The organism is Roseibium album (genome assembly GCF_001404515.1).
Taxonomy (GTDB): Bacteria; Pseudomonadota; Alphaproteobacteria; order Rhizobiales; family Stappiaceae; genus Roseibium; species Roseibium album.
The window spans coordinates 517,307-574,213 of the sequence record NZ_CXWE01000006.1; the positions used below are offsets into that span (position 1 = coordinate 517,307).

Here is a 56,907-nt window from a genome sequence, read left to right on the forward strand (position 1 = left end):
TGACCGATCTGCAAACGTTCCTGGACAATGAGGCGGAAGCCTATGCGGACATGTTCGAAGGTGGATATGTTATCAGGGGATTTATCCGATCAATCATAGAAGGATATGATGGGAAATCGGATTGGCGGGAGTTTACTCCCGAAGAACGTAGCGAGATTATTCTGAACTGCCACAGGATAGTAGAACTCCTGCGGCAGGCCGAAGAAGGATGAGGAAGGAAGATGCACATCAAGCGCGTTGACCCAGCCAACATGACAGGACTGGCTGGTCAGCACATACAGGAACTTGATGCATATCTGCGGCAGACAGACGGCGCGTTCCGTCCGGACATGCCGCAATTCAATCGCGTTGTCTTTACGTCGATCAAGGCAAGTGGCGACCATATCCCGCAAATCGGTTACGTCGGCAAAAACAGCTATATCAAGGAAGTGATGGAGGGTCAGTTCGGCAGCGACTTCGCTTCCGCCATCCGAAATCAGGACCCTCAGTTCGATCAGGCAGTCGCCGGTGGTTTCGCCAGGGCTGCCCAGGGTGACCGTGTCTTTGAACTGGTTGAAATGGAAGTCACACCGCCAGGCGCACTCACAAATATCCCGGTCAGCTACTACCGCCTGATTGAGCGGCTCTGGCTGGGTACGCCTCAACCGGTACTGGTCAATCTAACTCTTCCAACGTCAGCCCAGTTCCATGAGCATCTATTTTTGCTAGATAGAGCACATCTGACGGCCAATTGAACAGGAACATGTCATCCTGCTTGCGGTCGGCCGGCGGGTTCACCCATCTTGTTGCATAAGGATAACGGTGAAACGCGCCGTAAACATCTCCAAGCGATTTTCGAATCCTGTCGGCCCGCGCCAGTCCCACGCAAACCGCGGCATCCTTCCAGGTTGCCAGACCAAGGTAAAGGTTCATCCTGGCAATGAGTGCAAGCCGTTCAAGCGACACTTTCGCCGACCCGAAGCCCGATACATTCAGCGCGTCGCCTGAGTATATGACCTTGCCCTGGATCTCTTCCATCGGCGGGCACACCCAGGAATGGTCCACCTTATACGCGTCCCCGTAGATCCTGGACAGTTGCAGGCGGTGGTATTCAAGGTAGTTCATACCACCTGTGTCAAAGAGCTGACTGCAATAGAAGGAAACAGGTTCCTCGCCCGCAAACGCGACATGGCAGAAACCGTTGTGGCCGTTGAAATCAAAAAACCTTGTCTGAAAAAACGGGGTCACATCCTTGCCGCAGGCTTCCAGCGTCGGAACCACTTCACGGAAGTCGCGCAGCACACGGACAGAACACCCAAGCGCATAGAGCCTGGTTCGACAGGCGGAATACGCATTGAACAAAATAGAAACGTCTTCAGGTCCCAAGGAACCCCCCATTACGCCACGTCGAAAGTTCGAATAGATGCGGTCAGTGAGAAATGAACTGGATGATCTTCCTACCGGTCACCGGCGAAACCCTAACTCCTGAAACCTATCAATCCGGCGATTTGGCTATTCCAGGCACCACGCGATCACTATTATTCGCTATCAGTTATTTTGCCTAGAAAAAATCGTACAATTTACCATAAATTGGAGCTTAACTGGATAACAGAACCCCACCAATTCCAGTAAAATTTTAATTAAAGTTTGAACAAATGGCCGCCGGTGAGTACGCAGATTGAAAAATGTGCCTTACACAACCTTCTCAACCTGTAATATACTATATTTGATTGTATTTTTGGATGTATTTGAGCGGAACGGTTAACCGACCAATCAGTGTAACTGGTTCGCATCGTTCGTTCTTTTTAACGTTGCTGGGAAATTACTGGTGAAAGCAAGCCGGTTCAGACCTTCGCTTCAAACCGTCAGGTGTCAGAAGCCGCAACAAGTGTGACAGCCAAAACGAAGAACGTTATGCGGCGCGAACGCTTGTCTGTTTCACTTTTCCAATGAACTCGGACAGCCAGGCAATCTCTCTGAAGTAGACTTCCATGCTGAGGGACGCAAGTTCCATAAGCAGTTTTTGCGGGTCAGGATTTTCGAACCCGGTTTGCTGAAGAAAGACCTCGTATTCCTTCCTGTAAGCCTCTGGTATCCGCATTCCCGCCTCGTAGACTCCGTTCGTTCCGTCACGGCGGAGCGCTCGGCGCCGCCCAAAGACATCGTCGGAGATTTCCGTTTCCTTTGGGTATCGTCATTCTTCTCCTTTCCTCGCTATCCCCAACTCAACATCGCCAAAATTCGAAAATTGCTGAAAAAAGCAGGAAACCGACCATTTATCGCACCGTCCCCCTTGCGCTTGACGCGGTAAATCTTCGACGCTGACAGGAATCACAATTCCAGACGAACCAACGTCCCGCAACGAGCCCTTCATGAGCCAGTCCACAGCCCCTTCGTTCAATCCCCTGTCGGATTCATTCGCGCAAGACCCGCACCCCTTCTACGCGGCATTGCGGGCGCAACCGGGACTGACATATTTTGAAAATTTCGATGTTTGGCTGGCAGCCCGGTTCGAAGACGTTTCGCAAATCGTCATGCACGACAAGATGGTCCGTTCCATGGAGCAAATTGCGAGCGCGGAAGAAATCGATATCCAGAAACGGGCAGGCAATTGGCACGACATGCCGTATCATGCCCGCTTCGTACAGTTTTCCCTGCTCGACAGCGACGGGGAAATCCACGACAGACTGCGCAAGCAGGTTTTCAAGCTGTTCACACCCGTGATGGTCAACAAGCTACGCAGTGAAATCCAGGCTTATGTCGAAAACCTTGTAGAAGGCCTGTCTGACAGGCCGGTCATCGATTTCGTGGAGGATCTGGCCGCCCATGTCCCCGGGCACATTATCGGCCGCATTCTGGGTGTACCCGACGAGGACTGTCCGCAATTGCGTATCTGGTCAGAAAACATCGTCCAGTTCTTCGACATCGACCGCTCCGACGAGCGCAAGGAACTTGCCGAACGAAACACGACAGAATTCTATCACTATCTTCTTCAACTAAAGGCAAAGCGGGAAACGGAATCGCGTGACGACCTCCTCTCCACGATGATCGAGGCGGAACGTCAGGGCCACATGAACCACGACGAATTCTTCTCAACGGCGATGCTGATACTGATGGCGGGCCACGGGTCAACGATCGACGTTCTGGGGAGCGGCATGCATGCACTTTTGAAGTTCCCCACTCAAATGCAAAGGCTGCGGGAGGACCCCGGTCTCATGAAGACTGCCGTCCAGGAGATGTTCCGCTATGAATCTCCCCTGCCCTTCTTCCACCGCTACTGCACGGAAGATGTTGAGATCTCCGGCCAGTTGTTTCCACGGGGTACGAAGTTCGGTGTTCTTTATGGTTCAGCCAACAGGGACCCCAAACAGTTTCCGGACGCTGATCTGTTCGACGTCGGGCGTTCCCCCAACTGGCACATAGCTTTTGGGCGCGGCGCGCATTTCTGCCTGGGCAATCATCTGGCCCGGCTTGACATGGATATCATTTTCTCGACCCTGTTGAAGCGGTTCAAGATGATCGAGCTGTGCGAAGAACCTGTCAAATACAAGCACGGGCTGTCTGTGAGAGGCCCCGAAAAACTTCGGATCTCCTGGCAAGCAGCCTGATCTGCCCTATCTACCTAACGCTATCCCACAAATCATACGGATCTCCAATGCGGCATCTGACAATTGTTTTCGCTACTTTCCTGATCGCTTTTCCAACGGCACTTCATGCAGACACAATCGAGCTGGGGCCGCGTCCCGCCTGGCTGGTCAGCCAGATGGCAGACAGCGATCTGAAGGACAAACTGAAAAGCTGCATCGGCCAACCGACAAAGCGCACATTGTTTTCCATCAGCCATCGAGGCGCACCGCTCCAGTTTCCCGAACATACCGAGGAAGGCTATCGTGCAGGTGCGTTGATGGGTGCCGGCATATTGGAATGCGATGTAACCTTCACCAAGGACAAGGAACTGGTTTGCCGCCACTCCCAGAACGACCTTCACACGACAACAAATGTTCTTGCAACGGACCTGGCTGCAAACTGCACGGCGGCTTTCACTCCGGCCAGCGGGGGCAACCCCGCATCGGCAGAATGCCGCACGTCCGATCTGACGCTCGACGAATTCAAGTCCCTGCGCGGCAAGATGGACAGCGCCGACAAGACCGCGCAGAGCGCCGAGGACTATCTGAATGGAACGGCTCCCTGGCGGACCGAGCTTTACGGCCTGACCGGCACCTTGCTGACACACGCAGAGTCAATTGCCCTCTTCAAGGACCTCGGCGTCAAGTTCACACCGGAACTGAAAGCGCCGAAAGTTGCAATGCCCTATGAAGGTTTCACCCAATCCGACTATGCCCAGAAGCTGATCGATGACTACAAGGCAGCGGGCATACCGGCAGAAGACGTCTTTCCGCAATCCTTCAATCTTCAGGATGTCCGCTACTGGGTTGAAAATGAACCGGAATTCGGCAAGCAGGCTGTCTATCTGGACGGCCGGCGTGATCTCAATCCCATGGACCCGTCGACATTTTCACCATCGATGGCGGAGTTGAAGGAAATGGGCGTGAATTATCTCGCGCCGCCGCTCTTTGTTCTGCTTGCGCTGGAAGACGGAAAGATCGTGCCCTCTCCTTACGCAAAAGCTGCAAAGGCTGCCGGACTAGACCTGATTACCTGGACGCTTGAGCGCTCCGGACCTCTTGATGCCGGTGGTGGCTGGTACTATCAGACCATAGGTGACGTGATCGACGGAGACGGAAGAATGCTCGAGGTGGTCGATGTCCTTGCAAAAGACGTCGGTGTTATGGGGATCTTCTCCGACTGGCCCGCAACGACAAGCTTTTATGCCTCCTGCATGGGTTTGCCCTGAGGTTATTCCTTAAGGGCCTTCGAACACTCGGTTCTGACCTAGAAGCCGGGCATAAGCGCGCCCGCACGCTGGAGTTGATAATCATTCCTTCACCAACTCCGACTACGTTGAGGAAAGTGTCTACGTCAAACGTGATCTAGCAAATTGAAAACCTTTCCACTTCACAGCGTCGATTGTCAGTTGCTTTACAGGGATCACGAGCCACTGCAGGGTTCAGAACTCGAAGAGCTAGTCCGCCAGTCGGCTGAAATGCTCGGTCTGCATCCAGACGGAAGTCAGCTCATCTCGATGAGTGCGGATCACGACATCCAGATGATGTGCGGCAACCTCAAGGTTCTGGTTACGCAAAGCCTTCCCCTGGAGGAGAAAGCACATCTCAAAGAGGCTGCCCGGTTCCAGATTGCGCAAGATGCCATCAGGCAAGGTCTCGAGCTCACAGATAACTGCCGGGCAGTAACGAGCATTTCGGTCCGCAAGGGAATGCTGGCGGATGTTGAGTTTCCGGAAGGAATGGCACGGCTGCTTGGACCTGAAATCCAGTCCTTTGCCAACGCAAAGGAAACCGTAACGGCAATGAACCTTGCCAAGGTTCTCTCGGTAAACCTGCTGCGCAAGACACCTGCGCTTGCCGTTTTCTGGTCTCCGAACCAGCATTTTCTGCCGCCGCAGACATTTTCCGAACTGGCAATTTCGGATGAGCCGACGATGCTCTACATCAGGCCGCACATTTATTCTCCGATTCAGGAAGTATCGGAAAAACGGTTGATTGGCGTCTCGGCTGCCGGATCCGAGTATCTTCTTGGTTTCAAGGTAGGCTTCGAACCAAGCAGGTTGCCGGTCGAATTCATGGTTCAGAACCTCATGGTGTTCGCTTCCTTCTGTCTCCAACGCGGCAGTGTTCTGCCTGACGGAGACGTTTTCGGAAAAAACGAAAAGGAAAAAATCAGACTTGATTACCAGGAGACGAGCGAAGGCGAGCCTGACAAGATAGTCCTGGCAGTTCAATCGTCAGCAGAACTCGGGATCACCGGAGAAGAGCGTCCAACGATCTATCATGCCTACAATGAAGACGGTGAACGTCTCTCCTCAACGGTTACCGATGTCGATGTTAGTGACCTTGACCCTGACGACCCGGTTGATGCGGCAATTCTGGAACGCCTTGCAGAACTCAAGAAGGCAACTCCGCCGCCAGAAAATCGGAAGACCGCGTCAGACACCGCCCCACGCAAAGAGCCCGTCGAGACACCTTCAGCCTCGCCTGTCGACGAGATGCAACCGATAACGCCTCCACGCCACGGCACGGACCCTGCTCCAAGGCGTGCGTCCATGGAGGAACTGCGAAGCCTTGCGCGCCAGCATCAGGTCTCACGGGAAGAAACAGCGGAACGCAAAGGGAGAAAAGGCTTATTCGGGAAGATTTTTGGAAAAAAATCCGGCGAGTAAGGTATCTACATCCAGATACGCGACGCTTTGCTTGAAGACGAAATTGACTTAAATATTTGTTCTTACTTCTGGTTTTTTCAAAGTACGTTTAGCGCGCCGGCAACATTGTTGACTTGTGATCTTGCCCGAGCGCCGAGATCAACTCGCTTAGCATTGCTAATCACTTCTTCATCCGTATCGTTTACGTTCGCTGAAGATTGAAATGAGATTTGTGGTCAAAAAATTGAAGATACACCCTCTAGCGAGCGTAGACAGTCAACTCTTGTACCGGTCGTTTCAACCTCTGGACGGCAATTCGGTCTTTGAGGCCATCATCGACGCCGCGAAGTCCATCGGGCTTGCAATGGATGGCGAACGGTTGGAAACGACCACGGAACACGACCTTTCCGTGCGGATCGGTGACCTTCTGGTGTCTGTGACGCAATCGATTCCGTTTTCCGAAGATGACTACCTCCAGGTCGCCCTCGATACATTTTCGTTCGAGAACTCCCTGAACGGAATCCCCTCGGTTGACGAGGCCGTCACGGCCTGTACGCACGTGTCGGTGCAAAAGGATACTCCGTCCACCGAAAGGACAGAGGCGAGTGTTTCCAACCTGACGGATCTGGATCTGGCGACGTTCAGCGATAGCGGGGAAGCTTTGCGCGCGATGGAGCTAGCCAAGTCACTTGCTTTGCTTCTTTCGGAAAAGTCGGAGCCCGATGCCATATTTTGGGGTCCCAGTACATTTCTTCTGGATCCCGGTAAGTTCAAACAGCTGGCCGCGTCAAGAAATCCGCTTTTGCTTTACCTGCACTGTCACGTCTACACAAAAGAGGATTCGGCGACCGACCAAAAGCTCGTCGGTGTCATCGCGTCCGGCGCGCAATGGCTTATCGGCAGAAGTGTCGAATTCAAACCGGCCTCGCTCCCGGCAGAGTATCTGGTCGAAAAAGTCTATGATTTTGTCGCCTATTCGCTCAAGAACGAAAAAACCGCCGACAATGGCGATGTCTTCGGCAAGGACGACAGCGAAAAGGTAGCGATCTTGGCACACCAGTCCGATGGGCACGGACCGGACAAGATCGAATTGAAAGTGGTCCATAATCCCGAATTCGGAATCTCCCGAGAAATTGCTCACGAGACCGGTCATCCGCAAGACTTCGACCGGGAACTGACCGGTGCGCCGCGCAGCAATGAAGAAGATCCTGAACTGAACCCCAATGATCCTGTCGACGCGGCTATTCTGGCGAGGCTCGCGGAAATTAATGCGGAAGAACCCGAAATCGCCCGGGAGCCCGCTAATGAGACGAGGGTTGTTTCCTCGCCAGGCGTGTCAATTCCTGCAACTTCGCCAGAACCTGAAGCGCCTGTTGCCACTGTTCAGGACGAAGAAACACCTGAACCGGAAGCTGTAACGGAACCAACACAGGGTTTACCGGTGGAAGAGCAGCGGCCTGTGCGCAAAGCCAGGCCTGCCGCTCAACGAATGTCCATGGCAGAGCTGAGAGATTTTGCGAAGGAAGCCCAGGTTCCGCAGCCCGACAGGGACGTTTCGCACAAGAAGCGCGGTTTTATCGGCAAGATTTTCAGCAAGAAATCGGGTTGAACGGGCGACTGTGTCAGCGCGCCTGATCGAGTGTACGTTTGCACTCAAGCAATTCGAACAAGGTCGCCTGCAAACGGCGTATGTCTTCCCGTGTGACCGAAGACTGCTCGGCACTCGCACTCGGTGTCGGCTTCTCACCACGCAGCCTGTTGAGAATGTTCAATCCACCCGCTGAAGACTGGGGAACAGCCTCATGTCCAGTCTCGGGCAGAACACCGTTGGGCAAAGCCTCCGCCTCAACACCCATTGACTCATGGGCATCAACGACCCGCGGACTCTCTTCGATTTGCGGTTTCGTCACCACTTGCAGAGGCGATACGTCCGCGCGCCAGATCTGCATGACAAATCGTTGTCCCTGCTCCTTCAGGATCCGCTGCACCCCCTTGATGGTATAGCCTTCGCCATACAGCAGGTGCCGGATCCCCTTGAGCAACTCAACGTCATCGGGCCGGTAGTACCGCCGTCCGCCACCCCGCTTGAGCGGTTTTATCTGGGAAAACCGTGTTTCCCAGAAACGCAGCACGTGTTGCGGCAAGTCCAGATCGTCTGCGACTTCGCTGATCGTTCGAAAGGCGTCCGGGCTTTTGTCGTGTGAGTTCATCCGGTCTTAGTTATTTGCTCGCCTGTCCTGTCAGCGCATCATTGATCCGCTGCTTCAATACGTTCGATGGTTTGAACACCATCACGCGGCGCGGCGAAATCGGTACTTCCTCGCCGGTCTTCGGGTTGCGGCCTATTCGCTCTCCCTTCGAGCGGACCACAAATGAACCGAAGCTTGATAATTTTACCGATTCTCCGGTGACAAGACAGTCTGAAATTTCAGAAAGTACACGTTCGACCAATTCAGATGACTCGGTCCGTGACAGGCCTACTTTTTGATAAACGGCTTCACACAGATCCGCACGGGTAATAGTCCGATTGCCCATAACCCCTCCCCAACGACGCCAGTGATCTGGCTGATTTTGCAAGAAAACTTCAACGCAAGGCCCTACGGTATTGCCTCACGGCTGGTCGGTCAACCGGAACTCGAGATCAAGACGAGATTTGTCAATTATTGCAGATTGCTCTCTTACCAGCGCAGCAGGACCGATCCCCAGGTAAATCCGCCGCCCATTGCCTCCAGCATCAAGAGATCGTTCTTTTTGACACGTCCGTCTCTTACAGCCGAATCAAGAGCGAGAGGGATCGAAGCTGCCGAGGTGTTTCCATGCGACTGTACAGTCGTGACAACTTTTTCCGGAGCAATGCCGAGTTTTCTGGCGCTGGCATCGATAATACGCTTGTTCGCCTGATGTGGAATGAACCAATCCAGATCATCCGATGTCAATCCGGTGGCTTCGTAGGCATCTTCGATCACATCCGTAATCATGCCCACTGCATGCTTGAACACCTCGCGGCCTTCCATGCGCAGGTGACCGACCGTCTGGGTTGTCGACGGACCACCGTCGACATAGAGCTTTTCCTTGTGCCTGCCGTCGGACCGCAGGTGCGAGGTCAGAATCCCGCGGTCATCATTGGTGCCTGCGCATTCGGTCCGTTCCAGAACAACAGCTCCTGCCCCGTCCCCGAAGAGCACGCAGGTTGTCCGATCCTCCCAGTCCAGTATGCGTGAGAAGGTTTCCGCGCCGATCACCAGGCAACGCTTGGACAGACCGGATCGGATATAGGCATCCGCCGTTGTCATGGCATAGACAAATCCGGAGCAGACGGCCTGCACGTCGAATGCAAATCCGTGTGTGATCCCCAGTTTCGCCTGAACCGTAACCGACGTCGCCGGAAAGGTATTGTCCGGCGTCGCCGTGGCCAGAATGATCGTATCTATGTCGGAAGCTTCCCGACCCGCGCTTTCCAGCGCTCTACGAGCGGCCTCAAGCGCAAGATCAGATGTGAACTGGCCTTCACCGGCAATATGACGCTGTTCGATACCGGTGCGCTGAACGATCCATTCGTCCGACGTATCGACCATCTTTGCAAGATCGCCGTTGGTCAGAATTTTCTCCGGCAGAAAGCTGCCGCAACCGGTCACGGTAGAACGGATTACGCTCACAAATCACCTTCCGTTGTCGGCGCATCTTCTGCGAAGCGGCCGCGATGGTAATGCACAAGATCCTGAGCGATCTTGTGGGTCAGTTCGTTCTTCACCATGTCATATGCCAGATCAATAGCAGAGGCATAGCCTTCAGCATCCGTTCCGCCATGACTCTTGATCACAATGCCGTTCAGCCCCAGGAACACACCGCCGTTGACCTTACGCGGGTCCATTTTTTCACGCAGCAGATCAAAGGCTCCCTTGGCGAACAGGTAGCCGATTCTGGACATAAAGGTCCGATTCATGGCCGAACGCAAGTAACTGCCAATTTGCTTGGCGGTTCCCTCAGCCGTTTTCAGGGCAATATTGCCCGCAAACCCTTCCGTCACGACGACATCGACAGTTCCCTTGCCCAGGTCATCGCCTTCAACAAATCCTGCGTAGTCGAGTGAACGCAGAGGTGTTTCTCTGAGAAGCCGTCCGGCGGTGCGGACTTCCTCCAGTCCCTTGACCTCTTCGACACCGATATTGAGCAGTCCAACACTCGGGCGCTGCACACCAAAAAGCGCGCGTGCCATCGCGCCGCCGAGGATCGCAAAGTCTATGAGCTGCTGCGCATCCGCACCGATCGTGGCCCCGACATCGAGCACAACCGATTCTCCGCGCGTCGTCGGCCAGATCGCGGCGATCGCGGGCCGTTCGATATTTGCCATTGTCCGTAGGCAGAATTTCGACATCGCCATCAGGGCGCCAGTGTTGCCGGCCGAGACAGCAACCAACGCGTCGCCTGACTTTACCGCCTCAATGGACCGCCACATGCTGGAGCGCCAACGTCCCTGGCGAAGTGCCTGGCTGGGCTTGGTGTCCATCGCGATCGAAACATCACAATGGTGCAGCACGGAGGCATCCTTCACCCGCGGATACTGTTCCAGCAGGGGGCGAATGACGTTTTCATTGCCGTACAGAAGGAAACGAATCTCCGGATGGCGGACAAGCGCAATCTCTGCCCCGGGAATGACAACATCGGCCCCGTTATCGCCGCCCATGGCATCCAAGGAAATCGGAATTGTTTTCGCCATTCAGAAGGTCTTTTAACGTTTCGCAAACTAGGACGGTACCGGTAGGCGCACCCAACAGAATGACGCCCTATCAACAGGTGCCCGGATCGGGCGCGAACATAACGGTTTTGGTCGGAGTGACAACCGTTTTCATGAACTCTTACAGAACTGGCGTTGAAAACCCGTACCGAAAACAGTTTTCATCGACCCGCCTCTTATCCTCAGAGCCATAATGTCAGTCTTCCTTGTGACTTTTTAAAGTCTCCAGGGCCGCGAACGGTGACGGTCTTTTTTCCGTTTCTTCCTGTGCAGTCTCTTCCAATTCGTCGCCGCGTTCGAATTCAACACCGGGTTTGCGAGGAAAAGTGTCCAGAGAAAGCGCGAGTTCTTCGCAGATGAGTGCACCAAGGTCCAGCACACCATCAATGATCACGTCAGGTGGATCAAGCGATTCCAGGTCGATTTCGATTTCTCCCTCGTCGTTCAGGTCCCTGATCCTGCGAGGTTTGCTCGAAACCGGTTCAAACGTCCGATCGACCTTGATAGACAGGCTGCTGTCGAATGCTTCAAGCGAAACACAGCAAGTTTGCGATAGTTCGGCATCGATCGATCCGACAACACGCATGCCTTCCTTGCGATAAGGCTTCAGCGTGAATTCAGCCTTCAATCCCCTGATATCCAGAATGTCATATGCGCTGGCAATCGCACGCAGGCTTTCGGCATCGGGCTCGATCACAAGTGCTTCGTCCTTGTCGACAACGCGGTTGGCGTTGACGGCATAGGAATATGGAAAAGTTTCTGTCGCCATTGTTCTTCTTTCTTTTGATCTTTCCTGGCCTCAGACTTGAATGTTTGAAAAGTCTTCGGGTGCGGGCCAACCCAGTTTGCCGACGGTAAGTTCCCCGGCAGGCTGATCTGCCAACTTCTTTGCCGCTGCGAGCGTATAAAGGGCGAGACGCTTCTGGGCGACCGGTTCCGGATTGTCCGGGTAGAGATTGCGCCCGAGCGCTGCAGCCAACTCATTCACGTCGGCGTTTTCTATCGCGGGAATGTAGGCATCCGCCCGACCGTAAAAAGCCTCACCCATCACCTTCACCTTTTTGGGAACACGGGTGTCACTGACCCCCATCTCCCGAAGAGACGCGTCCATGTCCTGAAAAAACAGATCGAACACTTCCTGCGTGAACTCCGCGATCTTAGGGCCTTCGCTGCGCATGCGCCGGAAATAGAGCACCGCGTGCACTACGATCAGATCGAACCTGCCATCGATCGTATCGGGTACCAGAAAGTCTGTATAAAATGCCGGTTGCCGTGCTTGAGCCACGATTTCACAATAAACCTTGTGCCCGGCTTCACGAGACCGGCGGCGGAATAGGCCTAATACCATGACCGTCTCCATTTAACTCAGGTGTTGCCTTGTGCCCTATCCCACGATAGTGACTTTGCCAAGCAACGAAATTCAAAAGCAGCCAGATCGTTCTGGCCAAACGGGACTTCTTAGATGAACTTCAAGGCGAGCGCCCTGATCCTTCCGCTTCTGGCCACGCTACCGCTCGGCGGCTGTTTCACATCGACCTATACACACGGTCATGTTGTCACGACATCCATGCTGAACCAGGTACAGGTCGGATCCAGCCGTGAACAGGTGGAACTCGTGCTTGGTTCACCTTCGACGACATCCAGCCTGAGCGGTGATGCCTACTATTACATTTCGCAAAAAACCGCGACGACTGCTTTCCTTGCACCTGATATCGTCGAGCAAAGGGTTGTGGCCATCTATTTCGATGATGACGGTTTCGTTCAGGACATCGGCAACTATACGCTTGAAGACGGAAAAATCGTCGATATCGTGACCCGGAAAACCCGGACGGGCGGTGCGGATTACGGCTTCCTGACACAGATTTTGCGCGGAGCGACCAATCCTGGCCTTGGACTTTAGGTGGTACGCGCCTCTTTGAACGAAATTTCTTGGTCAACGTCGACTGCCTCTTTTGGCGCAATTGGCCAAAATGGATTTACGTTTGCAGGCTAATACTTGGCCGACGGGACTTAATCACATTTACGAGATTGCTTTTGCAGTGTCTTAATAATATGAGACTTTGTTTGTGTTGAAACCCGTTGTATCAGCGATTGATCCGAGCATATCACCGAATATACTAAAACTATCCTCAAATCATCTACTGTTGTAGACTATAGGCACAGGCAGTAATTTACTTTATCATGCTGATCGACTTTTTCCTGTTCCCGCTCTTTGCGGCATCTGTCTCAACAATTGGGTTGAGCTTTCTACTTCTCGCTAGAAACGCACTTCGTTTATCTATTTCAAAGACGCCTGCATTCTTGTTGCCTTTGCTCGGTGCTTTTTCGATTGGTAGTGTTGCGTTGATTGTGAACTTCTTCAGTGGTGTAGCAGTGTCATTTTCCTACACGCTGCTCGGTGCCCTGCTGATATTTGGTATCTTGAATGCGACGCAAGACGATAGGCGCTCCATATTTCTAATTTGCTTGCTTGCCGCCTTGTGCACTCCGCTGGCTGCCGATATGCAACCTGGGCCAGACGCCGCACTTTATCATATACCTCACCAAAAATGGATTAGGGAACGCGAGATTGTTTTTGGATTGGCGAACTTGCATAGCCGCTACGGCTTCAGTTCAATGCTTGAATATATCAATTCCCTCCTTTGGATCGGTGAGAGCTTCAAATTGCTCTCCTACATGTCGGCTCTGTTTTTCGTCTCTCTTCTTGCATTCTGCTATAATGCGATAAACGATTCAAATCCTGTGACGAGATTCCTCACAATCCTGATTGTCATCAACATGCTCGTTTATGACAATTTCTTCATTTGGAAGTATGGCTACGCGGACAGTCCCGCCGGTATAACGCTCGCACTCTCTGCCATGTTTGGGGTATATATCTTGGAAACGTCCGAGAAAAAACTACCGAATTTGGAAGGGTTTTTACTTGCTTTCTTGACTATATCGGCGATGAGCGTCGCGCTTAAAGTCAGCAGTATCCTGATCGTTCCTTGGACAGCGTTTGTAATAATTGTTGTTGCTCGCGAAAAAAGGATAGCGTTGAAAAGATTGTTTTTTGTCGCCGTGATGCCAGGCCTATTCGCAATCATCTGGACAATTCGCGGTGTAATCATCAGCGGGTGCTTATTGTTTCCTTCATCCCTGGGCTGTTTGAACGTGTCATGGTCTGCCAAAGAACTGGCGATCCATGAGGCCAATTGGGTCACCGCCTGGGCCCGACACCCGCACGCGGGTCTATATTCTCTCGAAGACTCATCTTGGCTTACGAACTATTGGCTGTCTGCGAATAAGGAGTTTATTCTTTTCTCTTTGCTCGCTGGCACAACAGTAGTATTTGTTGCGATGATCGCTTCCCACCGTTTTGAAATGGTAAAACTGCGCAAAATAGAGGCGTCAGCTCTTGTCTTTTTTGTTTTCGCTGCTTTTGTGTTGTGGTTCACCAAAGCGCCTACAGAACGATTTGGTATAGGAGTGTTTCTTATCGCAATTCCTTCAATAGCTGTTTCAGTATTTGGAGCACCAAAGTTCGATATTGGCATGCAAACAAGAATAATATCTTTGATCTTAGTATTTTTTCTTGCTGACAAACAGGGCGGATATTCTTTGAAGAATTTGACCAAATTTCATTTCCTTACCGTTCCAACAGTAGAGACTGTCGAGGATCCCGAATTTGGCGTCCGCCCCGCGGAGGGAGGGGGTGATTGTTGGACTGCGAGACATTGCGCTCCTTATGACAGGCCCACACCAAGCGTTCGTTCAGGGTACTTGTTTTTTGGGACACACTCCGAATAAAAGCTGAACCTAAAGTCCACCAAGATTGAAAAAATAGGTGCATGCCTCATGAAGGTTGCAAACAGAAGAAGAATACTTGTTACGGGTGGGGCAGGTTTCTTGGGATCTCACCTTTGTGAACGGTTGCTCAACAGCCGCAATGATGTCCTGTGCATCGACAACCTCTACAGCAGCACGAAAGACAACATCGTACATCTGCTCTCGAACCCGAATTTCGAGTTTCAAAGACATGATGTGACGTTTCCTGTCTATCTCGAAGTCGACGAGATCTACAATCTCGCCTGTCCGGCCTCTCCAATTCACTATCAGCGAGATCCCGTGCAGACGACAAAAACCAGCGTTCACGGCGCCATCAACATGCTGGGGCTCGCAAAACGGACCAAGGCGCGTATTTTTCAGGCGTCGACAAGTGAAGTCTACGGTGACCCGGAAGTGCATCCCCAGACCGAAGACTACTGGGGCCGTGTCAACCCGATTGGCGTTCGCTCCTGTTATGACGAGGGCAAACGCTGCGCGGAAACACTCTTCTTCGACTATCACCGTCAACATGGGCTTGAGATCAAAGTGGCCCGGATCTTCAACACATATGGCCCGCGCATGCATCCGAACGATGGCAGGGTTGTCAGTAATTTTATCGTTCAGGCGCTCCAGGGAAACGACATCACCATTTATGGTGATGGTCTGCAGACCCGTAGTTTCTGTTACGTCGACGACCTGATTGACGGTTTTGTCAGCCTGATGTCGTCACCAAGGGACCTGACGGGCCCCGTCAATCTTGGAAACCCATCCGAATTCACCATTCGCGAACTCGCGGAGACCGTGATTGAGCTTGTCGGGGGTGCGTCCAGACTGGTTTTCCGCCCACTCCCGCACGATGACCCGAAACAAAGGCAACCGGATATCTCGATCGCAAAAGAACAGCTTGACTGGACCCCGCAAATCCCGCTCAAAGAGGGACTGAAGAATACAATCGCCTATTTCAGGGATTTGTAAGCCCAATGATCCCTTCCGACACACGCATCGTCATCGTTACTCCGGTTTATGAAGACTTCGAGGCAAGCAGCCGGCTGTTCAAGGAGTTGCAGGCCGAACTTGGAGATAGCGTCTATATTGTCGCGGTCGACGACGGTTCGGTCAGGCAACCGCTCGATACATCCGGCCTTGACGAGGCTGGAGCAAGAGGCGCCGTTCTCAAACTCAGGAGAAATGTCGGGCACCAGAAGGCAATTGCAATTGGCCTCGGTTATGTTTCGACGCATGTTCACGCCGGTCAGTCCATTGTCGTAATGGACTCCGATGGCGAGGACCTTCCTGCCTCAATTCCGCAATTGCTCAAAAGTCTTCAACCCGAACAGGTCGATGTAGTTGTTGCCCGCCGAAAGAGCCGGGTAGAAACACTTCGCTTCAAGACGTTTTATGCGATCTATAAACGACTGTTCCGCGTCGTGACGGGCAGAACCATCAGTTTCGGCAACTTCATGGCGATGAAACCCGCCGGCGTCAGACGACTGTCGGCCATGCCTGAACTGTCGATCCATGTTGCATCCGCGGTTCTTGCCTCGAAATTGCGCATTGACACCTGTCCGCTCGATCGCGGCCCCAGATACGCGGGTCAATCGAAAATGAATTTCGTCGGCCTGGCCCTGCACGGGTTCAAGGGGATGATGGTCTTTGCGGAAGACGTGCTGGTGCGTGTCGGCATCGCTTCCGCGATCGTCGCCATCCTGTCCGTGCTTGGCGGCATGACTGCCGTCATGCTCAAGACTATCGGTTATTCGACACCGGGCTGGTTTTCCGTCGCGCTGGGTATCCTGGTGTTGATGTTCATGCAGACCGGCGTTCTTTCGTTGATGACCCTCATGCTCACTGGCGTCGTGCGAAGTGGTACGGTGACGTCCGAACTCGACTACAGAGATTTCATCGAAAAGGTGCTGTTCAGCGCAAAGGCCGGCACCAAGCTCGAAGCTGCCTCCTGACCAACGCCTCTCGTTCACGATATCCTCGCAGGGCCGGCTGGGTCGCGAACACTCAAAATCAAAAGGTAAGTGCACACGTGAAACTCGTTTCCAGCATAATCGCGACGGTGATGTTCATCGCGCTGCTTCTTGTCACCTACTGCATACACATCTGGTATTTCCCGGTAAACGTCGTCTTCTACGCCTCGATTACCGACGCCTTTATCGCAGCAATCCTTGCAGCTGCGGTCCTGTTCTTCACGGGCTTGTTCTCCAGGCTTGGGGGCTTTGAAAAAAGTCAGCTGGTCGCGATATGGCTACTTGGCGGATACGCATTCGCGATATCCATCCCGACCGTGATAGACCGCTCGCTTTCCTTCTACATTCTGGAAAAGCTCGAACAGCGCGGCGGAGCAATTCTTGTCGACCGGTTCGAAGACGTGTTCACGAAGGAATATATGAGCGAATATCGGCTTGTCGACGTTCGTCTTACGGAACAGGAATCATCAGGAACAATCGAGATAAAGAATGGTTGCGTCCTACTAACCGAACGGGGACGGACAATCATCTTGGTAAGTAATTTTTTCCGCTCGCATCTCTTGCCACAACAGCGTTTGTTGCGTGGTGAATATACGGACGACCTGACAAATCCCTTCAGGGAGAGCATCGAGGCTCCAGACTACTCATGTGGCCCATCGCTCGACAATAGCAACTAGAGCGCTCTCATTTCACGCAACACCTATCGGCACAAACAAAAAGGCGCGGCAATCGGTTTTCCAACCAATTGCCGCGCCAATTTTTCAACTTTTTCGTGCCAGGGCCGCATGTGGCCCGAACAGCAGCGTCAGTGCGCCAGAATGGCCAGCAACAGCAGCGCCATGATGTTGGTGATCTTGATCATCGGGTTCACCGCGGGTCCGGCTGTGTCCTTGTAGGGATCACCAACCGTGTCACCGGTCACCGACGCCTTGTGCGCCTCGCTGCCCTTTTGATGGGTCACGCCATCCTTGTCGGTAAATCCGTCCTCAAAGGATTTCTTGGCATTGTCCCAGGCACCGCCGCCTGCCGTCATCGAGATGGCCACGAAAAGGCCCGTCACGATCACGCCGAGAAGCATCGCACCCAATGCCGCGAACGCATCAGCCGGTGTCGCCACCGCACGCACGACGAGGAAGACGAAAATCGGTGACAGGACCGGAAGCAGCGACGGAATGATCATCTCACGGATCGCCGCTTTCGTAAGCATGTCGACAGCCCGGCCATAGTCTGGCCGTTCTGTTCCCTCCATGATGCCCGGCTTCTCCTTGAACTGGCGGCGGACTTCTTCCACCACCGCTCCGGCGGCACGGCCGACGGCCGTCATGGAAATACCGCCGAAGAGATAGGGCAGCAATCCACCGAAGAGCAATCCGGCCACAACATAGGGGTTGGACAGGGTGAACAGCGTATCGACGTTGATACCTGCAAAGATCGAGCCTTCGACAGCTGTGCTGGAGAAGTATCTCAGATCCTCCGTGTAGGCGGCGAACAGAACCAGAGCGCCAAGTCCGGCAGAACCGATTGCGTAGCCCTTGGTGACCGCCTTGGTCGTGTTGCCGACGGCATCGAGGGCATCGGTTGTCGTGCGCACTTCAGCCGGAAGATCAGCCATTTCGGCAATGCCACCGGCATTGTCGGTGACCGGACCAAAAGCATCGAGTGCAACGACCATGCCCGCCAGCGCCAACATGGTGGTCACCGCAATGGCAATGCCGAACAGTCCCGCAAAGCTGTAGGTAACAAGAATGCCGGCGATGATGATGATCGCCGGGAGCGCAGTTGCTTCAAGCGAAACTGCAAGACCCTGGATCACATTGGTGCCATGACCGGTGACGGAGGCCTGGGCAATTGATCTCACAGGACGGTACTCAGTACCTGTGTAGTATTCTGTCACCCAGATAATCAGGCCGGTAACGACCAGGCCAGCCACACCGCAGACAAAGAGATCAAATCCGGTGAAGGTTGTTCCGCCGGATGTTGTGTACTCCGTTCCGGCACCGAGCCAGCCGAAGACGATGATTGCCAGGGCAACCGCCGACAACACTGCCGTTGCGATAAAGCCCTTGTAGAGCGCTCCCATGATCGAATTGTTCGCGCCGAGCTTGACGAAGAACGTTCCGATAATGGAGGTGACAACGCAGCTCGCCCCGATCAGCATCGGCAAAAGCATCAGTTCCAGCGCCTGGGCGCCGGTGAAGAAGATCGACGCAAGAACCATTGTCGCAACGACGGTCACCGCGTAGGTTTCGAAAAGATCGGCAGCCATGCCGGCACAGTCACCGACATTGTCGCCGACATTGTCCGCGATCGTTGCCGGATTGCGCGGGTCATCTTCAGGGATCCCCGCTTCGACCTTGCCGACGAGATCCCCGCCTACATCCGCGCCCTTGGTGAAAATACCGCCACCGAGACGTGCAAAGATGGAGATCAAGGAGGCACCGAAGCCAAGAGCGACCAGCGCATCAATGACGGTCCGGTCAGTGGATTCGTAACCCATCATTCCGGTCAGAACCGCGTAATAGACCGCAACGCCCAGAAGAGCGAGGCCTGCAACCAGAAGACCGGTGACGGCACCGGACTTGAAGGCAATTTCCAGTCCCGCACCAAGGCTCTGACTGGCGGCCTGTGCGGTGCGAACATTCGCGCGGACCGATACCATCATGCCGATGTATCCGGCGGCACCTGAGAGAATGGCTCCGATGGCAAAACCGATTGCCGCAGGCCCGGAGAGCAATATCCAGACGAGCACAAAAACGACGGCACCAACGATGGCGATCGTCGTATATTGCCTGTTGAGATAGGCGCTGGCCCCTTCCTGAATCGCTTCCGCAATTTCCTGCATACGGGCATTGCCCGCGTCCGCCGCCATGACGGATTGGATTGCCCATGCGCCATACGCAATGGACAAGAGGCCACAAACAACGATGATGACAAGCTCGATCATACTTCCTCCCAGGGCTGCGGCGAGCTGTTTTTATTGTTGTTTTCCCGCCAAACTGCACCTCACGCAATTTCCTCAGCGTGAGGAGAGCACACGATATCAACAAAGCAGAGCGCTTCGTCAAGCTCTCATATGGTTTAATTCAGCTCTTCCGTTACGGTAAAAAATGGTGCAACGCGGTATTTTTGCTGCACTGACGAAATGGAATTCCAAAGAATCTTTAAGCGGTTGTAACTGCTTTCCTTTCACTCAGCACCAGCCAGACAAGCAATCCGATGCAAATGACAACAAAAGGAAAAACCAGCACATTTACCGTTCCCCAACCGAAAGCATTCAGCAGTGCTCCCGATGAAAACGAGGCAGCAGCAACGAATCCGAAGACCAGAAAATCGTTGACCGCCTGCACCAGATTGCGCTCTTCGGGCCGGTAAGTGTCGGTCAGCATCGCCGTTGCACCGATGAAACCGAAGTTCCAGCCAAGTCCCAGCAGAACAAGTGCGGTCCAGAAATGTGCCAATTCGATCCCCATCAGTGCCACGATCGAACAGCCTGCAAGCAGCGCCAGTCCGATGGAAACGATGCGCTCCTTGCCGAAGCGGGCAATCAGGTTTCCGGTGAAGAAACTCGGTCCGAACATGGCGAGCACGTGCCACTGGATCCCGAGTGCAGCGTCGGTTTCGGTAAGGCCGCAGGCAATCATGGCGAGCGGTGTTGCCGTCATGACCAGGCTCATGAGCGCGTAGGAGCAGATCCCGCAGGCTGCCGCGACAATAAACCTTGGCTGCGCCATGATTTGCAGCAGCGGGCGGCCACCGGCATGCGACCTGTTCCGGCGCGGCGGCTTGGGGATCTTGATGAAGGCAAGCAAGAAGAGCGCGATGAGGCCGAGGCCTGCCTGCGCAAGATAGGTACCGGCAAACAGGATCGGCGCAAACATGTCCTTTGTTGCGATCACCGTCTGCGGCCCGACGACACCCGCCAGAACGCCTCCGGCCAGAACCCAGGAAATGGCTTTCGGCTTGAAGGCATCACTTGCTGTATCTGCAGCGGCAAACCGGTACTGCTGAACGAACGCGCCGGCAAAGCCACCTATTGAGCAGGCCAGTGCAAACAAAAGGAAATTGTCGCGAAAGACGGCAAATGATGCCAGCAGGCCGGACAGCACGCCGAGAACTGCGGCTCCCGTGAACCCGGCCCTGCGGCCGAACCTGCGCATGATCATGCCGGCCGGTATCGTACCGAACGCAGTGCCTAGAACCATGGTTGATACAGGCAGGGTTGCGAGTGACTTGTCCGCATCGAGCATCATGTAGCCGATAAGCGGCCCCGTCGCGATCACGATGGAAGCCGATGCTCCGCCGAGTGCCTGCGCCAATGCCAGAAGCACGGCATTTCGTTTTGCCAGGCGATCATCGACAAAGGGTTCCGTCGTTGCGGTCGTCATTTTTCAGATCTCGGGATTGGCCGGTTGCGGCTCAAGATGAAGTGGAGACAACCGGTATCACGACTGGAGCGTTTCGTAAAACCCCGGGCCAGAACGATCTCAAAGCTGGAAAAAGCCGTCAGAAATGGCGGAAGCCGGACCCGCTCTCAAGTTTCATGGGACGCCCGTTTTCAATGAGTTTCACCTTGCCGGCGCTGCTCGTAACCACCCCAATCGCGGTGACAGGACAACCGGATTCCGCTGCTTTTTCTGCAAATTCCGACGCAACAGCAGACGGCACCGACGCAAGTATCTCATAGTCATCGCCGCCATTCAGACACTGGGCAAAGACATCCGGCACCGTCTCTTTCATCCGTTGCAGTGCTGAGGATATCGGGACACTTGACATTTCGATTTCAAACCCGACCCCGGAGGCCCGTGCCATGTGACTGCAATCGGCGAAAAGGCCGTCAGAAACGTCCATGGCTGCAGTGGCATATCTGGTGAGCAGGCCGGATAGGGCTGTCCTTGGCCGCGGCAATAGATACCTGTCCAGAATGTGACGCTCTTCTGCCCCGTCAAGCGATGCGTTGCCGCAAAAACTATGGTCGAGCCGCGCCTTCAGACCGGCGGCGGCGTCTCCGATGGTCCCCGAAACGAAAACCAAATCACCCGCATTCGCACCGGACCGACGCACTGTCTTGCCGGCTTCCGCTTCCCCAATGGCGGTGATCGATATCTGAAGACCGCTTCCCGACCGGATGGTGTCGCCACCGAGCAGTTGGACATTGTAGGCTGACTGATCGGCGGTCAGACCCGAGCAGAACCGCCCCAGCCAATTCGCCGTCCAGTCGGACGGCAAGGCAAGACCCAACAGATATCCCCGTGGCCTGGCGCCTTTTGCCGCAAGATCGGAAAGGTTGACCCTCAGCGCTTTTGCGGCGATTGCCTCTGGCGCGTCATGTGCAAAGAAATGAACGCCGGATGCAAGCACATCCTTCGTCAGGACAAGATCATAACCGGGTCTGGGAGAAAGTACGGCGGCATCGTCCGTCAACCCAAGGCTGCCCGGATCCTTCGCAAGCGGCGCGAAGTATGTCCTGATGAGTTCAAATTCTCCCGGCCGGTCGTCCGCCATGATCAGGAGGCGCCGTCCGCCTTGCCGGTATCGAACTCGGCATTGCGCAACTCGTGAGCAAGCCTGTCCAGCACACCGTTCACGAGGCCCGGCTCATCATTTTCAAAGAATGCCTTCGCAACGTCAATGTACTCGGAAATGATGACTTTCGCCGGCACATCCTTGCGGCGCAGCAGCTCATAGGATCCAGAGCGCAGGATTGCGCGCAACAGGCTATCGATACGTTTCAGCGGCCAATCTTCGGTCAGTGCGGTGTGGATGAAAGGGTCCAGAAACTTCTGGTCCTCGACCACACCGGCGAGGATCTGCTTGAACCACTGTTCGTCGGCATCACGGTATTGCGCGCCATCAATCTCCTTGCCGAGACGAAAGGCGGTAAATTCGCTCACGACGTTTGCGAGCGATGCACCGCCCACGTCCATCTGATAAAGCGCCTGAACCGCAGCAAGGCGCGCAACGCCGCGCTTGTTGGCGGGGCGCACAGTCTTAGCCGGATTTTCCGGGTCGGCCTTTCCGGTCATTTTTCTTATACTCCAAGCCGTTCGCGCAGTGCGATCATGTCGAGGGCAGCCCTGGCTGCCGCCCCACCCTTGTTCTTGTCACCGACTTTCGCACGTGCCCACGCCTGCTCATCGTTTTCCACTGTCAGGATGCCATTTCCCACGGCAAGATCCGCATCGACAATGAGGTCCATGATTACCCGGTTCGATTCATTTGCCACGATGTCGTAGTGCGTCGTCTCGCCTCGGATCACAACTCCAAGCAATACGAAACCATCATATAGAATACCGTCGTTTTCCATCGCGGTCATTGTCATGGACAGGGCGGCCGGGATTTCGAGAACACCAGGCACCGCAATCCGGTCGCAACTGGCGCCGGCGGCCTCGATTTCCTTGATCGCACCTTCTACCAATGCATCGGCAAGGTCGTCATAAAAACGGGCTTCAATGATCAGCAGTTTGGGAGCAGCGCTCATGGGTCATGTTTCCATTAGAGGGGCCGCGACAGGAACCACGTCCATCCCGGTTTGTCCAGTGTCAATCGTGCAGGGCTGCCAGAACCGGACAGCATCAGTGCTTCCGGCTGTCTATACCATCGACGCCGTCAAATACCCCGGGTCGGCCCTAGCCGGTCTTCGAGAATTCCGCAAGACGAGCGGCATACCGGGCCATCATATCCACTTCCAGATTGATTCTGTCACCGAGATGACGATCGGACCAGGTTGTCACATCCAGCGTGTGAGGGATCAAAAACACGGAAAACAGAATGCCGCTCACCTCATTGACGGTCAGCGAGGTACCGTCCAGCGCAATCGATCCTTTTTTTGCAATAAACCGTGCGGTTTCCCTCGGGGCTTCGAACTGGAAGTAAACCGAGTCCGGATGATCTTCGCGTTTAACCACTGTGGCGATACCGTCGACATGCCCGAGCACCAAATGACCACCAAGTTCCGCACCCAGGGTCAAGGACCGCTCCAGATTGATCCTCTGACCTGCACGCCAGTCCGAGACCGTCGTCAATGCCAGGGTTTCGGCGGCCGATTCGACATCAAACCAGTTTCCGTCATCACTGTTCGACTTTGCCGTTACCGTGTGACAAACACCTCCACAGGAGATCGAGGCCCCGATATCGAACGTGTCCGCGTCATAAGACGTGCGAATTCGTGTCCGCTTGCCGGCCGGTATGTTCTCGACCGATAGAATTTCGCCTAGATCGGTCACAATCCCGGTAAACATGTCAGGCTCCTCGACGTCTGAGATAAATGTAACGATCAGTATCGAAACTGCCGGCGTCCATACGATCGAATTTGGGATCGGAAAATACATCCGCAAGAGCAAGGCCATGCAATGCGGGTATTCCCTCGTCGCCGATCTCCAGATCACCGGTCACCACACACAGGTCGTCGACCAGATCCGCCTCCAGGAAAGACGACGCCATGCGAGCGCCTCCTTCAACCATCACGCTGGTGATTCCCCGTGTCGCGAGCGCGCTCAGAATGACAGCTGGCGCAATGGAACAGTCTCCGGCAGGCACTCGAATGACGTTGACCCCCGCCGCGACAAGCACTTCGACATTTTCGGGATCGGCATCGTTTCCACAAACAAGCCAGACAGGAACATCAACGCAGGTCCGCACCAGTTTTGATTCGACCGGAAGGCGGGCACAACGGTCAACGATCACCCTGACGGGCGAACGTTCGTGCAGCCCCGGCAATCTGCATGTCAGTTGCGGATCATCGGCCAGTGCCGTTCCGGATCCGACAAGAATGGCATCATGTTCCGCCCGAAACCCGTGAACCTTGCGCATGGACAGCGGACCCGAGATCTTGACCTGCCCCTCACCTGTGCGTCCGATATAGCCGTCTCTTGAGACCGCCAATTTCAGGAACACGTGAGGGCGCTGCTTGAGCTGTCTCAGGGTGAAGCCGTGATAAAGAGGCTTGATTTCGCGTTCGCGCACGCCAACCGTAACGTCGATCCCGGCATCGCGGAGCATGCCGACACCCCTGCTGGCAACGCGCGGGTTGGGGTCTAGCATGCCGACCACAACGCGTCCCACGCCGGCTTCAATCAGTGCCAGAGAACACGGCGGTGTCCGGCCATAGTGCGAACAAGGCTCCAGCGTCACGTAACAGGTCGCGTCCTTTGCCAGATCGCCTGCTTGGCGGAGCGCATTCACCTCCGCGTGGGCCATGCCCGGGCGGGAAGTAACTCCCCTGCCGACCAGCACCGATCCATTCTCGCCCTGTCGGACTATCAACGCGGCAACCGACGGATTGGGCCAAACCCGGCCAAGTCCGCGCCGCGCCAGCCGTTCGGCAGCGGCCATGAAACGCATATCAATCGTATTTTCTGAAATCATCTAGGATCTACAAGAAACGTTACTGGTCATCCGGAACAGCGTTTTCAGAATCGCTGAGCTCGTCGAGAAGCGCCTCGAAATCCTTGGCTTCACGAAAGTTCTTATAGACGGACGCGAAACGCACATAAGCGACGTCGTCGATACCCTTCAAACCTTCCATCACGTGATTGCCGATTGTTTCCGCTGTAATTTCGCTCTCGCCCGAGCTTTCGAGCTGACGCACGATTCCGCTCACCATGCGCTCAATGCGATCTGGATCGACGGGCCGCTTTCGCACGGCGATCTGAACGGATCGCATGAGTTTTTCACGATCGAACGGAACTCTTCGCCCGGATCGCTTCAGAACCATCAGTTCGCGCAGCTGTACCCGCTCGAATGTCGTGAAACGACCGCCACAGGTATTGCAGATCCTGCGGCGGCGAATGGCGGTGTTGTCCTCGGTAGGTCGGGAATCCTTGACCTGGGTTTCCTCGCCCCCGCAAAACGGACATCTCATTTATCAAAGCTCCTGACCGAGCCGGCTGTTATCCCCCGTAGATCGGGAACCTGGCTGTCAGTGCTTCTACCTTGGCTTTGACGGCTGCTTCAACCGCCGCGTTGCCCTCTTCACTGTTTGCGGCCTTCAATCCGTCCAACACTTCCGTGATCAGCGCGGCAACTTCCCGGAATTCGGCCACGCCGAACCCGCGCGTGGTCGCCGCCGGAGTACCCAGCCGGATGCCGGATGTCACAAATGGCTTTTCCGGATCAAACGGAATTCCGTTCTTGTTACAGGTGATGTTGGCACGCCCCAAAGCCTTTTCAGCAACCTTGCCGGTTGCATTCTTCGGACGCAGGTCAACCAGCATCAGGTGGTTGTCCGTACCGCCTGAAACGATATCGAGACCCTGTTCCTTCAATGCTTCGGACAAAGCCTTGGCGTTTTCGGCAACAGCACGTGCATAGGCCTTGAAATCAGGTTGAAGCGCTTCCTTGAAGGCTACGGCCTTGGCGGCAATCACGTGCATCAGCGGGCCACCCTGCAATCCAGGAAAAACCGCCGAGTTCATCTTTTTGGCAATCGCTTCGTCGTTGGACAGGATCAGACCACCGCGCGGGCCACGCAGGGACTTGTGCGTGGTGCTGGTAACGACATGCGCATGCGGAACCGGGGACGGATGGACACCTCCGGCCACGAGACCGGCGATATGGGCCATGTCGACCATCAGGTAGGCACCGATACTGTCGGCAATTTCGCGAAACTTTTTCCAGTCCCAGATACGAGAATATGCCGTGCCACCGGCGAGAATGAGCTTTGGCTTGTGTTCCTGTGCGAGGCGCTCGACCTCTTCCATGTCGAGTAGATGATCGTCTTCACGCACACCGTAGGAGACAACGTTGAACCACTTTCCAGACATGTTTACAGGCGAACCGTGCGTAAGGTGGCCACCGGAATTCAGGTCGAGACCCATGAAGGTATCCCCGGGCTGCAACAGCGCCAGGAACACCGCCTGGTTCATCTGACTGCCCGAATTCGGCTGAACATTTGCAAACTGGCAACCGAACAGTTCCTTGGCACGTTCAATGGCGAGTGTCTCGGCGACGTCGGCAAACTCGCAACCACCGTAGTAGCGCTTGCCTGGATAGCCTTCTGCGTATTTGTTCGTGAAAATCGACCCCTGAGCTTCGAGAACGGCGCGGGAGACAATGTTTTCCGACGCAATCAGCTCGATTTCGTGCTGCTGTCGGCCGAGTTCCTGTTGAATCGTGCCAAATATGTCTGCATCGGCTTCAGCAAGACTGCGGGTGAAGAAACCGGAAGGGGTCTGTCCGGTGCTTTCCATCAAAGACATCGCTCGATCCTTGTTTTCGTATGCGAGGAACCTGGCCCCGGCATCGCGTCAGGTAGAGACACTCATTGCCCGTCGGCCGACATGGCGCGAGGAATTAGCACAGGCCCCCCGGCGAACCAAGGGGCATACCGACGCGGCCAGTTGGGAAAACGACGCACAAAGGCCCGTAACAAAATTTTTGCCAACGAAAAAAACAACCGGATCAGTAAAGTGTCGGGTCCTTCGCTGCACTCGAAGAGGCGGCAATCTGCTCGATCCGACGCTGCAACTTGCGAACGGCAACACGCTTCAGGTCTTCCTGAGCTGCCGAAGCCGGCCCGAAGGTGGAGACTTCAATACCGGTCGCAGCATCGATCGCAGTTACTTTGACCTGATGGCCGATCGGGTGAAACTCCAGATAGATTTCGCCCGCGCGCGGATTGCGACTCATCCAGACTCTCCAGATTGGATTTAGCCCAAAAAAGACACGAAACGCCGACCTGATCAAGGCCGGCGTATCGGTGTGCTCCATGCCCAGGCAGTTTTGCCCTAGAGGCGAGCCTGCGTTTCCGTGCCGGAAAGATCATCGCGATCATAAATGTCATCGCGGAAATGCACGACGCCATCCGAATTCGCCCAGGCAGTCACGTAGGTCATGTAAAGCGGCACGGATTTCTTCAGCTTTACATCTTCGCGTTCGCCGGTGCGGATGACGCTGTCAACGCGACTACGGTCCCAATCAGGCGTCGTCGACTGCAACATCCAGGTCACAAGTTCGCGTACGTTCTGTACACGAACGCACCCGGAGGAGTGGAAACGCTGACTTTCACCAAAGAGTGTCTTTGACGGCGTATCGTGCAAATAAACCTGGTGTTTGTTGTGAAAATTGATACGCACCGAGCCCAACGAATTTTCCGCGCCCGGATCCTGCGTGAAGCGATACTGTGTCGCCTCGTCCGTGTTCCAGTCGATCTGCTGCCAGGCCAGCTCGTTGCCGCTCCAGTCGAAAATCCGGATATTGTTCTTTGAAAGGTACTCCGGGTCCTCTTTCATCTTGGGGATCAGGTCCTTGCGGATGATCGATACCGGAACCGTCCAATACGGGTTGAAGTTGAGTTCGTAGATCTTGCTGTTCAGGATAGGTGTCTGCCGGTCGATCTTGCCAACAACGGCGGTGTGGCGCGAGCGAACCCGTCCGCTTTCAACGGCCTCGATTTCAGCAGCCGGAATATTGACCATCACATAGCGATCGCCAAGGAATCCGGACATGGACCGCATGCGCACAATATTCGTCTCGAGCTGCCCAAGACGCACATGGGCCGGGACGTTCAGGGCCTGCACCGTGTCATCGCCCATGACCCCGTCAGGGATCAGGCCATGACGCAGCTGGAAACGGCGAAGTGCGGCATCGACATAAGAGTCAAAGGCATCGGAAAGACCTGCTTGCTGTTCCAGATCTCCGGAGACGATCAACCTGCGGCGCAGTTCCACGACACGCGGATCCTTGGCACCAATGCGAAGCGCTTTGCCACCTCCGGTAACCGTACCCCAGCCACCGGCCTGAACTATGCGCTGATAGCGGTCGATCGCGATAGCAATATAGTCGGCTGTTTCAGGCGATAGGGTTGGCGCTGAAGAGTTGACTTCGGTAATGTTTTCCGTGGCGATATCGAAATTGTCAGCCCACTCGACATTCTGGCGGTTCTGCTGCAGCGACTGCAGTGCAGTTTGTGCCTGTCCTTGAACACCGCTTGCCAGCAATGTGCCAATTCCCATCGCACACACGCTCAATAATGCCTTGCGGGCGCCCCAATTCTGGAGACACTTTTTTCCGGACCGACCGGCTTCAAGGTGCATCGCCAACCTCATTTGCTGTGCCTAATGCTTTCGGTTCTGCTGGTATTTTCAATCGGACTTCCAAAATTTCGGTCCGGCTGACTTTTCCAAATCGAATTTCTAAATGACGGGAGTTAACAAATCGCTTGAATCTTTAACCATATCGCCGTCTGAAGCGCCGCACAAAGCCATTCCTTTGTGACCACAAGATGTCAGTGACCAAGCGACCGGCACAAATCCCGGGCTTCAGGGCCGTTTCGGCCGAACGGAGCTTCCACTACTGGTATGAAGAAAATCAAAAAGGATGAAACGCAATTTTGCGTGAGGTGCTCAAAAAAAGAAAAAGCACCGCCCGATGGGCGGTGCTTTTGTCATCTGGATTTGCCGCAAAATCAAAGACGGTAGAGAATCTGGTCTGTCCAGAACCGCTCGAGGCGGCGCAGCGACTTGTTGAGAACAACGAAGTCCTCCGGACCAATCTCGCCGACCTGCTGGACGGACAGGATGTGGCGCTCGTAGAGATCGTTGACGATCGTTGCGACTTCCTGGCCCTTGTCCGTGAGACTCACGCGGACTGACCGGCGGTCCATGCGGGAACGCTGATGGTGGATGTAACCGGTTTCGACCAGTTTCTTCAGGTTATAGGACACGTTCGATCCAAGATAGTAGCCACGGGTCCGCAGCTCACCGGCGGTCAGCTCTGCGTCACCGATATTGAACAGCAACAATGCCTGCACGCTGTTGACATCGGAACGGCCCATGCGATCGAACTCATCCTTGATGACGTCCAGAAGACGCCGATGCAGCCTTTCGACAAGAGTCAGGGCTTCGAGGTAAAGTGGCTTGATTTCCACTTCTTCCGCTTCGCCCGGTGAAACAGCGTCGACTGCCCTACTTGCGGTGATCATGTGATTGCGCCTCTTATAGTACCTGTTGTTGGGCGGATATTTTCCCGCCTTGATACGCAATCTAGCCGAGTGTTTCTAAAATCCGCTTAAGAGACACGCTGAATCATTCGTTAACACTTGAAGGGCATTTTCGGCACCCGATTCAGACTTTGTTAATCATGATCCGCGCAGGAAGTTCACGATCCCCGAGAAGTCCTTTTCGTTGCCGCCGGTGTTACAGAACAGAGCATAAAGCGCCGCAGCTTCCGCACCCAGCGGCGTGGCTGCGCCAGATGTATTGGCCGCTTCCTGTGCCAGTTTGAGGTCCTTGAGCATCATGGCCGCCGCAAATCCCGGCTCGTAGTCCCTGTTGGCTGGCGACGACGGGAGCGGTCCGGGCACCGGGCAATAGGAAGTCAGCGACCAGCACTGGCCTGACGCTGTCGACGAAATATCGAACAGCTTTTGCGCGTCCAGGCCGAGTTTTTCAGCAAGCACGAAGGCCTCGCTCACTCCGATCATCGATATGCCCAGGATCATGTTGTTGCATATCTTCGCGGCTTGACCATTGCCGGCTCCGCCCGCATGGACGATCGTTTTGCCCATGATATCCAGGAATGGTCCGGCAGCTGCAAATGCTTCATCGCCGCCGCCAACCATAAAGGTGAGCGTTCCGGCGGTTGCCCCGCCAACACCGCCTGAAACAGGGGCATCGACCATCGGCATGTTCATTTCAGCTGCAGCTGCGCTGACAACGCGAGCGCTTTCGACATCAATGGTGGAGGAGTCAATCAACAGCGTACCGGCTTTGGCGTTCTGTAGAATACCGCCCTCCCCCTGGTAGATCTGGCGGACATGTTTTCCCGCCGGCAGCATCGTGACAATGACATCTGAAGCAGCGGCAAGGTCGGAAATACCGTCCGCCTTCTCACCTCCGGCCTCGACATGCGCGGAAAGGGCTGCGTCCGACAGATCAAATCCGAGAACCCTGTGTCCCGCCTTGACCAGATTGACGGCCATCGGGCCACCCATGTTTCCAAGGCCAATGAAGCCGACTGTGCTCGCCATGTTCGTTCTCCCAGATGAATTTGGTATTGAATGTGAATCTGTTGGCGGTGATCGCTGAGGCGATGATTCAGCTTGTCGGAAACCGACAGGCCTCGTCTTCAGCCTGGTGCCGCACGGTTTTCCCTGTGCATGAGATAAGCCAGCGCGACATAGACTGCGATCGTAGCCAGATAAAAGGAGATCTCGTAAGGACGACGGCCATAAAGATCGGAAAAGGCGGTGTGCATGACAATCTGGCAAATGCACCGGAAGATCCACATGACCGTTCCCCAGGATACGGTCAGCCAGAGACCTGTCGCCGCGACCAGGTCGAGAACGGCAAAAAAGACGGTCGCTCCCTGGAGTGCGACCGGCATGTCCCAGAAGAAATGGCCACGCCATTCCACAATGCCGATAATGCGCGCCCAATAGATAACCCCGCCGCCGATCAGGATGATCGCTATGCAGCGCAAATACAGGATCAGAATCGTGCTCCAGGGTGGGCGGGCATCGATAAGGTCCTGAAAGCTTGTGATCATGGCCGGTCCGGTTGCGCGTTAAAGAGGAAGATCTCCGTCAGACGGTTCCTCGAAATACGACGCCAGCGACGCGCTGTCCACTTGTCCCAGTTGGTTAGGAGTCCATTTCGGGGCCTGATCCTTGTCAACAACAACCGCACGAATGCCTTCGAAGAAGTCGTCACCATGGAGGATCCGTGAAACGATCCGGTACTCGAGCTTCATGCATTCATTGAAGGACAATTGCGCCCCGCGCCGCATCTGCTCAAAGGCAATCAGAACGCTCGTCGGGGATTTCTGACGGATCGCGTCCGCGGTTTTGCAGGAAAACTCCTCATCCGCGGCGTCGAGCCTGTTCAGAATCTCCGTCACCGACGACGCTGAAAAGGCATGCTCGACAAGGGCTTCGTTCCGCTGCAAGACGCCGGTTTCCGGTGCGACGAGATACGGCCGAAGCGCCGCGCCGATGTCATTGGCCGTTTCCAGCGACGTCTCCAGATCGGGAAGACTGTCTTCTGAAACCGCGTGCGTCAGCACGCCCGAGGCAAGAGCGTCGGCCTGTTTGAGCCGGCTTGCACTCAATGCGCAATAGATGCCCATCTTTTTGGGCATGCGTGGCAGGAAATAGGTACCTCCCACATCGGGGAAGAAACCGATCGCGGTTTCAGGCATGGAAAAGAGCGTCTTCTCGGTGCCTATCCGATGACTGCCGTGAACGGAAACGCCCACGCCTCCTCCCATGACGATCCCGTTGATCAGTGCGATATAGGGCTTCGGATAGGCCTTGATCGTGGCGTTCAGGGTGTACTCGTCCCGAAAGAACGGCTTGAGGCTCTCTACGTCGCCCGCCATCCGTGTGTCGTAGATGCTTCGGATATCGCCACCGGCGCAAAACGCCTTGCCACCCGCCCCCTTGATGACAATGTGCGCGACGGACGGATCACCGACCCAGCGCTGCAACTGATCCGCAAGCGCCTTCACCTTTGCATGGGTCAATGCATTGAGAGCCTGCGGCCTGTTCAATGTTACGAACCCGGCTTTGCCGCGAACTTCAAAGAGGATTTCGTCACTCATGCGGACGCCTTGTCAAATGAGAGTCGTTTCAAGGGTTAAGTCGGAGAAATTCAATCAGTCCTTCAATAGCTGCCTGGCTATGATCAGGCGCATGATTTCATTGGTGCCTTCCAGAATCTGGTGCACGCGGACATCACGGAAAAAACGCTCGATGGGATAGTCGCGCAGATATCCGTACCCCCCATGAAGCTGGAGTGCCTCGTTGACGACCTTGAAGCCCGTGTCCGTTGCCAGGCGTTTGGCCATCGCGGCAAGCCTGGTTGCCTCGTGGGTCTTGCCATCAACAGCAACAGCAGCCTTGTGCAGAAGCAGGCGTGCAGCTTCGAGTTCGGTCGCCATGTCGGCAAGTCGGAACTGAAGAGCCTGAAAATCGGCAATCGGCCTGCCGAACTGCTTGCGTTCCCGCGTGTAGTCAAGAGCATGTTCCAGACAGGCCTGAGCCGCGCCGATCGAACACGCTCCAATATTGAGCCGTCCGCCATCAAGTGCCGACATGGCGATCTTGAAGCCCTGGCCTTCCTCGCCAACGAGGTTTGACTTTGGTACGCGACAATCCTGAAAATTCACTTGCGCGGTCGGCTGGCTCTTCCAGCCAAGCTTGATTTCGTTCGCACCGAAACTCAGTCCGGGCGTTCCCTTCTCCACCAGCAGGCATGAAACACCGGATGGACCATCGCCACCCGTGCGCACCATTACCGCATAGAGATCGCTGACGCCTCCGCCTGAGATGAAGGCCTTGGAGCCGTTGAGCACATAATGATCACCGTCGTCCTTCGCACTCGTGCGAAGACTGGCGGCATCGGACCCGGACCCGGGCTCAGTCAGGCAGTAACTCGTCAAGAGCTCCATCGTGCAGAGCCTTTCCAGGAACTTCTGCCGCAAGTGTTCGGATCCGAATGTGTCGATGATCCAGGCCACCATATTGTGGATCGACAGGTAGGCCGCCGTGGAAGTGCAGCCTTTCGAGAGTTCCTCGAAAATCAAGGCCGCATCGAGACGAGAGAGAGCCGAGCCGCCCACGTCCTCCTTTACATATATGCCACCGAACCCGAGTTCGGCCGCCTTGCGCAGGGTCGGAATCGGAAAGATACTGTCTTCATCCCAGTGCCGGGCGTTCGGGGCGAGCTCGTCGCGGGAAAAACCCGCGGCCATATCCTGAAAGGCGCGCTGATCTTCGTTTGGTGAAAAGTCCACGTTTATCCTCCCAAAAGCGCGGGTGCGCCGAGTCGTTGAAGGCAAGTTGCCGTACCTGCATTGCGGCTGCACTAAAACATATTTGACGCAAACGTCAAACAATCTCTTTTTTGTTTTTATTTTCAGTTATTTTACAGAATGTTGGAGTGCGTCAATCTGCGTGATAGATTGGCGTTTCACTTCCTTCAGAATACAAGTCAACATTCAAAAAACCGAGCTCGCAGGTTCCATGTCGTCCAAACCGCCCCTTCCGCCGATCACATCCGACCATATGGATACGCTGCTCGCCGGCACCAGAATGCGCCGTAACAGGCAGAGCGACTGGTCGCGCCGGCTCGTGTGCGAAAACACATTGACCGTCAATGACCTGATCTGGCCGATCTTTCTCGTCGACGGCGAGAATGTGCGTCAGCCAGTCGCTTCAATGCCGGACGTATTCCGTCTTTCCGTCGATGAAGCCGTTCGCGAGGCAACGCAAGCCGCAGACCTTGGCATTCCGGCTCTCGCCCTGTTTCCCTATACCGATCCCGACCTGCGTGATGACACGGGTTCGGAAGCCCTCAATTCTGAAAATCTGACCTGCCGGGCTCTGCGCGCTATAAAGGCGGAAGGCCTGAATGTCGGTCTGATGACCGACGTCGCGCTCGACCCCTATACAAGCCACGGCCATGACGGGTTGATGGAGGGTGAAACGATCCTCAATGACGAAACAGTCGACCAGCTGTGCAGGCAGGCACTGGTCCAAGCCGACGCCGGGTCGGACGTTATCGCGCCTTCCGACATGATGGACGGCCGGATTGGTGCCATCCGGCAATCCCTTGACAGTCAGAATTTCCGCAACACGCAGATCATGGCGTATTCCGCAAAATACGCCTCCGCCTTTTATGGCCCTTTCCGGGACGCTGTCGGGTCTTCCGGGACCCTGAGGGGAGACAAGCGGACGTATCAAATGGATCCGGCGAACACCGACGAAGCCCTGCGCGAAGCTGAACTCGACATCGCCGAGGGTGCCGACATGGTGATGGTCAAGCCCGGCCTTCCGTATCTCGACATCGTTCGGCGCATCAAGGACGAATTCCAGGTCCCGACTTATGCCTACCAGGTCTCCGGAGAATACGCGATGATCAAGGCGGCGAGTGCCAATGGCTGGCTTGACGGTGACAGGGCGATGCTGGAAAGCCTCCTGGCATTCAAACGTGCAGGTGCCGACGGGATCCTGACCTATTTTGCGCCAAAGGTCGCGGAGATGCTGGCTCAAGGAAAATAGCAATCCTCTGTTCAGTCCAGACCTTGCAGTTAGTTGGCGCAGGCTGAAATGGCGGTGGTTTCCCAAGTCACATCCATACCAATATACATCGCGTCGAGCGGATCTTCCGTCCAAATGGCCACCCCCGACTTGATCCGGGACTGCCTCTGTTGCGCGCATGCCGGGAATTTGCGTTTTCAATGTTCAATCCCCACATGTGCGTCATCACATTTTTGGGAGCATGTTAATGTCCGCAGAAACCTCCGCCGACTATGTCCGTCAGGACGTCTTTGATCCTGTTCGCCACCCGGAACTGTTTTCCGGAGTGCGCAGCCGGCGAATATTTGCGTTCTTCATCGACGTGATCGTGATAGCCCTCCTGACCTTCGGCGCCGGCATCCTGGTATTTTTCCTTGGCGTCTTCACGCTTGGCCTCGGCTTTCTGCTTTACGGCATCCTGCCGGCAGCCGTCGCCCTGCTCTATGTGGCTTTCACGCTTGGCGGACCGCTGGCTTCCACTTTCGGCATGCGTGCCATGGGGCTGGAAATGCGCCTCTGGTACGGTGCCAAACCCTATCCGCTTCTTGCTTCAGTGCATGCGCTTCTGTTCTGGTTTTCCGTTTCGCTGCTGACGCCGCTCGTGCTGTTGGTGTCGCTCTTTTCGGACCGCAAGCGTCTGCTGCATGACATGATCCTAGGCGTGGTCGTGATCAACTCTGCCTATCACCAGCAGTATTTTTACGAGCAGGAGTAGAGTGCTGCCCTCTGCAAGCAGACCGTGTCCGGGCAACGCCTGGCCCATTGCTTGCGCGCACTATCGATGATTTTCAATTCAGCAACGCCAGAGAAAAATTGAGCAAGCCCGCGAACCCGACCCAGAGTGCGTAGGGGAGGAAGAGCGCCGCAGAAACACGATCCGCGCACCAGTTTTTTCCTACAAACAGAATTATCAATATCAGCATCGCCGCGATCACGGCAAAGGCGGCCCACGTCAGGTGAAAAACAAAAAAGACCGGTGACCAGATCCAGTTCAGTGCCATCTGTCCGTACCAGAATTTCATGGCCATTGACCGAGGTGCTCTCAGAAAGGTCCGCCAACCGGCAACGGCAATGAACACGTACAGAACCGTCCAGACCGGAGCAAAGATCCAGTTCGGCGGGTTGAAAACCGGTTTCTCAAGTTCCTGATACCAACTGCCCGGTGCAGACTGGGTTCCAACAAAAATTCCCATACCGATGACAACGACAAGAAACAGCGCGAGCAACGCTCTTGATCGCGGTTGGCGGGGCTGGGTTGGATCGTCGATGGTCATATTAGGGCACACCAGGTTGCATTTGGTCCCAAACTGTCATGTCCCCGGCACCTTTTCCAGAACCGTGTCGCTGTTGATGAGAACCGTTTCATATCCCTTGAATTGAAATCGGGTGAAAACACCTGACCGCTTCCAAAATCGAATGCGGAATATCGCTCTGTTTTCACCGCTCTATCGCGTTACCGCGTCTAATCACCGAAAAACCTGAATATTAGAGTCGACTTTAAATTTCAGATTTGGTATTGCTGCGACGCAATCTAACTATTGGAAAACGCTATGTCTTTCTTCAAACGCGTAGGCGCACTCACGTGCGTGTTCGTGGCCGGTAGCCTGTTGGCTGCTCACTCCACAACCGCTCAAGCGGAAGCTCTTACCTTCACCGATATTGCTGGCCGGGAAGTCACCCTGCCGGAGATGCCGGACAAGATCATTCTCGGCGAAGGCCGAATGATGTATGGGATCGCACCGCTCATCGAAGGCAATCCGTTCGAGAAGATCGTCGGCTGGAAAAGTGACCTGGTCCAGTACGATCCGGATGCGTTCCGCAAGTACCAGGGCGTATTCCCGGACGATACGGCGCGGATGATCGACTTCGGCAATCCCTATGCTGGTGATTTTTCCATTGAAGCCGTGCTGGAGGCGGAAACAGACCTGGTGTTGCTTGATGTCGGCAACCTCTTCAAGGCCGAAGAAACAGGCCTCATCGAAAAGCTCGGCAATGCCGGCGTTCAGGTCGCCTTTATCGATTTCCGCCGCAACGCCACAGAGAATGCAGTGCCTTCGATGCTGATCCTCGGCCGGATTTTCGGCGAGGAAAAACGCGCTGCCGAATTTATCGATTTCTACATCGCGCAGATGCGCAAGGTAACGAATATTGTCGACACGATCCCGGCCGAAGACCGCCCGCTTGTCGTCGTTGAAAATGCCGCCGGATGGCAGACCGATTTCTGCTGCCGGTCATTCGGCCCCTATAATTATGGCCGTTTCGTCGAACTCGCCGGAGGCAAGAACTACGGATCCACGCTTGCCAATGCCTATTCCGTTGATCTGAACCTGGAAGGCATCATCGAAGCGGATCCCGATGTTGTGTTCGGCACAGGTGCAAACTGGAAAGAAGCCCGTCCGGAAGTCACCTCGACACTGCTTGGCTACGACGGCGATCCGGAAGTGAACGGCGACCGCCTTTCTGCGCTTGCCGCCCGCCCTGGTTTCGCTGATTTGCGTGCCGTGAAGGAAGGCCGATTCCACTCGATCTATCACCAGTTCTACAATTCACCGTATCACTTCGTGGCAGTCCAGGTCCTGGCGAAATGGCTGCATCCGGAGGATTTTGAAGATCTTGATCCGGAGGCAACCTTCAAGGAACTGCACGGGAGGTTCCTTCCTTATGAGCCTTCCGGTCAATTCTGGATCTCCCTGAACAACTAGAACCGACACACCCGATGGCTCCGCAATATCTGATTGCGGGGCCTGTTTTTCATGGAATTTTCATGTCTGACGGAACCTTGCTAACATCAGAGGCGTTGTCACTTGTACGTGCCTACAAACGACGCAGCATGCGCCGTGTTACCCTCGTAATTCTTGCCTTTTTTTGCCTTGCCGTCCTGGTCGTCATCGATGTCACCACCGGCCCGGCCGATCTGACAATCTGGCGAACGATTGAAGTGATCTTCGATCGCGCCAGCGCCACTCCCAAAGAAGACGTCATCATCTGGCAACTGCGCCTTCCGGTCGCCATCATGGCCGTCGCAGTGGGCGCAATGCTCGGCGTCGCCGGCGCAGAAATGCAGACGATCCTCAACAATCCGCTCGCCGATCCGTTTACGCTTGGACTGAGTTCTGCAGCCGGATTCGGCGCTGCCCTTGCCATCGTGCTCGGCTGGTCTGTGATCCCGGGTGTTGGAGGACTGTTCGTTTCGGTGAACGCGTTTGTATTCGCGATGATTACGTCCTGCGCCTTGTTCCTGTTTACCAGATTGCGCGGCGTCACTCCGGAAGCCATGATCCTTGTCGGAATCGCAATGCTGTTCACTTTCAACGCGTTGCTGGCCTTTCTGCAATACGGCGCTTCGGAAATTCAACTCGCGCAGCTGATTTTCTGGCAATTGGGTTCCCTCGCCCGTGCCACGTGGTCAAAGGTTGGCATCTGCTTCCTGATCCTTGTACTCACCCTGCCCTGGTTCATGAACCGCTCCTGGGCATTGACCGCGCTGCGCATGGGCGAGGACAAGGCAGCCGCGCTGGGCGTCAATGTCTCCATATTGCGGATCGGAGTGCTTGCCGGCGTTTCTCTGCTTTCCGCCGTCGCAGTCTCCTTTGTTGGGGCCATTGCCTTCGTCGGTCTTGTCGGACCGCACATAGCACGCATGATCGTTGGTGAAGACCAGCGCGGTTTTCTGCCGTTGTCCGCCTTGTGCGGCGCCCTCATTCTCTCCGGCACGTCAATAGCATCGAAGGCAATTACGCCTGGTATCGTCTACCCGATCGGCATGATCACCTCGCTGATCGGCATTCCTTTCTTCATTCTGCTCATTCTCGGGCAGAGAAAGAGGCACTGGCAATGAGTGCGCTGTCTGCCGAGAACATCAGCTTCTCTTATGGTTCGAGACAAATTTTCGACGCCATCGCCTTCGAACCGATTGTCCCCGGACAGCTTACCGCTCTCATCGGGCCGAATGCGGCCGGCAAATCTACCCTGTTTCGTCTGATTGCAGGGCTTTTGCCCCTCCAGTCAGGCAAGGTCCACCTCGGCAATATCGACCTCGACAGCCTTTCGACTCGTGCGAGGCTTAAGCGTGTGTGTTTCATGCCGCAGTTTTTTACCGCGAATGCGGCTCTTACCGTCTTCGATGTAGTCATGATGGCGCACAAACAGTTGAAGGGTTGGCGCGTCAGCGATGCAGACATGATTGCGGTCGGTACGGCTCTGCATGAGGCCGGCATCGGTCATCTGGCCGAAGCCTATGTGAGCGAGCTCTCCGGAGGGCAGTCGCAACTGGTTTCGGTAACGCAAGCGCTGATCCGGAATTCGGATGTCTACCTGTTTGACGAGCCGACATCCGCACTCGACCTGCGCCACCAACTGGACGTGTTAGGTCAGATAAAGTCGGCGGTCGTCCGGCGCGGTGCCGTCGGTGTCGTCGCGCTTCACGATCTCAATCTGGCTGCTCGTTTCGCGGACAATCTGATCCTGCTCGGTGAAGGCCGAATTCTGGCACAGGGTTCACCCGGGCAGGTGCTGCGCGCGAATGCGATTGCCAAGACTTACGGGGTTGCGATCGAGACTTCACAGGGGCCCAGAGAGGAACTCATCGTCCATGCTTACGCGTCGTAATTTCATGTTTTCCGTGGCTGCAATGGCGGGCACCGGGTCTGCACTGGCCTGCCCGGCTCCAGCGTCGGTCGGTAATGCGCACAGCGTCCTGATGCTAAATGCGGCTTGTGGGGATCCTGACACGCCGAATGTGTTTGAACCCGCGATTCTAAGGATCAAACCCGGTGACAGTGTCACGTTCGTCCCGACTGACGCAGGCCACAATTCTGCATCGAAACGCGGAATGATCCCGAACGGTGCGGACGCCTGGAACGGAGCAATGGACACAAACCTGACAGTCGAATTTCCGATACCGGGCATTTACGGGCACATCTGCCTGCCACACTACGAATGGGGAATGGTGGGTCTGATCGTGGTTGGAAATGACCTGTCGAATCTGCATTCCGTGAAAAAGGTCAGGCACCCGGGCAGCGCGCGCAAAGTCTTTCGTTCGCTCCTGAAAGAGCTTGAAGCATAGGAATTGTCGTGAGCGAGAATCTGATTAATACCTGGTCGAAACGTGATGCTGAAGAAGACAGCATGACAACAGAACACGCCTGGATCTGGCGAGAAATGATTGCAGCGGTCGGCGAGACTGATTTCACCAACGCAAAAGTTCTCGATTTCGGCTGCAATCAGGGTGGATTTCTGAGACTGCTTTATGACCTTCGTCGCTATGCCGCTGCCGTTGGAGTGGATATCGCACAGAATGCTGTTGCGCGCGCCGAAGCTCAAAAAGGCGATCGGCCCATCACCTATCGCGCCACGGACCGATTGTCGGATATCGGAGACGGTTTTGACATCGCTTTCAGTCACGAAGTCATCTACCTGATCGAAGATCTTGAGCGGCACGCCGGCGACATCAGGAAGGTTTTGAAACCGGGAGGGGATTATTATGCGGTCACCTGCTGTCACAGTGACAGTCCGCTATGGCACTCCTGGCGACCTAAAATTCAGGAGTTTTCAAACGTTCCGGTCCCAAATCACAGTGTGTCGGATATTGCCGAGGCCTTTCGGCGCGCCGGGTTTCAGGTGTCGGTTCAGCGATTTCTGGCAAGCGCCTACGTGCCTCTCGGCGGCGCGAGTGACTATTTTCCGACGGATGTCGACCGCATTGAGACTTACAGTCGCTGGAAGCTCATGTTCCAGTTCACATCAGGCGCCTAGAAAGACACTGTTCGAATTCTGTCAGGGTGTCCCTGACGCCAGACATGCCGTCCTTCGCCAGTATTTTTTCCAACCTTATGTTGGCAAGAGCCAATCCAACGCGTATCAGACGCAAACACTATCATAAGCTCTTTCAATGAGCGGACCGCCTGTTTTAAACTGTGCGTTCGTCAAGACTGGCATTGGGCAGGTGAATGCACTCAGTTGATATTGCGATGGCGCTGACCTTTCTGGTGATCGCGTCGACCGTTATCCTGTACGCCTTGGAGCGCTATCCGATTGAAACGGTCGCTCTGGGGTCAGTGACCGCGTTCATTGTCATTTTTTCTGTTCTTCCGGTCGAAACACCTGACGGCAAGGCCGTAACCACCGCCGATTTTCTCACCGGGTTCGCAAATCCCGCGCTGGTCACCGTGATCTGCCTGCTGATCATCGGCCAGGGACTGTTCCAGACGGATGCGCTGGAAGGGCCGGCAAAGGCAATCGTGAGGATGACACGCGGCCGCTCGGCGTTTGCGACCATTCCGATACTGCTCGCTGTGGCCGTTCTCAGCGCCTTCCTGAACAACACTCCCGTTGTCGTCATGTTCCTACCGATCCTGACCGCAGTTGCCGCCACGGTCGGGCAGTCGCCTTCCCGTGTCCTGATGCCGCTGTCGTTCATTGCGATTCTCGGTGGCATGATCACGCTGATCGGGTCGTCCACCAACCTTCTGGTCGCCAACTACGCTGCGCAGACCTCCGATCTCAGGCTGACCTTCTTCAGTTTCACGCCGATCGGTCTGATCGTGGCGAGCGCCGGAGCGGTCTATGTGTTCTTCGTCATGCCGTATCTGATGACCACACGGAAAACCATGGCAGAGGAATTCCAACCAACTTCGGGCAAGCAGTTCATTGCCCAGATCGAAATCACATACGGACATCCCCTTGTCGGGGTCGAGGCTGTCTCGGGCATGTTCCCCAATCTGAAGGACATGACCGTCCGACTGGTTCAACGCGGGCAAAAACCCATCCTGCCACCGTTCGAAAACGTGGTTCTGTCGCCGGGGGACACGGTCATCGTCGCAGCGACACGGAACGCGCTTGCAAACGCGCTGGCGCGCCGCCAGCCTCTGATGGAGACCGACGCGGAAAACAGTAGCGCCGGACGAGATCAGCAGCCGGTTCAGCCTGGCTCCATCAGCCTTGCCGAGGTGGTTGTCGCGCCCGCGTCCAGACTGATGGGCAGAACTTTGCCGCAATCGGGGTTTTATGCCGACACAGGCTGTCTCGTCATGGGCATTCAGAGACGCAGTCGCATGCCGCGCATGGCAATGAACGACATCCGGCTTGAAGCGGGAGACGTTCTGCTGGTCGCCGGAAATGAAGACGAGATCGGACGCCTGCGTGGCAACAGGGACGTCCTTCTTCTGGACTGGTCGACAACGGAGGTGCCGCGCCGGCGTTACGCGCCACGAGCACTGGCCATTTTTGCATGTGTGGTCATTCTGGCCGCTACCGGACTGGTCCCGATCGTATCGGCTGCCATCGGCGGCACATTTGCGATGATTGCGTCTGGTTGCCTCAACATTCGCCAGGCCATGCGGGCGATCGACAGCCGGATCTTCATGCTCGTCGGCGCATCGCTTGCCGCGGCAGTCGCGCTGGAAGCGACGGGTGGTGCAACCGCAATTGCCACAGGGCTCGTTTACGTGCTGCAAGGGGCATCGGCAGCGACAATTTTGTCGGCACTTTTCTTCATCGTCATGGTACTGACGAACTTTCTTTCCAACAATGCAGCCGCCGTTCTGTTCACTCCAATCGCCATCAACCTGGCCAACCAGATCGGACAACCGCCGGAAGCATTCGTGGTCTGCCTGATCATCGCGGCCAATACTTCCTTCGCAACACCGGTGGGCTATCAGACCAACCTGATCGTCATGGGTCCGGGTCACTACAGATTTAGCGACTTCATCCGGGCTGGAGCGCCGCTTGCGCTTATTTTATGGTTGACCTTCTCGTTGGTCGCGCCATGGTATTACGGGATGTAGAACAAGATTTGAGGTATCTCGGGACAACACGGTGACACGCCACCCAACAGACCATCCGCAATTCTATCTTACCGCGCCTGCGCCCTGCCCTTATCTGGACGGCAAGCAGGAGCGTAAGGTGTTCACGCATCTGGTGGGACATGGTGCCCCGGCCCTCAACGAGGTTCTGACGCAGGGCGGTTTCCGGCGCAGTCAGAATATTGCCTACCGCCCGGCATGCGAACAGTGCCAGGCGTGCGTTTCCGTTCGGGTCCGCGTCAACGATTTCAAATGGAGCAAATCGTTCAAACGTGTCTGGAAAACCGGTTCAGAGCTGATCGGTGCACGGCTCCCGGCCAGCCCTTCTGCGGAACAATACGATCTGTTCAGGGACTATCTGCAGGAACGTCATGAAGACGGCGGCATGACCGAAATGAGCGTTCTCGATTACGCGATGATGGTCGAGGATACCCATGTCGAAACGTTGGTGATCGAGTATCGCAGAAGGGGACCAGACAGTTTCGTTACCGGAACCGGCGACGGCCCTCTGCTTGGCGTTGCGCTCAGTGATCAACTGTCCGACGGGCTTTCCATGGTCTATTCCTTTTACGACCCCAATTACACCGACACGGCGCTCGGCACCTACATGATCCTGGATCACATCGAACGCGCACGCAAAATGCGCCTTCCCTATGTCTATCTCGGGTACTGGGTCGGAGGATCAGCGAAGATGGCCTACAAGGCGCGCTTCAGACCTCAAGAGCATCTCGGCCCCAACGGCTGGACCATCGCAGACACCGAGGCAACGAACTCTGAAACCTGACCAGTCTGCAGACCGGTTGTCAGGCCTCGGGAATACGAGTGCGGATCTTGTCGAAAACCGACCGGAACATGTCTTCGGTCAGACGGCCGGTGTTGGTGTTGTATCGGGAGCAATGATAGCTGTCGAAAAGCGACATATCATGTCCCGGGAGGTCATGTTCCGCGCAATGAGCGAACGGAAAACTGGCACGTCGCAATTCAAGGGCGGACAGGAAGGTCTCATGCGCGATCCGGCCAAGCGCAAGCACTGCGCGGATGGACGGATTGGCGGCCAAGGTGGACAGCAGGTAGGGCCTGCAGGTCCTGATCTCCGGCCCGGTTGGCTTGTTTTGAGGGGGAAGGCAGCGGACTGCATTGGTGATCATTGCGTCGCAAAGTGTCAGCCCGTCATCTGACCGTGCCAGATAAGTGCCTTGTGCAAATCCGTATTCAAGCAAGGTTTGATAAAGAAGATCGCCGGCATAGTCCCCGGTGAAAGGCCGTCCCGTACAATTGGCCCCTTTCATGCCGGGGGCCAGACCTATGATGAGCAGCCGCGGTGCTTTTGACGTAAATGAAGCCACCGGGGCATTGTGCCAATCAGGATGCACCGCCCGCAGTTCTTCGCGAAACGCCACCAGACGCGGACAGTCCGGACAATCCATGGGTGGATCGACCGGACCGGTATTTCCTTCAAGTCCAGACATCAGGGGAACTCAGTAGTCGTCCTCGTCGTCGTGGTCCATCTGCGGTGCCATTTGCGGGCGCACCGGACGCTCCGACGGATCCCGGCCGATCTTGTTGGCAAGACTTGCCAGATCAATAAAATGATCCGCCTGACGGCGAAGATCGTCGGCAATCATGGGCGGCTGGGTTTTCAAGGTGGACACCACGCTGACTTTGCGCCCCTTGCGTTGAAGCGCCTCTACCAGCGATCTGAAATCGCCATCACCCGAAAACAGAACGATATGGTCAACTGTTTCAACAAGTTCCATGGCATCGACAGCAAGTTCGATATCCATGTTGCCTTTGACTTTCCGTCTTCCGGCACTGTCGACGAATTCCTTTACCGGCTTGGTAATAACCTTGTAGCCGTTGTAATCCAGCCAATCTATAAGTGGCCGAATGGACGAGTATTCCTGATCCTCGATCAGCGCAGTATAATAATACGCGCGCAAAAGATATGCCTGTCCCTGGAACTCCTTCAACAGCCGTTTATAGTCGATATCAAAACCGATCGCCTTGGCCGTCGAATACAAGTTGGCTCCGTCAATGAACAAAGCAACTTTTTCTCGAGCGTCAAACATATTAGATGAAACCTTTCCGAGTTAAATGCGTCTTCAAGGAGAGTCACCAACGGTCCGGCACCCGCAGCCGCAGTCGTTCATGTCTACCAATAAGGTCAACGCATTTTTGCTGAGATGACACCTACCGCACATTGCCGCTTCACTCAGCTTATTGTTTTGTTTTTCCCACCGACCCTGTTGATTCTTGTAGGTCCGCAGTAGTGCCCTACACTATAATATTGGACCGCCGCAACGCAAAAGCGAGTGGAGCTAAGAAAAATCGATAAAAACCCTGCTAAAAGTGACGTTTTCCTCCCAAATCCGACAAGGGGTTGCTTTTTCGAATAGTGATCTCTATACGCTGTTTTTTCAAGTTCATTTAGCCTATGGAGACGTCGAATGGCGCGCGTGACCGTCGAGGACTGCATCGACAAGGTCGAAAACCGGTTTGAGCTGGTGCTGCTTGCTGCGCATCGCGCTCGCATGATCTCTAGCGGTTCGCCGCTGACAATTGATCGCGACAATGACAAGAATCCCGTCGTTGCGCTGCGCGAGATCGCCGAGCAGACCGTCAGCCCGGAAGACATGAAAGAAGACCTGATCCACTCGCTTCAGAAGTTCGTGGAAGTGGACGAACCCGAGACAGAAGCTGTGCCGGTTGTTCCGTCCGCCAATCAGCATCAGGTGACCCAGGTCAACAACGTGGACGACGGTGCGGTGGAATTCGACCGCATGTCCGAGGAAGATCTGTTGCGCGGTCTGGAAGGTCTGGTTCCGCCGGAGCGGACCGACGACGTCTGATTTTTCGTCCAGTTCCCGCCTGAATTGCGGATGTTTTCCCGCGTTGTTTCAGGCGGATTTTCTTTATCCGACTGATATCTCAGCCGGTTTTCTGGGTCGGTTGCGGCCATGATGCGTCAATATGAACTCGTTGAACGAGTTACGCGTTACAATCCGGAAGCTGACGAAGCCTTGCTCAACAAGGCTTATGTCTATGCCATGCAAAAGCACGGCTCCCAGATGCGGGCATCCGGCGACCCCTATTTTTCACATCCCCTCGAAGTCGCTGCGATCCTGACCGATCTTCGGCTGGATGACGCAACCATTGCAGTCGCCCTTCTTCATGACACCATCGAAGATACGGACGCGACCCGGGCTGAAATCGACTCCCTGTTCGGTGAGGAGATCGGCAAACTGGTCGAGGGCCTGACGAAAATCAAGCGACTTGATCTGGTCTCTCAAAAGGCCAAGCAGGCAGAAAACTTCCGCAAGCTGTTGCTCGCCATCGCGGACGATGTGCGTGTCCTGCTGGTCAAACTTGCGGACCGGTTGCACAACATGCGCACCCTGCAGCACATGCCGCAGCACAAGCGCGGCCGGATTGCCGAAGAAACAATGGAAATCTATGCCCCGCTCGCCGGACGCATGGGCATGCACGACATGCGTGAGGAGCTGGAAGACATCTCCTTTCATATCCTCAACCCGGAAGCCTACGAAACCATCACGGACCGGCTTGCGGATCTGCGGGAGAAAAACCGGGACCTGATTGCCGACATTGAAACGACGCTGACCGAACGCCTCAGCGAACGCGGCATGGCGGCCGAGGTCACGGGACGCGAAAAACGCCCCTATTCGATCTTCCGTAAAATGCAGCGCAAGGCCATTGGATTTGAGCAACTCTCCGACATTTACGGTTTCCGTGTAACGGTCGGAACCGTCGAAGCCTGCTATCGCGTCCTCGGCGTGATCCATACGACCTGGCCAACGGTTCCCGGGCGCTTCAAGGATTACATCTCCACGCCGAAGCAGAATGACTACAAGTCAATCCACACAACAATCGTCGGCCCTTCACGACAGCGGGTCGAGCTGCAAATCCGGACAATTTCCATGGACCGGGTCGCAGAATACGGCATTGCAGCCCACGCGCTTTACAAGGATGGCGAGTTCGGCGGCAGGAATATTGCGCGCCATACGGAAGACTGCCGTGCCTTTGAATGGCTGCGCCGCACCACGGAACTGCTGGCGCAGGGCGATACGCCTGAAGAATTTCTTGAGAACACCAAGCTGGAACTGTTCCACGATCAGGTGTTCTGTTTCACACCGAAAGGCCGGTTGATCGCCCTTCCGCGCGGCGCAACCCCGATCGATTTCGCTTACGCGGTTCACACCGGCATCGGCAACACCTGTGTCGGCTGCAAGATCAACGGCAAGATCATGCCGCTCGTGACAGAGCTTCACAACGGCGACGAGGTGGAAATTATCCGCTCGCCCGCCCAGACACCTCCTCCGGCCTGGGAAGCGATCGCAGTGACCGGCAAGGCCCGCGCCGCGATCAGGCGCGCGACCCGCGAATCCGTCCGCAAACAATATGGCGCTCTGGGTGAACACATTCTGATGCGGGCGTTCGCACGCGCGGACAAGGCGTTTTCAGAAGATCTTCTTGAAGCGGTTCTGGGCAGACACCATCAGTCGAGCGTCGCCGACCTGATGGCCGCCGTCGGCAGGGGCGATCTCAGCGCGCAAGCTGTCTTGAAGTCGACCCATCCGGACTATCAGGACGAGAGGGTTGCGATATCCGGTCCGCCAATGGAAGAAGGCTGGTTCGGCCTGAAGCAGGGTCACGGTCTGAAGTTCCGGATCCCTCCCGGTGACCTGGAAGACGGCAAATCCCGGTCAGACCATGAAACCGATCTCGGCGAAGGTCCTGCCCTGCCCATCCGTGGATTGTCAGGTGACATTCCGGTCAGTTTCGCTCCCGATGGCGGTGCCGTTCCCGGAGATCGGATTGTCGGCATCTTGATCCCTTCGGACGGACTGACCATCTATCCGATACAATCGCCGTCGCTCAAGGAATTCGATGACCAGACCGAACGTTGGGTGGACGTGCGTTGGGACATTGATATCAACAACCCGGAGCGTTTTCCGGCGCGCCTGGATATTTCGGCTGCAAACGAGCCCGGCTCTCTGGCTGCAATTGCACAGGTCATTGGCGAGAACAGCGGAAATATCGATAATGTGAAGATGGTCCAAAGGGCCTCTGACTTCCACCAAATGATCATTGACCTGGAGGTCTGGGACCTGAAACACCTGAACCGTATTATCAATCAATTGCGTTCAAAGCCGAATGTTTCAAGCGTCAACCGGGTCAACGGATAAGATGCAGATTAACAGGGATCCTGATTCATGAACCGCGACGAAGTGTTGTCCTTATTCCGCGAAGCCGGCGCAATCCTGGAAGGGCATTTTATCCTGACATCAGGACTGCGCAGCCCCGTCTTTCTTCAAAAGGCACGGGTATTCATGTATCCGGACAAGACCGAAAAACTTTGCAAGGCATTGGCAGACAAGATCCGGGATGCCGGTCTTGATGATGTCGACTACATCATCTCCCCTGCGCTCGGCGGTCTGATTCCCGGGTATGAAACGGCACGTCATCTGGGTGTCCCGGCCATGTGGGTCGAACGCGAAGACGGCGAATTCCGGCTCCGCCGCTTCGATCTTCCCAAAGGGGCAAGAGTGATTGTCGTTGAGGATATAGTAACGACAGGTCTATCGAGCCGGGAAACGGTAACCTCGTTGAAAGCTCTTGGTGCTGAAGTCCTTGGCGTGGCCTGCCTGATCGACCGGTCCGGTGGCGAAGCTGATGCGTCGGTTCCGATCATCGCACTGGCCGAATACAAGGTACCGGCTTACGAGCCGGATAACCTGCCACCCGAACTGGCAGCTCTTCCGGCCATAAAACCGGGAAGCCGCGGCCTGAGCTGAACAAGAACGACCTGACAGGACAAGAAACCAATTCATGCTGTTCCAACGCAGAAATAGACCATCGCGCATCGAGCGCCTGCGCGTTGCGGTCTGGCCCCGGAACAGCTGGGCCCGCTCAACGAGATATTTCGGCAAACGGGTCCTCAGACTTACCGCAACCCCGCATGCTATTGCAGTCGGATTTGCTGCCGGTGCCTTTGCGTCTTGTACGCCCCTGGTCGGGTTCCACTTTCTGACGGCGTTCGGCGCTGCTTACATTGTGCGCGGAAACATGATTGCCGCCGCGCTCGGAACGTCAATCGGCAATCCCCTCACGTTTCCGTTCATCTGGGCTTTCACTTTCAAGATCGGCCAGTGGATCCTGCATGGAAGAGCTCCGAAAGCGGATCCGCATCAGGTTCACCAGAGGTTTCAGGAAGGTCTGTTCGAAAAGTCTTTCGATGCCCTCTGGCCCATGCTCAAGCCAATGTTTATCGGAGCAGTTCCTCTCGGTCTTGTTGTCGGCACGCTTTCATATGTCATCGTTTACAAGAGTGTGGAAGTCTATCAACGCCGCAGGCGCCAGACACTGGCAAACACCGACAAAACTCCTTATTCCGCACCTGCTTCAACCGTTGAAGAAGACGGCAATGGTTGAGTTTTCCCAAAACCTGCCCAAATAAAGCGTCGCAGACACTTCAAAGACGGATCAAAGACTCATGATCTTGGGAATCGGCGGCGGCCGGATCGATATTCGGCGGATCGAACAAACCCTGGAACGGATCGGCGACCGTTTCACAAACAGGGTCTTTACCGAAATTGAACGGACCAGGTCCGACAGACGCACTGAGCGGGCTGCGTCCAACGCCAAGCGTCTTGCTGCCATGATACCGAGTGGTTTCCGGACCACAATCGATCTGACCATCCCGGACAAATTCCCGCTCTCGCAGGCATTTTCCGTCATTTCCGCCTGGCCGTCCCGCTGGCCAGAACTCCCATCAACAGGTTCTGCATGAACAGCGACTTTGACGGTGTTCGTCGCATTGCTTCCGCCGACGTGAACCGTTAAGAGTTCCGCTCGGGTACGGCCACGAGAATCTGAACCGCCAACAATTGCTTCAAGGGATATTATGAGCGTGTCTGAAAACAAGAAAGAAACGGACGGCGGTCTTTACGAGACTGTGAAGGTCGTAGTTCAGGCACTGCTTCTTGCCCTTATTGTGCGGACGTTCCTTTTCCAGCCATTCAACATTCCCTCCGGATCCATGAAGGATACGTTGCTGATCGGCGACTATCTGTTCGTCTCCAAATACAGCTATGGCTATTCGCGCTATTCGTTTCCATTCGGGATTGTTCCGTTTTCAGGAAGGATCTGGTCCGAGGAACCCGAGCGTGGTGACGTAGCGGTGTTCAAATTGCCGACAGACACCTCAATCGATTACATCAAGCGTGTGATAGGTTTGCCAGGCGATACGATCCAGGTTCTGGAAGGCGTGGTCCATATCAACGGAGAACCCGTCAAGCGGGAGCAAATCGATGACTATATCGAGACTTCACCATCCGGTGCAGTCCGCCGCGTTCCCCGCTTCCGTGAAACCCTGCCAAACGGCGTTTCTTACGACACGCTCGAACTGACGACACGCGGGCAATTGGACAATACGCGTGAATACGAGGTGCCGGAGGGTCACTTCTTCATGATGGGCGATAACCGGGACAACTCGATTGACAGCCGGGTTCTGGCCAAAGTCGGATATGTGCCACTTGAAAATTTCATGGGACGCGCCGAAATTCTGTTCTTCTCGGTTGGTGACGGTAAGCCGGCGTGGCACATCTGGAGCTGGCCATGGACAGTGCGCTGGGATCGCATCGGCAGAACGCTCTGAGGAATAGCCGAGTGGAGGCCCGACTGCCCCATGGCCAAAAGCAGGCTGCATGACACAAAAGCCAAAACAAAACGCGGTATCGGCGCTCAAGGCGGCCTTGCAGTACGAGTTCAGGGATCTTGAGCTTCTCAGGGTTGCCCTGACACACGCAAGTGCCCTAGCCCCGTCAGAAACCGTATCAGGTAGCTATCAACGGCTCGAATTCCTTGGCGACCGTGTGCTCGGCCTTGCAATTGCTTCCATGCTGCACTTGCATTTTCCAAAGGCGGATGAAGGAGAGCTCGCTCGGCGATTCAACCACATGGTCAAGCGCGAAACCTGCGCCGAAATCGCGCAAGAGCTCGGCGTCGGCGATGCCATGCGGATCGGACTAGCGGAAGCGCAAACCGGCGGCCGAAAAAAGACGGCACTGCTGGCCGATATCTGTGAGGCCGTAATTGCCGCCATTTACCTGGACGGCGGCTTTGAGGCGGCTGCAGACTTTGTAAAGCGCCTTTGGGAACCGCGTATGTTATCGTGGACGGGCCCGTTGCGCGATGCCAAGACCACGCTGCAGGAATGGGCTCAATCGAAGAGCCTGCCGACGCCACATTACGAAGTCACTGGGCGCGACGGCCCGGACCACGAACCCAGCTTTACCGTCTCGGTGATCGTGCGGGGGCTGGCGTCCGGCGAGGGCAAGGGCGGCTCGAAGCGTATCGCGGAACAGAACGCCGCTGAAGCAGTCTTGCGCCGGGAAGGCGTCTGGAAGGAATAACAGTATTTTGAGCGACGAGAACGACACAGGCGAACCGATTGACGAGGATGAAGGGTTTGTGCCGCCGAAAGGCCGGTTCGACATTCCCTTGCCTGAACCGCTTGCCCAGATGCCTAGCGACACGAAGGCCGGGTTCATAGCTTTGATCGGCGCTCCCAACGCGGGCAAGTCGACCCTGATCAATCAACTCGTCGGCACCAAGGTTTCGATTGTCACGCACAAGGTGCAGACAACACGCTCGATCGTACGCGGTGTCGCGATGCACGTCTCTGCGCAACTGGTCTTCATCGACACACCAGGAATTTTCAAGCCGAAGCGCCGTCTCGATCGGGCAATGGTCGACACTGCCTGGGGCGGCGCCCGCGACGCCGACCTGATCGCTCTGCTCATCGATGCGCGCAAGGGGATCGATGAGGAGGTTGAAAACATTCTCAAGCGCCTCAAGAGCCAGTCCGTGCCCAAGGTTCTGATCCTCAACAAGACCGATGTCGCAAAGCGGGAAAAGCTTCTGCAGCTTGCGCAAAGGGCCAACGAATATCTGGAATTCGAGGAAACATTCATGGTCTCGGCCCTTACCAGAGACGGTATCGCGACCATACTCGATCACTTCGCCTCGAAGGTACCTGAAGGACCTTGGCTCTACCCGGACGACCAGCCGTCCGACCTGCCGCTGCGTATTCTGGCCGCTGAAATCACCCGGGAAAAACTGTTCGAACGCCTGCATCAGGAACTGCCCTATATCTCAACGGTGGAAACCGAACAGTGGCAGACACGCAAGGATGGGTCCGCACGCATCGAACAGACCATCTATGTTGAACGGAGCAGTCAGAAAAGCATTGTTCTGGGCAAGGGCGGGCAGACGATCAAGGCAATCTCAAAGGCTGCCCGGGAAGAACTCTCCGACATCATCGAGACCCCCGTGCATCTGTTTCTTTTCGTGAAAGTGCGCGAAAACTGGGCCGACGATCCCGAACGCTACCGGGAGATGGGTCTCGAATTTCCGAAGTGATTGAGGGTAAGGTCGAATCCAGTCTTGAATCGGCCAAATCTAGCGTAGGGTATTGGACTTGGAGTGGACCAGCCGCGGCGTGGTACTGACCACACGCAAGCACGGCGAAAACGACATCATTCTGGAGGCCCTGACCCTCGATCATGGCCGGCACCTGGGCCTTGTCCGGGGTGGCCGCTCCCAACGCAACCGGCCCTTTCTGCAACCCGGCAACGAACTGGATCTGACCTGGAAAGCGCGCCTGCCGGATCACCTCGGGCATTTCCAGCTCGAAGCGCAGACACTGCGTGCCGGCGAACTCATGACGACAGCGATCGGCCTCGCCAGTCTGCAGCATCTCGCATTCCTTTTGCGATTATTGCCGGAACGGCACCCCTACCCGCACCTTTACGACGCCCTGAACGTGGTTCTGGAGCATCTTGACGAACCCGATGCCGCAGCCGCTCTGCTGATCCGATTCGAACTGGAACTGTTGCGGGACCTTGGAACCGGCCTTGATCTGGAGGCTTGCGCCGCGACGGGCCAGAAGGATGACCTGGTCTATGTCTCGCCCAAATCCGCGCGTGCGGTCAGCCGGGAGGCCGGCAAGCCCTATCACGACAAGCTGCTTCCCCTGCCCTCGTTTCTTGTCGATGGCCAGCGCCAGGCTGGAAGTGAGCTGACATGGACCGATGTCACGCAAGGCTTTGAGCTGACAAGCTTCTTCGTATCACGCCATTTACGGGAGCGTGACGGTACCGACGGTGGCACACGCGAGCAGGTCATGAGCGCCCTGGAACGACGGTATCGCGAGAGTTTTCCCTGGAATTTCCTAGATTAGACATCAGTCATTCATGTGCGGTTTCAGCGAGCGCCAGACGATATCGTTCGTTTTTCCTGAAACGTATACGGTTGTTGCTCTCCCGATCAGATTTTCAGCGGGAACAAAACCAACGCGGGTCAAAACCCGACTGTCTACGGAATTGTCCCGATTGTCACCCATCAAGAAGTAGTGACCAAGCGGAACTTTGTATTCCCGCGTATTGTCCAACTGTCCCTGTTTCGTCAGGTCAAGCGTTTCATAGGACACCCCATTTGGGAGGGTTTCACGAAAGCGGGGAACGTGCCGAACCGCTCCCGATGAAGACATCCCGATATAGTCGTCGATACGTTCCCGTTTGATCGGCTTTCCGTCAATATGAACAACACCATCCAGAACCTGGATTGTGTCACCGGGCAAGCCGACTACGCGTTTGACATAGACAATCGTGAAGTCACTTGGCAATTTGAAAACCACGATGTCACCCTGATGCACTCTGAAGTTTGGAAGGTATTCAGGGCTGTAGGCGCTCGCGAGATCCCTGTAAAATTCTGCAATCGGCAACCGTACCAAAAAGCGGTCACCGATCTCCAGGGTCGGCAGCATGCTGCCAGAGGAACTGCTGAAAGACTTCATCCGGCTAGCGGTATCACCCAGCCAAGCGTTTCCAATTTCCCCACCGGCAACTGCAAACATAAACAGAAACGGCAGGCCAAACGAAAACAGTTTATGTTTCAAATTTCCCACTCATTGCTGCGATGAAAACCCTCAGTTTCTTCTCAAACTACAAGCCTAGGAAGAAATTCTCGAAAACTCCCAAGGGAAGCTGACATGTTCACCTCTTGCGAGCAACCGGACTTTTCGCTTCCTTCGAGTGCGGGATCTCGTGAGTTTGAGGCCGATCGAATTCGTTCACGTGTTCAAACAGCTTGTGACCATGTTAAAAACCGTTGAAAATCTGCGGTTTCGCACGCCAAATCGGCTCGGGCGAATTGCGCGGGCCATGGGAAACAGATAGCAAACAGACATGGGAAAAGAGACGACACCACCACCGAGCGGCATTGAAGGGATCAACCTTCGCGATGCGCTGGAAGAACGTTACCTCGCCTATGCACTGTCGACCATCATGCACAGGGCCTTGCCGGATGTCCGAGACGGGCTGAAGCCGGTTCACAGGCGTCTTCTCTATGCGATGCGTCTTTTGAAACTGGATCCCGGCGCAGGCTTCAAGAAATGCGCTCGCGTGGTCGGCGATGTCATCGGTAAATACCATCCGCATGGCGATCAGGCCGTCTATGATGCACTTGTACGCCTCGCCCAGGACTTTGCCCAACGCTATCCGCTGATCGACGGTCAGGGCAATTTCGGCAATGTCGACGGCGACAATGCTGCTGCCATGCGGTACACCGAAGCGCGCATGACCGACACGGCCAAGCGACTGCTCGACGGACTTGACGAAAATGCCGTCGATTTCCGGGAGACCTATGACGGCGAAGACAAGGAACCGATTGTCCTGCCGGGCGGATTCCCGAACCTCCTGGGCAACGGCTCCTCAGGCATCGCCGTCGGCATGGCAACATCGATCCCGCCGCACAACGCCTTTGAGCTCTGCCAGGCATGCCTGCACCTGATCAAGAATCCGAAGGCGGAAGTTGACGAACTGCTGGAGCATATCAAGGGACCGGATTTTCCGACCGGTGGCCTGCTTGTCTCCGACCAGGGCTCCATCCGCGAAGCTTATGCGACCGGACGTGGCAGTTTCCGCGTGCGTGCACGCTGGGAGGTCGAGGATCTTGGCCGCGGGCAATGGGCGATCGTTGTCACTGAAATTCCGTACCAGGTTCAAAAGTCGCGCCTGATCGAAAAGATTGCCGAATTGCTGACAGCCCGGAAACTGCCATTGCTCGACGACGTTCGCGATGAATCTGCCGAAGATATCCGCGTTGTTCTGGTTCCGCGCTCTCGCAATGTCGACGCAAATATCCTGATGGAGTCCCTGTTCAAGCTGACCGACCTGGAAAACCGGTTCTCCTTGAACATGAACGTTCTTTCCATGGGCAAGGTGCCCATGGTGATGGGCGTGAAACAGGTGCTGCGCGAATGGCTCGATCACCGCAAAGTTGTTCTGGTCCGCCGCTCCGAGCACAGACTTGGCCAGATCAACCATCGACTCGAGGTTCTGGAAGGCTATTTGATCGCCTACCTCAATCTGGACGAGGTGATCCGGATCATCCGTGAGGAAGACGATGCCAAGGCCGAACTGATCAGGACCTTTGAACTGACCGACGTCCAGGCGGAAGCCATTCTCAACATGCGCCTGAGATCCCTGCGCAAACTTGAGGAACTGGAGATCCGCAAGGAGCACGGAAAACTCACCGATGAAAAGGACGAGCTCACGAAACTTCTCGGCTCAGACGCCCGTCAATGGACCCGAATTTCCAAGGAAATTGTCGACATTTCCAAGGTCTATGGACCTGAAACGGAAATCGGCAGACGGCGCACCGACAAGTCGGAGGCTCCGGAAGCGGACCTGGTCGACATTCAGCAGGCGATGATCGAAAAGGAACCGATAACCGTCATCATCTCGGAAAAAGGCTGGATCCGTGCCCTCAAAGGGCATCAGAGCGATTTGTCATCCCTGACCTTCAAACAGGGCGACAAGCTGAAACTGTCTTTCCATGCCGAGACGACAGACAAGATCCTCGTGTTCTCGACCGGAGGCAAGTTCTTCACCCTCGGAGCTGATCGTTTGCCGGGTGGGCGCGGACACGGCGAACCGATCCGTCTCATGGTCGAGATGGACGAAGCGCAGGATGTGGTGAATGCCTTCGTTCACAAACCTGGGCGAAAGCTTCTTTTGTCCAACAACGAGGCGCGCGGTTTTGTCGTCAGCGAGGATGATGTCATTGCAAACACCCGCAAGGGCAAGCAGGTGCTCAACCTGACGGCCCCGGCGGAAGCAGCCCTTTGTGTCGATGCCACTGGAGATCAGGTGGCGATCATCGGCGAAAACCGGAAATTGCTGGTTTTCCCACTTGCTCAGATCGCGCAAATGGGCAGGGGCCGCGGCGTGCGGCTGCAGCGTTACAGGGACGGAAATGTGTCCGACATCAGGGTTTTCTCCGGCGAAGAGGGACTTACCTGGATCAACAGTTCAGGACGCAGCTTTACCCGTTCGCTGGAAGAACTTACCGATTGGCGCGGAGACAGGGGCCAGGCCGGGCGCCTGCCGCCGACCGGCTTCCCGCGTTCAAACAAGTTCGGTCCCGGCAAACTCTAGCGCGCATCGACGGAATGTCGGATCGCTTACGCGCTTTCTTCTGCTGATCAGTCGGTTTGTGCCCACGACAAACGGAAGCCACCGCAATCAGCGGGAGAAAAGACTGGCTAGGGCCGGATGCCGGAAAACATGGCATCGTCTTTCGTGACACACCTTGCCGAGTGAACTGCATTCAGGCACCAAACGATTCGACATTCATTGGATGCGCTCCAGGTATCTGAAGCCTGCAGTTAAGAAAGACCGTTGGTGGCGGTTAACTGCCGCCACATACCGGGCGTCATCCCAAATGCCCGTTTGAAGTGTCTCGTCATGTGACTTTGATCGGAAAAGCCACTTTCCACCGCCGCTTCCACAAGTGTTTTTCCCAGAACAAGCAGGCGTTTCACGGTTTCGAGCCGACGCATCACCAGGTACCGGTGCGGGCTTGTTCCGAAAACTCTTTTGAACTGCCTCGACAAGGTGAAGCGGTCGAGGTTCGTCATCCCTTCCAAATCACCTACCCGGACCTGTTCCTTATGACTTTCCCTGAGAAACTCGGCGCAGTTTCTGAGCGAAGGCAAGTCGATCGCCTGTCTGTTTCCCAAATCGGATCCGCCAAATTTGCTCAGACACTGTGAGAGTTCGGCAAGCAGATGACTGCGTTTCAATTCTCCCATCTCATGGTCGATGTCTTCAAGGCCCTCCGAAAGGCTCCGCCGGAAGACCGGGTCCGCCAAGACCGGTGTATCGACAAACGGCAAACCCATTGTTCCTGAATGCCCAAGTGCGGTTTGCACGTCCTCCGGCTGGATATAG

At 55.4% G+C, this 56,907-nt stretch carries 59 protein-coding genes (2 of these 59 only partly in view); 30 read left to right on the forward strand and 29 right to left on the reverse strand.

All coding sequences use genetic code 11. The features are described 5' to 3' along the window. Positions 1 to 212 carry the 3' portion of a hypothetical protein gene (locus LA5095_RS32475; RefSeq protein ID WP_144436152.1) on the forward strand. 1 nt of this gene lie to the left of the window's left edge, so only the last 212 of its 213 coding nucleotides appear in the window; its start codon straddles the left edge of the window (only 2 of its three bases are visible, at positions 1 to 2); it ends in the stop codon at positions 210 to 212. A 9-nt stretch (positions 213 to 221) separates the two neighbouring features. Next, positions 222 to 734 carry a hypothetical protein gene (locus LA5095_RS32480; protein ID WP_104704611.1) on the forward strand — a complete coding sequence of 171 codons (513 nt, stop codon included), beginning with the start codon at positions 222 to 224 and terminating at the stop codon, positions 732 to 734. Here LA5095_RS32480 and LA5095_RS22115 read toward each other — a convergent pair. Next, positions 655 to 1,365, reverse strand: a complete 711-nt coding sequence (locus LA5095_RS22115) for a hypothetical protein (RefSeq protein WP_144436153.1) — start codon at positions 1,363 to 1,365, stop codon at positions 655 to 657. The two genes, LA5095_RS32480 and LA5095_RS22115, sit on opposite strands and share 80 nt — an antisense overlap. 526 nt (positions 1,366 to 1,891) lie before the next feature. Then, positions 1,892 to 2,080, reverse strand: a complete 189-nt coding sequence (locus tag LA5095_RS22120; protein WP_055118821.1) for a hypothetical protein — start codon at positions 2,078 to 2,080, stop codon at positions 1,892 to 1,894. A 271-nt stretch (positions 2,081 to 2,351) separates the two neighbouring features. On the opposite strand from LA5095_RS22120, the gene LA5095_RS22125 reads away from it, so the two are divergent. From LA5095_RS22125 to LA5095_RS22140, 4 genes are all read left to right on the forward strand, one after another. Further along, positions 2,352 to 3,587, forward strand: coding sequence for a cytochrome P450 (locus LA5095_RS22125; RefSeq protein WP_055118822.1), 1,236 nt, complete (start codon positions 2,352 to 2,354; stop codon positions 3,585 to 3,587). Positions 3,588 to 3,634: 47 nt separating this feature from the next. After that, positions 3,635 to 4,834 carry a glycerophosphodiester phosphodiesterase family protein gene (locus tag LA5095_RS22130; RefSeq protein ID WP_055118824.1) on the forward strand — a complete coding sequence of 400 codons (1,200 nt, stop codon included), beginning with the start codon at positions 3,635 to 3,637 and terminating at the stop codon, positions 4,832 to 4,834. A 144-nt stretch (positions 4,835 to 4,978) separates the two neighbouring features. Continuing rightward, entirely contained in the window at positions 4,979 to 6,277 is a 1,299-nt protein-coding gene (locus LA5095_RS22135) for a hypothetical protein (protein WP_144436154.1), read from the forward strand. 202 nt (positions 6,278 to 6,479) lie between these two features. Then, positions 6,480 to 7,865, forward strand: coding sequence for a hypothetical protein (locus tag LA5095_RS22140; protein WP_055118827.1), 1,386 nt, complete (start codon positions 6,480 to 6,482; stop codon positions 7,863 to 7,865). Positions 7,866 to 7,878: 13 nt separating this feature from the next. Here the strand turns inward: LA5095_RS22140 and LA5095_RS22145 are convergent, their stop codons facing one another. The 6 genes from LA5095_RS22145 to LA5095_RS22170 all read right to left on the reverse strand — a co-directional run bounded on the left by LA5095_RS22145 (position 7,879) and on the right by LA5095_RS22170 (position 12,339). Further along, complete coding sequence (locus LA5095_RS22145) at positions 7,879 to 8,466, reverse strand: MerR family transcriptional regulator (protein WP_055118829.1); 588 nt, start codon at positions 8,464 to 8,466, stop codon at positions 7,879 to 7,881. A 10-nt stretch (positions 8,467 to 8,476) separates the two neighbouring features. Next, the gene (locus LA5095_RS22150) at positions 8,477 to 8,791 is read right to left on the reverse strand and encodes an integration host factor subunit alpha (RefSeq protein ID WP_023003819.1); all 315 of its coding nucleotides are present in this window, start codon (positions 8,789 to 8,791) and stop codon (positions 8,477 to 8,479) included. A gap of 143 nt (positions 8,792 to 8,934) precedes the next feature. After that, complete coding sequence (locus LA5095_RS22155; protein ID WP_055118831.1) at positions 8,935 to 9,912, reverse strand: beta-ketoacyl-ACP synthase III; 978 nt, start codon at positions 9,910 to 9,912, stop codon at positions 8,935 to 8,937. After that, positions 9,909 to 10,973 carry a phosphate acyltransferase PlsX gene (gene plsX, locus LA5095_RS22160; RefSeq protein WP_055118833.1) on the reverse strand — a complete coding sequence of 355 codons (1,065 nt, stop codon included), beginning with the start codon at positions 10,971 to 10,973 and terminating at the stop codon, positions 9,909 to 9,911. The genes LA5095_RS22155 and plsX overlap by 4 nt, the downstream gene beginning before the upstream one ends. A 214-nt stretch (positions 10,974 to 11,187) precedes the next feature. Continuing rightward, positions 11,188 to 11,760: a YceD family protein gene (locus tag LA5095_RS22165; RefSeq protein ID WP_055118835.1), complete on the reverse strand. Its 573-nt coding sequence runs from the start codon at positions 11,758 to 11,760 to the stop codon at positions 11,188 to 11,190. Between the two features lie 30 nt (positions 11,761 to 11,790). Beyond that, complete coding sequence (locus LA5095_RS22170) at positions 11,791 to 12,339, reverse strand: ubiquinol-cytochrome C chaperone family protein (RefSeq protein WP_055119068.1); 549 nt, start codon at positions 12,337 to 12,339, stop codon at positions 11,791 to 11,793. A gap of 114 nt (positions 12,340 to 12,453) precedes the next feature. Here LA5095_RS22170 and LA5095_RS22175 point away from each other — a divergent pair, with 114 nt between their 5' ends. The 5 genes from LA5095_RS22175 to LA5095_RS22195 all read left to right on the forward strand — a co-directional run bounded on the left by LA5095_RS22175 (position 12,454) and on the right by LA5095_RS22195 (position 17,451). Beyond that, on the forward strand, positions 12,454 to 12,891 hold the full coding sequence (locus LA5095_RS22175) for an outer membrane protein assembly factor BamE (RefSeq protein WP_029062388.1): 438 nt from the start codon (positions 12,454 to 12,456) through the stop codon (positions 12,889 to 12,891). Between the two features lie 281 nt (positions 12,892 to 13,172). After that, on the forward strand, positions 13,173 to 14,780 hold the full coding sequence (locus LA5095_RS22180; protein WP_055118837.1) for a DUF8201 family protein: 1,608 nt from the start codon (positions 13,173 to 13,175) through the stop codon (positions 14,778 to 14,780). 48 nt (positions 14,781 to 14,828) lie between these two features. After that, a complete protein-coding gene (locus tag LA5095_RS22185) occupies positions 14,829 to 15,773 on the forward strand; it encodes a UDP-glucuronic acid decarboxylase family protein (protein WP_055118839.1) in 945 nt (314 codons plus the stop codon). 5 nt (positions 15,774 to 15,778) lie between these two features. Beyond that, a complete protein-coding gene (locus tag LA5095_RS22190) occupies positions 15,779 to 16,756 on the forward strand; it encodes a glycosyltransferase (protein WP_055118841.1) in 978 nt (325 codons plus the stop codon). Between the two features lie 77 nt (positions 16,757 to 16,833). Then, a complete protein-coding gene (locus LA5095_RS22195) occupies positions 16,834 to 17,451 on the forward strand; it encodes a hypothetical protein (protein WP_199485846.1) in 618 nt (205 codons plus the stop codon). A gap of 128 nt (positions 17,452 to 17,579) precedes the next feature. On the opposite strand, the gene LA5095_RS22200 is transcribed toward LA5095_RS22195, so the two are convergent. From LA5095_RS22200 to LA5095_RS22275, 16 genes are all read right to left on the reverse strand, one after another. Further along, positions 17,580 to 19,718 (reverse strand): sodium-translocating pyrophosphatase, encoded by a 2,139-nt coding sequence (locus LA5095_RS22200; protein ID WP_055118845.1) that lies wholly within the window; start codon positions 19,716 to 19,718, stop codon positions 17,580 to 17,582. 217 nt (positions 19,719 to 19,935) lie between these two features. After that, positions 19,936 to 21,159 carry an MFS transporter gene (locus LA5095_RS22205; RefSeq protein ID WP_055118847.1) on the reverse strand — a complete coding sequence of 408 codons (1,224 nt, stop codon included), beginning with the start codon at positions 21,157 to 21,159 and terminating at the stop codon, positions 19,936 to 19,938. Positions 21,160 to 21,277: 118 nt separating this feature from the next. Then, positions 21,278 to 22,276, reverse strand: coding sequence for a thiamine-phosphate kinase (thiL, locus tag LA5095_RS22210; RefSeq protein WP_055118850.1), 999 nt, complete (start codon positions 22,274 to 22,276; stop codon positions 21,278 to 21,280). Between the two features lie 2 nt (positions 22,277 to 22,278). Then, positions 22,279 to 22,797, reverse strand: a complete 519-nt coding sequence (nusB, locus tag LA5095_RS22215) for a transcription antitermination factor NusB (RefSeq protein WP_055118851.1) — start codon at positions 22,795 to 22,797, stop codon at positions 22,279 to 22,281. 5 nt (positions 22,798 to 22,802) lie between these two features. Beyond that, positions 22,803 to 23,252, reverse strand: coding sequence for a 6,7-dimethyl-8-ribityllumazine synthase (ribH, locus tag LA5095_RS22220; RefSeq protein ID WP_055118854.1), 450 nt, complete (start codon positions 23,250 to 23,252; stop codon positions 22,803 to 22,805). 148 nt (positions 23,253 to 23,400) lie between these two features. Further along, on the reverse strand, positions 23,401 to 24,012 hold the full coding sequence (locus LA5095_RS22225; RefSeq protein ID WP_055118856.1) for a riboflavin synthase: 612 nt from the start codon (positions 24,010 to 24,012) through the stop codon (positions 23,401 to 23,403). 1 nt (position 24,013) lies between these two features. Continuing rightward, the gene (ribD, locus tag LA5095_RS22230; protein ID WP_055118858.1) at positions 24,014 to 25,138 is read right to left on the reverse strand and encodes a bifunctional diaminohydroxyphosphoribosylaminopyrimidine deaminase/5-amino-6-(5-phosphoribosylamino)uracil reductase RibD; all 1,125 of its coding nucleotides are present in this window, start codon (positions 25,136 to 25,138) and stop codon (positions 24,014 to 24,016) included. Between the two features lie 19 nt (positions 25,139 to 25,157). Continuing rightward, entirely contained in the window at positions 25,158 to 25,634 is a 477-nt protein-coding gene (nrdR, locus tag LA5095_RS22235) for a transcriptional regulator NrdR (RefSeq protein ID WP_029062401.1), read from the reverse strand. A gap of 28 nt (positions 25,635 to 25,662) precedes the next feature. Then, positions 25,663 to 26,970, reverse strand: coding sequence for a serine hydroxymethyltransferase (gene glyA / locus LA5095_RS22240; protein WP_055118860.1), 1,308 nt, complete (start codon positions 26,968 to 26,970; stop codon positions 25,663 to 25,665). A gap of 202 nt (positions 26,971 to 27,172) precedes the next feature. Beyond that, complete coding sequence (locus tag LA5095_RS22245; RefSeq protein ID WP_055118862.1) at positions 27,173 to 27,400, reverse strand: DUF6898 family protein; 228 nt, start codon at positions 27,398 to 27,400, stop codon at positions 27,173 to 27,175. A gap of 98 nt (positions 27,401 to 27,498) precedes the next feature. Beyond that, complete coding sequence (locus tag LA5095_RS22250; protein WP_082442811.1) at positions 27,499 to 28,806, reverse strand: L,D-transpeptidase family protein; 1,308 nt, start codon at positions 28,804 to 28,806, stop codon at positions 27,499 to 27,501. Between the two features lie 371 nt (positions 28,807 to 29,177). After that, positions 29,178 to 29,693, reverse strand: coding sequence for a transcriptional regulator LdtR (gene ldtR / locus LA5095_RS22255; protein ID WP_029062405.1), 516 nt, complete (start codon positions 29,691 to 29,693; stop codon positions 29,178 to 29,180). Positions 29,694 to 29,849: 156 nt separating this feature from the next. Then, complete coding sequence (mmsB, locus tag LA5095_RS22260) at positions 29,850 to 30,740, reverse strand: 3-hydroxyisobutyrate dehydrogenase (RefSeq protein ID WP_055118866.1); 891 nt, start codon at positions 30,738 to 30,740, stop codon at positions 29,850 to 29,852. Positions 30,741 to 30,838: 98 nt separating this feature from the next. Next, positions 30,839 to 31,258, reverse strand: a complete 420-nt coding sequence (locus LA5095_RS22265; protein WP_029062407.1) for a DUF6163 family protein — start codon at positions 31,256 to 31,258, stop codon at positions 30,839 to 30,841. 18 nt (positions 31,259 to 31,276) lie between these two features. Further along, positions 31,277 to 32,311 carry an enoyl-CoA hydratase/isomerase family protein gene (locus LA5095_RS22270; RefSeq protein ID WP_055118868.1) on the reverse strand — a complete coding sequence of 345 codons (1,035 nt, stop codon included), beginning with the start codon at positions 32,309 to 32,311 and terminating at the stop codon, positions 31,277 to 31,279. A gap of 54 nt (positions 32,312 to 32,365) precedes the next feature. Then, on the reverse strand, positions 32,366 to 33,505 hold the full coding sequence (locus tag LA5095_RS22275; protein ID WP_055118870.1) for an acyl-CoA dehydrogenase family protein: 1,140 nt from the start codon (positions 33,503 to 33,505) through the stop codon (positions 32,366 to 32,368). 271 nt (positions 33,506 to 33,776) lie between these two features. On the opposite strand from LA5095_RS22275, the gene hemB reads away from it, so the two are divergent. Continuing rightward, on the forward strand, positions 33,777 to 34,772 hold the full coding sequence (gene hemB, locus LA5095_RS22280) for a porphobilinogen synthase (RefSeq protein WP_235808861.1): 996 nt from the start codon (positions 33,777 to 33,779) through the stop codon (positions 34,770 to 34,772). Between the two features lie 226 nt (positions 34,773 to 34,998). Continuing rightward, positions 34,999 to 35,505, forward strand: a complete 507-nt coding sequence (locus tag LA5095_RS22285) for an RDD family protein (RefSeq protein ID WP_082442810.1) — start codon at positions 34,999 to 35,001, stop codon at positions 35,503 to 35,505. Positions 35,506 to 35,578: 73 nt separating this feature from the next. Here the strand turns inward: LA5095_RS22285 and LA5095_RS22290 are convergent, their stop codons facing one another. Beyond that, the gene (locus LA5095_RS22290) at positions 35,579 to 36,064 is read right to left on the reverse strand and encodes a TspO/MBR family protein (protein ID WP_082442809.1); all 486 of its coding nucleotides are present in this window, start codon (positions 36,062 to 36,064) and stop codon (positions 35,579 to 35,581) included. A 276-nt stretch (positions 36,065 to 36,340) separates the two neighbouring features. On the opposite strand from LA5095_RS22290, the gene LA5095_RS22295 reads away from it, so the two are divergent. From LA5095_RS22295 to LA5095_RS22325, 7 genes are all read left to right on the forward strand, one after another. Continuing rightward, positions 36,341 to 37,492: an ABC transporter substrate-binding protein gene (locus LA5095_RS22295; RefSeq protein ID WP_051644765.1), complete on the forward strand. Its 1,152-nt coding sequence runs from the start codon at positions 36,341 to 36,343 to the stop codon at positions 37,490 to 37,492. 62 nt (positions 37,493 to 37,554) lie between these two features. Then, positions 37,555 to 38,628, forward strand: coding sequence for a FecCD family ABC transporter permease (locus LA5095_RS22300; protein ID WP_055119073.1), 1,074 nt, complete (start codon positions 37,555 to 37,557; stop codon positions 38,626 to 38,628). Beyond that, complete coding sequence (locus LA5095_RS22305; RefSeq protein WP_055118877.1) at positions 38,625 to 39,398, forward strand: ABC transporter ATP-binding protein; 774 nt, start codon at positions 38,625 to 38,627, stop codon at positions 39,396 to 39,398. The genes LA5095_RS22300 and LA5095_RS22305 overlap by 4 nt, the downstream gene beginning before the upstream one ends. After that, a complete protein-coding gene (locus LA5095_RS22310) occupies positions 39,382 to 39,855 on the forward strand; it encodes a pseudoazurin (protein WP_055118879.1) in 474 nt (157 codons plus the stop codon). The genes LA5095_RS22305 and LA5095_RS22310 overlap by 17 nt, the downstream gene beginning before the upstream one ends. An 8-nt stretch (positions 39,856 to 39,863) precedes the next feature. After that, positions 39,864 to 40,544, forward strand: coding sequence for a class I SAM-dependent methyltransferase (locus LA5095_RS22315; RefSeq protein ID WP_055118881.1), 681 nt, complete (start codon positions 39,864 to 39,866; stop codon positions 40,542 to 40,544). Between the two features lie 194 nt (positions 40,545 to 40,738). After that, complete coding sequence (locus tag LA5095_RS22320; RefSeq protein ID WP_055118883.1) at positions 40,739 to 42,574, forward strand: SLC13 family permease; 1,836 nt, start codon at positions 40,739 to 40,741, stop codon at positions 42,572 to 42,574. Between the two features lie 31 nt (positions 42,575 to 42,605). Then, entirely contained in the window at positions 42,606 to 43,376 is a 771-nt protein-coding gene (locus LA5095_RS22325; RefSeq protein ID WP_055118885.1) for an arginyltransferase, read from the forward strand. A gap of 19 nt (positions 43,377 to 43,395) precedes the next feature. Here the strand turns inward: LA5095_RS22325 and LA5095_RS22330 are convergent, their stop codons facing one another. Together LA5095_RS22330 and LA5095_RS22335 are read right to left on the reverse strand one after the other, a co-directional pair. Next, entirely contained in the window at positions 43,396 to 44,061 is a 666-nt protein-coding gene (locus tag LA5095_RS22330) for a uracil-DNA glycosylase (protein ID WP_055118887.1), read from the reverse strand. 9 nt (positions 44,062 to 44,070) lie between these two features. After that, positions 44,071 to 44,661 (reverse strand): LabA-like NYN domain-containing protein, encoded by a 591-nt coding sequence (locus LA5095_RS22335; RefSeq protein WP_029062418.1) that lies wholly within the window; start codon positions 44,659 to 44,661, stop codon positions 44,071 to 44,073. Between the two features lie 378 nt (positions 44,662 to 45,039). Between LA5095_RS22335 and rpoZ the strand changes: the two genes are divergently transcribed. The 9 genes from rpoZ (at position 45,040) to recO (ending at position 52,853) form a co-directional block, all read left to right on the forward strand. After that, positions 45,040 to 45,441 (forward strand): DNA-directed RNA polymerase subunit omega, encoded by a 402-nt coding sequence (gene rpoZ, locus LA5095_RS22340; RefSeq protein WP_055118889.1) that lies wholly within the window; start codon positions 45,040 to 45,042, stop codon positions 45,439 to 45,441. Positions 45,442 to 45,549: 108 nt separating this feature from the next. After that, positions 45,550 to 47,796, forward strand: a complete 2,247-nt coding sequence (locus LA5095_RS22345) for a RelA/SpoT family protein (protein WP_055118892.1) — start codon at positions 45,550 to 45,552, stop codon at positions 47,794 to 47,796. Between the two features lie 27 nt (positions 47,797 to 47,823). Next, positions 47,824 to 48,405 (forward strand): orotate phosphoribosyltransferase, encoded by a 582-nt coding sequence (gene pyrE, locus LA5095_RS22350; protein ID WP_055118894.1) that lies wholly within the window; start codon positions 47,824 to 47,826, stop codon positions 48,403 to 48,405. 34 nt (positions 48,406 to 48,439) lie between these two features. Continuing rightward, the gene (locus LA5095_RS22355) at positions 48,440 to 49,042 is read left to right on the forward strand and encodes a DUF2062 domain-containing protein (RefSeq protein WP_055118896.1); all 603 of its coding nucleotides are present in this window, start codon (positions 48,440 to 48,442) and stop codon (positions 49,040 to 49,042) included. Positions 49,043 to 49,103: 61 nt separating this feature from the next. Beyond that, entirely contained in the window at positions 49,104 to 49,400 is a 297-nt protein-coding gene (locus LA5095_RS22360) for a holo-ACP synthase (RefSeq protein WP_055118898.1), read from the forward strand. Positions 49,401 to 49,514: 114 nt separating this feature from the next. After that, a complete protein-coding gene (lepB, locus tag LA5095_RS22365) occupies positions 49,515 to 50,267 on the forward strand; it encodes a signal peptidase I (RefSeq protein ID WP_029062424.1) in 753 nt (250 codons plus the stop codon). A gap of 49 nt (positions 50,268 to 50,316) precedes the next feature. Further along, positions 50,317 to 51,024, forward strand: coding sequence for a ribonuclease III (gene rnc / locus LA5095_RS22370; RefSeq protein WP_055118901.1), 708 nt, complete (start codon positions 50,317 to 50,319; stop codon positions 51,022 to 51,024). A 109-nt stretch (positions 51,025 to 51,133) separates the two neighbouring features. Further along, positions 51,134 to 52,033, forward strand: coding sequence for a GTPase Era (gene era / locus LA5095_RS22375; RefSeq protein ID WP_082442845.1), 900 nt, complete (start codon positions 51,134 to 51,136; stop codon positions 52,031 to 52,033). A gap of 58 nt (positions 52,034 to 52,091) precedes the next feature. After that, positions 52,092 to 52,853 carry a DNA repair protein RecO gene (gene recO / locus LA5095_RS22380; protein ID WP_055118903.1) on the forward strand — a complete coding sequence of 254 codons (762 nt, stop codon included), beginning with the start codon at positions 52,092 to 52,094 and terminating at the stop codon, positions 52,851 to 52,853. Positions 52,854 to 52,856: 3 nt separating this feature from the next. On the opposite strand, the gene lepB (LA5095_RS22385) is transcribed toward recO, so the two are convergent. Further along, on the reverse strand, positions 52,857 to 53,468 hold the full coding sequence (gene lepB, locus LA5095_RS22385; protein ID WP_208992813.1) for a signal peptidase I: 612 nt from the start codon (positions 53,466 to 53,468) through the stop codon (positions 52,857 to 52,859). Positions 53,469 to 53,859: 391 nt separating this feature from the next. On the opposite strand from lepB (LA5095_RS22385), the gene parC reads away from it, so the two are divergent. Next, complete coding sequence (parC, locus tag LA5095_RS22390) at positions 53,860 to 56,112, forward strand: DNA topoisomerase IV subunit A (RefSeq protein WP_055118906.1); 2,253 nt, start codon at positions 53,860 to 53,862, stop codon at positions 56,110 to 56,112. A 230-nt stretch (positions 56,113 to 56,342) separates the two neighbouring features. Here the strand turns inward: parC and LA5095_RS22395 are convergent, their stop codons facing one another. Further along, on the reverse strand, positions 56,343 to 56,907 hold the 3' portion of the coding sequence (locus tag LA5095_RS22395; protein ID WP_055118908.1) for an AraC family transcriptional regulator. It continues 347 nt past the right edge of the window; 565 of the gene's 912 nt are visible here — the last part of the coding sequence; the start codon falls outside the window, past its right edge; it ends in the stop codon at positions 56,343 to 56,345.

Excerpts from the sequence above, each read along its gene's own strand:
- LA5095_RS22335 (WP_029062418.1), bottom strand. The coding sequence starts at position 44,661 with ATGTTTGACGCTCGAGAAAAAGTTGCTTTGTTCATTGACGGAGCCAAC.
- LA5095_RS22295 (WP_051644765.1), top strand. The coding sequence starts at position 36,341 with ATGTCTTTCTTCAAACGCGTAGGCGCACTCACGTGCGTGTTCGTGGCC.
- LA5095_RS22250 (WP_082442811.1), bottom strand. The coding sequence starts at position 28,806 with ATGCACCTTGAAGCCGGTCGGTCCGGAAAAAAGTGTCTCCAGAATTGG.
- LA5095_RS22120 (WP_055118821.1), bottom strand. The coding sequence starts at position 2,080 with ATGCGGATACCAGAGGCTTACAGGAAGGAATACGAGGTCTTTCTTCAG.
- LA5095_RS22185 (WP_055118839.1), top strand. The coding sequence starts at position 14,829 with ATGAAGGTTGCAAACAGAAGAAGAATACTTGTTACGGGTGGGGCAGGT.
- LA5095_RS22320 (WP_055118883.1), top strand. The coding sequence starts at position 40,739 with ATGCACTCAGTTGATATTGCGATGGCGCTGACCTTTCTGGTGATCGCG.
- LA5095_RS22345 (WP_055118892.1), top strand. The coding sequence starts at position 45,550 with ATGATGCGTCAATATGAACTCGTTGAACGAGTTACGCGTTACAATCCG.
- parC (WP_055118906.1), top strand. The coding sequence starts at position 53,860 with ATGGGAAAAGAGACGACACCACCACCGAGCGGCATTGAAGGGATCAAC.
- nusB (WP_055118851.1), bottom strand. The coding sequence starts at position 22,797 with ATGACCGGAAAGGCCGACCCGGAAAATCCGGCTAAGACTGTGCGCCCC.
- nrdR (WP_029062401.1), bottom strand. The coding sequence starts at position 25,634 with ATGAGATGTCCGTTTTGCGGGGGCGAGGAAACCCAGGTCAAGGATTCC.
- rpoZ (WP_055118889.1), top strand. The coding sequence starts at position 45,040 with ATGGCGCGCGTGACCGTCGAGGACTGCATCGACAAGGTCGAAAACCGG.
- lepB (WP_029062424.1), top strand. The coding sequence starts at position 49,515 with ATGAGCGTGTCTGAAAACAAGAAAGAAACGGACGGCGGTCTTTACGAG.
- LA5095_RS22200 (WP_055118845.1), bottom strand. The coding sequence starts at position 19,718 with ATGATCGAGCTTGTCATCATCGTTGTTTGTGGCCTCTTGTCCATTGCG.
- ribH (WP_055118854.1), bottom strand. The coding sequence starts at position 23,252 with ATGAGCGCTGCTCCCAAACTGCTGATCATTGAAGCCCGTTTTTATGAC.
- LA5095_RS22300 (WP_055119073.1), top strand. The coding sequence starts at position 37,555 with ATGTCTGACGGAACCTTGCTAACATCAGAGGCGTTGTCACTTGTACGT.
- LA5095_RS22355 (WP_055118896.1), top strand. The coding sequence starts at position 48,440 with ATGCTGTTCCAACGCAGAAATAGACCATCGCGCATCGAGCGCCTGCGC.
- rnc (WP_055118901.1), top strand. The coding sequence starts at position 50,317 with ATGACACAAAAGCCAAAACAAAACGCGGTATCGGCGCTCAAGGCGGCC.
- LA5095_RS22130 (WP_055118824.1), top strand. The coding sequence starts at position 3,635 with ATGCGGCATCTGACAATTGTTTTCGCTACTTTCCTGATCGCTTTTCCA.
- lepB (WP_208992813.1), bottom strand. The coding sequence starts at position 53,468 with ATGAAGTCTTTCAGCAGTTCCTCTGGCAGCATGCTGCCGACCCTGGAG.
- LA5095_RS22175 (WP_029062388.1), top strand. The coding sequence starts at position 12,454 with ATGAACTTCAAGGCGAGCGCCCTGATCCTTCCGCTTCTGGCCACGCTA.
- era (WP_082442845.1), top strand. The coding sequence starts at position 51,134 with ATGCCTAGCGACACGAAGGCCGGGTTCATAGCTTTGATCGGCGCTCCC.
- LA5095_RS22330 (WP_055118887.1), bottom strand. The coding sequence starts at position 44,061 with ATGTCTGGACTTGAAGGAAATACCGGTCCGGTCGATCCACCCATGGAT.
- LA5095_RS22270 (WP_055118868.1), bottom strand. The coding sequence starts at position 32,311 with ATGAGTGACGAAATCCTCTTTGAAGTTCGCGGCAAAGCCGGGTTCGTA.
- LA5095_RS22285 (WP_082442810.1), top strand. The coding sequence starts at position 34,999 with ATGTCCGCAGAAACCTCCGCCGACTATGTCCGTCAGGACGTCTTTGAT.
- LA5095_RS22125 (WP_055118822.1), top strand. The coding sequence starts at position 2,352 with ATGAGCCAGTCCACAGCCCCTTCGTTCAATCCCCTGTCGGATTCATTC.
- LA5095_RS22360 (WP_055118898.1), top strand. The coding sequence starts at position 49,104 with ATGATCTTGGGAATCGGCGGCGGCCGGATCGATATTCGGCGGATCGAA.
- pyrE (WP_055118894.1), top strand. The coding sequence starts at position 47,824 with ATGAACCGCGACGAAGTGTTGTCCTTATTCCGCGAAGCCGGCGCAATC.
- LA5095_RS22140 (WP_055118827.1), top strand. The coding sequence starts at position 6,480 with ATGAGATTTGTGGTCAAAAAATTGAAGATACACCCTCTAGCGAGCGTA.
- LA5095_RS32480 (WP_104704611.1), top strand. The coding sequence starts at position 222 with ATGCACATCAAGCGCGTTGACCCAGCCAACATGACAGGACTGGCTGGT.
- LA5095_RS22245 (WP_055118862.1), bottom strand. The coding sequence starts at position 27,400 with ATGAGTCGCAATCCGCGCGCGGGCGAAATCTATCTGGAGTTTCACCCG.
- LA5095_RS22225 (WP_055118856.1), bottom strand. The coding sequence starts at position 24,012 with ATGTTTACCGGGATTGTGACCGATCTAGGCGAAATTCTATCGGTCGAG.
- LA5095_RS22265 (WP_029062407.1), bottom strand. The coding sequence starts at position 31,258 with ATGATCACAAGCTTTCAGGACCTTATCGATGCCCGCCCACCCTGGAGC.
- LA5095_RS22310 (WP_055118879.1), top strand. The coding sequence starts at position 39,382 with ATGCTTACGCGTCGTAATTTCATGTTTTCCGTGGCTGCAATGGCGGGC.
- LA5095_RS22305 (WP_055118877.1), top strand. The coding sequence starts at position 38,625 with ATGAGTGCGCTGTCTGCCGAGAACATCAGCTTCTCTTATGGTTCGAGA.
- LA5095_RS22150 (WP_023003819.1), bottom strand. The coding sequence starts at position 8,791 with ATGGGCAATCGGACTATTACCCGTGCGGATCTGTGTGAAGCCGTTTAT.
- glyA (WP_055118860.1), bottom strand. The coding sequence starts at position 26,970 with ATGTCTTTGATGGAAAGCACCGGACAGACCCCTTCCGGTTTCTTCACC.
- mmsB (WP_055118866.1), bottom strand. The coding sequence starts at position 30,740 with ATGGCGAGCACAGTCGGCTTCATTGGCCTTGGAAACATGGGTGGCCCG.
- LA5095_RS22180 (WP_055118837.1), top strand. The coding sequence starts at position 13,173 with ATGCTGATCGACTTTTTCCTGTTCCCGCTCTTTGCGGCATCTGTCTCA.
- LA5095_RS22290 (WP_082442809.1), bottom strand. The coding sequence starts at position 36,064 with ATGACCATCGACGATCCAACCCAGCCCCGCCAACCGCGATCAAGAGCG.
- ribD (WP_055118858.1), bottom strand. The coding sequence starts at position 25,138 with ATGATTTCAGAAAATACGATTGATATGCGTTTCATGGCCGCTGCCGAA.
- thiL (WP_055118850.1), bottom strand. The coding sequence starts at position 22,276 with ATGGCGGACGACCGGCCGGGAGAATTTGAACTCATCAGGACATACTTC.
- LA5095_RS22190 (WP_055118841.1), top strand. The coding sequence starts at position 15,779 with ATGATCCCTTCCGACACACGCATCGTCATCGTTACTCCGGTTTATGAA.
- LA5095_RS22205 (WP_055118847.1), bottom strand. The coding sequence starts at position 21,159 with ATGACGACCGCAACGACGGAACCCTTTGTCGATGATCGCCTGGCAAAA.
- hemB (WP_235808861.1), top strand. The coding sequence starts at position 33,777 with ATGGATACGCTGCTCGCCGGCACCAGAATGCGCCGTAACAGGCAGAGC.
- plsX (WP_055118833.1), bottom strand. The coding sequence starts at position 10,973 with ATGGCGAAAACAATTCCGATTTCCTTGGATGCCATGGGCGGCGATAAC.
- LA5095_RS22145 (WP_055118829.1), bottom strand. The coding sequence starts at position 8,466 with ATGAACTCACACGACAAAAGCCCGGACGCCTTTCGAACGATCAGCGAA.
- ldtR (WP_029062405.1), bottom strand. The coding sequence starts at position 29,693 with ATGATCACCGCAAGTAGGGCAGTCGACGCTGTTTCACCGGGCGAAGCG.
- LA5095_RS22170 (WP_055119068.1), bottom strand. The coding sequence starts at position 12,339 with ATGGTATTAGGCCTATTCCGCCGCCGGTCTCGTGAAGCCGGGCACAAG.
- LA5095_RS22165 (WP_055118835.1), bottom strand. The coding sequence starts at position 11,760 with ATGGCGACAGAAACTTTTCCATATTCCTATGCCGTCAACGCCAACCGC.